This is a genomic window from Paenarthrobacter sp. 10N417, assembly GCF_056394745.1.
In genome coordinates, this window is record NZ_JBFTIL010000009.1 from 56,796 (window position 1) to 112,694 (window position 55,899).

Consider the following 55,899-nt stretch of genomic DNA (forward strand, 5'->3'; position numbering starts at 1 on the left):
TCCACGGAGGATGCGGCGGCCCCTCTCGTCGTCGTACTCAAACACGCCGGCGGACAGCGGCGCGACCCGCACCTTGGCCACATCCAGATCCCGTGCAGCCAGGGCGGCGAGCCACCGCTCATCCGTGGCAAGCAGCGTCTCAACAACTTCGAACTCTTCCTCCAGCACGGGAAGTTCGCCGGAGACTTTGGTGTCCAGTTCTGTTGCGGACAGGATCTCGCCGCGAGTCACGGACACCAGGACGTCCGTGGGAGCCCCGCCGGAGATGTCATGGATGAAAACCCGGAAACGGCGGTCTTCTTTTTCTTGCCCACGGGACGGATCCACAAGGCCCAGGTAGGCGATCCGCTTGGTGTCTCCGAGGTGGCCGGCGGCTTGCAGAACATGCTTTACCTCGGAAATTTCAGCGCCCTTGGCCAGGCGGTACTGGGTTTCCTCGACGGCGGCTGCGTCAGTTGCTGTCTGGGTTGCTGTGGGCGTCATGGCTGCCTCTTGTCCGGGACCTGTGATGGGTCAGGATTTATTTTCTATAGGTGTAGAGAATAACTTACGTGTTAGCTCAGTCACAAGGCCTGGTCCACATATTGTTTCTAAGAAACTGCAGCGCTACCCGCCGTTGCCGAAGTGCCCAGATCACTCCTTTCCAGTACACGCCCGGCTTGGAGTGCATCCGCCCATTCCCCCGTGGAGGCAACAGCGGCCCAGTTGGAGTTCAACAGCGCCATAAGCGTGGTGTGCACGGTTTTCGCGTCCGCCGCACCTGCATCATTGACGAGGTTGATGGCGCCAGTGGCATCCGAGAGGACTTCAGTGGTGAAGCCAAGGAACTCCGCTTCAACGGCCGAGGCAAGGATGCAGTTGTTCGTCATGTAACCCACCAAGGTGACGGTATCGACGTCGTGCTCCCGCAGCCAGCCAGCGACGTCCGTGCCAGCGTAAACCGAGCCGTAACGTTTGATGACCTCTTTCCATGAAGCAGTCCGGCGCGCTTCGACGTCCGGGTGGAGATCAAATTCAGGCGTCCCAGGGGCGAAGACCGGCGCGCCTTCTCCTTCGCTGTGCTGTATCGCCAGGATGGGAATTCCTGCGGCGGCCGCGGCATCGATGGCCTTCACGATCATCGGAAGTGATTCCTGGTGCTTCGGGTACTGGATCTCAAGGGGTCCGCTGAAGTACTGCTGCTGGACATCGACAAGGACAAGGGCGCGGCGGGGGGTGCTCATACTTTTCTCCCAAATAGCGGATCGTTGCTCGCCAACTGGCGACCCTTCCATCATTGGCACCCCGGTCAGAAACCACCAGTGGCACAAATGCCCTTATACGATGGATTCAGGCCAAAAGCAGAGAGGAGGGCTGCGTGCGGATCGCTGTCTACGCATTCGATGACGTCACAATGTTTCATCTGGCGGTTCCGCAGATGGTTTTCGACGAAGTCACACGGCAAGGCTTGGCTGAGTGGGACACAGTGCTCTTCTCAGACGAGGCGGGCCATATTCGAACCACCGAGGGTTATCAATTAGGGGAAATCCAAGGGCCGGATGCCGCAGAGCAGGCAGACGTTGTGGTGGTGCCGTCGTGGTTCGCGGACGGACGTGAAACCAGCGAGACTCTACGCAAGATCCTTCAACAGGCTCACGAGCGCGGCGTATCTATCCTGGGGCTTTGCCTTGGCACCATCCCAGTCGCCGATGCCGGCCTTCTGAGGGCACGTTCTGCCGTCACACACTGGCAGGCCTTTGACACCCTGGCCAACCGACACCCCGATGTCTTTCTCGATCAAAGAGTGCTCTACATCGATCACGGAGACGTGTTGACTTCCGCGGGGACAGCATCCGGACTGGATGCTTGCCTCCACCTGGTTCGGGACCGGCTAGGAGCCGAGGCAGCGAACCGCATCGCACGCAGCCTGGTCATCGCCCCACACCGTGAGGGCGGACAAGCGCAGTACATTGAGCACCCCCTTCCACCACGCTCCTCGGATGATCCAATGGCGCGCCTGCTGGAGTGGGCCTTGGGCAGACTCGGCGAGAACCTCAGCATCGATCGCCTCGCGGCCCAGGCCCACATGAGTCGCCGTACTTTCGTCCGCGCTTTCCGTGCCTCAACAGGGACAACACCTTCGGCATGGATACGCACACGACGACTCGATGCTGCCCGGCGGTTGCTGGAAACCACAGACATGTCCGTAGATCAGATTGCGGCTGACTGCGGATTCGGCAGCCCCGTGACGCTCCGGCAGAACTTCGCCAGCGCATTTGCCATCGCACCCACGGAATACAGACGCACGTTTGACGCTCAGTCAGCGCCCGCCTGAAACGTAAGATGAGACCCAAGACCTGTCTGCCACATATTTCTCCGGGAGCCCCCTAAAGTGCCAAAGATTGTGGACCACGATCAACGACGCCTCGAACTGGTGGACGCAACCTGGCGGATCATTGCAAGGCTGGGCATTGAAGGCGCCACCATGCGGGAAATTGCCGAAGAAGCCGGCTTTGCGAACGGCGCCCTCAAGCCCTACTTTCCCACCAAGGATCTGCTGCTGACGTCAGCGTTTGGGCACGTTTTCAACCGCACGAACCAGCGGATCGCCGCCATGACCTCCGGGCTGGCCGGCATCGCCGCCCTCCGCGCCTTCTGCGCCGAAGTCCTTCCCTTGGACGAGGAACGCGTCAACGAAGCCCGCATCGTGATCCCGTTTTGGCAGAAGGCACTCAACGACGCAGAGATGGCGGCCTTGCACAGCGAGTCCATGAACCAGTGGCACAACACCATCGCTGCCCATTCGGCAGCAGCCCGCGCGGCCGGCGAGATTGCCGCCCCCATAGGGGACGCCGCCGTCGCCGATCATCTGCTCAACATGATGCTGGGCGCCCAGATCGTGGCGGCACTTTCCCCCGCAGAGCACTTTGCCCAGGACCTTGAAGGGCAACTGGACAACTATCTGAGGTTGCTGGCTGGCTAGCTAACTGGTGGCGCCTGATGCCACCACGCCGACGCCCAGTCCGGCGATAACCCCGCTGCTGACACGCTCGACGACGGTACTCACGTTGGGGCGCTTGAGCCACCGCATCGCCTTGAACGCCACCACTGCGATCATCGAGAGGTAGGCAAAGGCAATGACGGCAACCACGATGCCCAGGATGAGTGACGTGCCCATGGTGTCGCCGCCGTGCGGGATGAACTGCGGGACCACAGCCAGGTAGAACAGGCCCACCTTGGGATTGAGCAGCGTGGAGAGCGCTCCGGCCCCCAGTGCCGCAAGCCGGCTGTACGGGAGGGGCGCCTCATCAGTTGGTCCGCCTGCCGTGGCAGCTTTACGGGACTTGATGAACGAAGAAACACCGAGGTACAGCAAGTACAAGCCGCCCGCGATCTTCAGCCACCGGAAGAGTTCGGCCGATTGTTCCAACAGCGTGGCCAATCCGATACCCACCAAAGCAGCCCACACAATTGCGGCACCTGCCGATCCAGCCGCCGCAGCGATCCCCGCGCTGGGCCGGTTCAAGGCAATACGCAGGACCAGGAACGTGTCCGGGCCCGGGGTCACGGAGAGGACCAGGCAGAGACCGGCGAAGGCGGCGAGGGATGCAAGAGTCACCCGCCAAATTATCCGGTACGAAAGGGGCCGAGGGAAAGCGTTCGCTTCGCGTCAAGGGCTGTTCGTGCATAGACAAGGCGACTCCGCGTGACGCCAACCACACTGGAATCATCGCCGCGTGCCTCAACGGCCGCCAAGACTTACTACCCGAGCGGAGTACCAATGGAGACTTACGACGCCTTGCTGGCCTCGATTACCGCAGCCCCCGGCCAGAACAGCCGTACGATTCTTGACCCGGCAACGGGTGAGGCTGTCGGTGAAGCCCCCGTCCACACCGTTGAAGATCTTGACGCCGCTGTTGCAGCTGCCGCAGCTGCACAGCCGGCCTGGGCTGCCTTGGGCCACGACGCGCGGTCCGCTGCACTCATGAAGGCCGCCGACGCCGTCGAACGCTCTGCTGAAGAGCTCGCCCAATTGCTCTCCCGCGAGCAGGGCAAGCCGCTGAACGGCCCGAACGCCCGCTTCGAAGTCGGCGCTTGCGCAGCATGGCTCCGGGCAACTGCCGCCACGCCGCTGGACCCTGAAACCGTGGTGGAGGATGGCGAAACCCGCGCCGAACTGCACTACCGGCCCATCGGCGTCGTGGGTGCCATCGGCCCCTGGAACTGGCCCATGATGATCACGGTCTGGCAGATCGCGCCGGCCCTGCGCATGGGCAACGCCGTGGTGGTAAAGCCCTCCGAATACACTCCGCTGTCCGTGCTGGCGTTGGCCACGATCATCAACCAGGAACTGCCCGAGGGCCTGCTTTCCGTGGTGTCCGGTGGCCGCGACGTCGGCGAGGCCCTGGCAGCGCACGAGGCAATCGGCAAGGTCATGTTCACCGGCTCCACCGCTACAGGCAAGGCGATCATCCGTTCCTCGGCGGATACGGTCAAGCGCCTCACGCTGGAACTCGGCGGCAACGACGCCGGCATCGTCCTCCCCGACGCTGACCCCAAAGCCATCGCCGAGGGCCTTTTCTGGGGTGCGTTCATCAACACCGGCCAGACCTGCGCCGCGCTGAAGCGCCTCTACGTCCACGACTCGCTGTACGAGGCAGTGTGCATTGAACTCGCCGCCGTTGCTGCTGCGATGCCGATGGGCAATGGCCTGGACGAGAACAACGTCCTTGGCCCGCTGCAGAACCGTCAGCAGTACGACATCGTGGCCCGCTTGGTGGAGGCTGCCCGCGCATCCGGCGCCCGCATTCTGCTCGGCGGCAACCCCGACGCCGATCAGCCCGGCAACTTCTACCCCACCACGTTGGTAGCCGACATCGACAACGACAACCCGCTGGTGGCCGAGGAACAGTTCGGCCCTGCCCTGCCGATCATCCGGTACAGCACCGTTGACGAGGCAGTCGCCAAAGCAAACGCGCTCGACGTCGGACTCGGCGCCTCAGTCTGGTCCTCCGACCTGGCTGCCGCCCGCGAGGTCGCCTCCCGCATCCAAGCCGGAACCGTGTGGATCAACAAGCACGGCGCAGTGGATCCGCGTATCCCCTTCGGTGGCGCAAAGCAGTCCGGCTATGGCCTGGAGTTCGGCGCGGAAGGCCTCAAGGCCCTCGGCGTTCCACAGATCATCAACGGCTAGTCCCGCCCCCTGGCCCAACTGGGGGACAGGTAACGTCGCTCTGAACCGTCATAGCGCCGTTATCTGTCCCCTAGTTGGGTTTGAGGGTGCTCCGCGTGAAAGCATGAACACCATGGCCCAGAAGATTGCGTATCAAGGTGAACCGGGAGCCAATTCGGATCTCGCGTGCAAGGAAATGTTCCCCGAACTCGAAAGCGTGCCGTGCGCCAGCTTCGAGGACGCGTTTGAACTTGTTTCCACGGGCGAAGTCGAGCTGGCGATGATCCCGATTGAGAATTCCATCGCCGGACGTGTGGCTGACATCCACGTACTGCTCCCCCAGTCCAAGCTGCAAATCGTGGGCGAGTACTTCCTGCCGATCCGATTCGATCTGTTGGGCATTCCAGGCAGCACCATTGAAGGCGCAACAGAGGTTCACAGCCATATCCACGCTTTGGGCCAGTGCCGCAAGATCATCCGGGAAGCGGGCCTCAAGCCAGTTATCGCCGGAGACACGGCAGGATCAGCCAGGGAGGTGCGCGACTGGAACGATCCCCGCAAGCTTTCCCTCGCTCCTCCGCTGGCCGCAGGCTTGTACGGTCTGGATGTCCTGGCCTCTGGCGTCGAGGATGACCCCACCAACACCACTCGCTTTGTGGTTCTGGCGCGGGAGCGCGAAATCCCCACCAAGGAGGAGCTCCCCGGTCCCGCGATCACGAGCTTCGTGTTCCGTGTGCGCAACGTCCCCTCAGCGCTCTACAAAGCGTTGGGCGGTTTTGCCACCAACGGCCTGAACATGACCAGGCTTGAGAGCTACATGGTGGGCAACGAGTTCGCGGCCACAATGTTCATCTCCGACGTCGAAGGGCACCCTGGGGACGCACGTCTCCGCCGGGCGCTGGAGGAGCTGGAATTCTTCACCACGGAGGTGCGGATTCTGGGCGTCTACGCCGCCGATGGCTATCGCGAACGCAACACCGTCAACGCCTAGCGACTAATTCCCAGAACGGCCGTGGGCGAGTCCGGTCGGGAAGCCGACGAAAGCTGGCCCGGGTGAAGCACAGCAGCCCGAATCCGCTTCTTCGTTGATGATTGTGGCGGGAACATCGCAGCTGGTCCCGGCGTCGGTAGAGCAAACTCCGGTTTCCGGCAATTCCAGTTGCACTATGTCCGCCGCTTGGTGGTCACCAGCCAGTGCAGCGGCGACTGAACGGACCTGCTCATAGCCCGTTGCCAGCAGGAAGGTAGGGGCACGGCCATAGGACTTCATGCCCACGATGTAGAAGTCTTTCTCAGGATGCGCCAGCACCTTGGCACCGTGTGGAGGGACAGTGCCGCAGGAGTGGAATTCGGGGTCAATCAATGGGCCGAGTTCAGTGGGTGCTTCAACGGCAGGATCGAGGTTGAGGCGGAGTTCGCGCAGGATCTCCAGATCCGGGCGGAAGCCGGTGCAGGGAACGATGACATCGACATCCAGCGTGCGTCCGTCAACGGATTCAACGCTCACTCCGGAATCGAGCGTTTTCAGGCCAACTATGCCGAAACGTGTGTGCAGTTGGATGTTGCCGGTTTGGACGAGCCTCCGGAGCCTCGCGCCGAGTTGGCCTCGGGCGGGCAGTCCATCGGCGTCTCCGCCACCGTAGACCTTCTCTGCGGAGCCGCTTCGCACGGCCCAAAGGATCCGGGTGTTGGGTTCGTCCTTGGAGAGTTCGGCCAAATTGATCAGGGTGTTCGCAGCCGAGTGTCCAGCGCCCACGACGAGAACGCGACGGCCGGCAAAGCTGGTCCGGTCCCGGCCTTTGACGTCTGGGAGCGGCGAAGATATGCGGTTCGCTGCCGTGTCTTCGCCAATGGCGGGCAACCCTGAGGTGCCCAGTGGATTGCGGGTTGGCCACGTGCCGGAGGCGTCGATGACTGCAGCCACAACGTGATCGCGCGTTTCGCCGTCTGCGTGCTCCACCCTGACCAGGAAAGGAGTGGTGTCCCGATCACGGACGTGGGTCTTGTCCAGTCCTCGGCGGGTAACTGCGATAACGCGGGCCCCCGTCTGCAACCGGGACGCGATGACCGGCATGGCTGCCAGCGGGGTGAGGTAGTTGTCGATGAGCTCCCCACCGTAAGGCAGGGCAGTGAGGCGGGGAGATTCCCAGCCGGCTTGTTCCAAGAGGCGGGCGACGGCGGCATCGATGTTGAACCGCCAAGGCGAGAAGAGCCGGATGTGGCGCCATTGTTCGATGGCGGCACCTGCAGCAGGTCCAGCTTCAAAGATGACTGGCTCGAGGCCACGTTCGAGCAAGTGCGCTGCTGCGGCCAAACCGACCGGGCCGGCACCGATCACCGCGACGGGAAGCTTCTTCGCTGGCTCCATGGTGTCCTCTTTCATCGTTGAAGATCCTCAGGCGCTTAAAGATCCTCAGGCGTGGGTGGGTTCTTCCACCAGTGCCGTAGCTATGCTGTCTGCGTCCTCAAGTGCCGCCAGAAATCGTTCAGCATCCAGCGCTGCAGCACACCCCGTTCCGGCGGCGGTGATCGCCTGGCGGTACCGGTGATCCACTGCATCCCCGCATGCGAAGACCCCGGAGAGATTGGTGCAGGTGGTGGGCGAATCGACTTTGATGTAACCCTCGGCGTCGAGGTCTACCTGCCCGGCGACAAGTTCGGTGCGGGGCAAATGACCGATGGCAACGAAGATCCCTGTGGCAGCCTGTTCCCGGGTTTCTCCAGTGCGGGTATCAGTGAGAGTCACTCCGGTGACTTTGGTGTCGCCGTGGATCTTGGTGACGGCGGAGTTCCAGGCGAAGCTGATCTTGGGATTGTCCTTGGCGCGCTGGGCCATGATGCGCGAAGCACGAAGTTCGTCCTTCCGGACCACGACAGTGACGGACTTGCCGAAACGTGTCAGGAACGTGGCTTCTTCCATGGCAGAGTCTCCACCGCCGACCACGATGATGTCCTGCTCCCGGAAGAAGAAACCGTCGCACGTGGCGCACCAGGATACGCCGTGCCCGCTGAGCTTTTTCTCCTCCGGCAGTCCGAGTTCTTTGTAGGCCGAGCCAGTAGCGAGGATGACAGCGGGCGCTTCGTGCGTCTCCCCCGCGCCGGTGACCACCCGCTTGAGGTGATGTTTCAGATCGACTTCTGTGACGTCGTCGAACACGATGCGGGCGCCGAACTTCTCGGCCTGCTCCTGGAGTCCGTCCATCAACTCGGGACCCTGGATACCGGCGGGGAAGCCGGGGAAGTTTTCGACCTCGGTGGTATTCATCAAAGCGCCACCCGCAGTGACCGAACCGGCCAGGACGAGCGGTTTGAGCCCTGCCCGGGCGGCGTAGATGGCCGCGGTGTAGCCAGCCGGACCCGAGCCGATGATGATCAGTTGTTCGGCGCTGATGTCATTACTCACGAGAATCTCTCCTATGGGGGAAGCCGGATTACCTGGAGGCAGGGATGAGGGAGTCGATCAGGCCCTCGATACGTGTCTTTATTTCATCCCGAATAGGCCGGACCGCGTCAACACCCTGGCCAGCTGGGTCTTCCAGGACCCAGTCTTCATACCGCTTGCCAGGGAAGTACGGGCATTCGTCGCCGCAGCCCATGGTGATGACGACGTCGGATTCCTTGACGGCTTCGGTGGTGAGTACCTTGGGGATTTCGGCCGACATGTCGATGCCCAGCTCGGCCATGGCCTCGACGGCGGCCGGGTTGACCTTGTCGGCGGGCTGGGAACCGGCGGAGCGGACCTCGATCTCGCCCTTGGCAAGAGTGGTCAGGAACGCGGCAGCCATCTGGGATCGGCCGGCATTGTGGACGCAGACGAACAGGACGGAGGGCTTCTTGCTGGTTTCAGTGGTGGTCATGCTTCTCCTCCAAGGGTGGGGCAGCGATCATCGCGGGGGTGAAATAGCGCTTGCGCGCCCAGAGGGCTACATACACAAGTGCAACAAGGACGGGCACTTCAATCAAGGGCCCAACGACGCCGGCAAGTGCCTGACCCGACGTGACCCCGAAAGTGCCAATGGCCACTGCGATGGCCAATTCAAAGTTATTGCCGGCGGCAGTGAAGGCGAGTGTGACGGTTTTGGCGTAACCGAGGTTCAGCCATTTGCCTATCGCGATTCCCGCCCCGAACACCACGAGGAAGTAGACCAGCAGTGGCAGCGCGATCCGGAGGACATCCAGGGGCCGGGCCATGATGGTTCCACCCTGCATGGCGAAAAGCAGCGTGATGGTGAACAACAACCCGTACAGCGCCCAGGGCCCGATCCTTGGAAGCATGTGGCCCTCGTACCAGTCGCGGCCCTTCGCCCGTTCACCCAGCCCCCGGGTGAGGAAGCCAGCTAGCAGTGGAATGCCCAGGAAGACCACTACCGATGCCGTGATCGCCAAGAAAGAGAAGTTCGCGCTGGTGGTGGGCAGGCCCAGGAGTGCCGGAAGCCACTGGAGGTAGAACCAGCCAAGGCCTCCGAATGCGATCACTTGGAACACCGAGTTAACGAATACCAGCACGGCGCCGGATTCGCGATCACCGCAAGCGAGATCGTTCCAGATCATCACCATGGCGATACAGCGGGCCAAGCCGACGATGATGAGTCCTGTGCGGTATTCGGGCAGGTCAGGAAGGAAAATCCATGCCAACGCGAACATGAATGCTGGGGCCAAAAACCAGTTGATAACCAAGGAAGTAACCATCAGCCGACGATCCGTCAGCACGCTGCCTGCTTGGTCGTATCGCACTTTCGCTAGAACCGGATACATCATGACCAATAGCCCAACGGCAATTGGCAAGGACACCTCGCCAACTTTCACCGCTTCCAACCACGAATTGAGGCCCGGGACGAGACCTCCCAAAAGCAGGCCGAGCGCCATGGCGGCGATGATCCACACCGGCAGCAAACGGTCCACTGCCGAAAGCCGTCCTACGACGGCGGCGCCGCCCTCAGGCTTACGGGCTGCGGTCTGCGTCGACGTGCTCACTAGGCTCCTGGAATTCTGCCCGGCAACAGCCAAGGCATTAGATTGATGAAGTTCGATATAAGTATCAGCATCCATATCGATGATTGTCAATCTATGTGCATAATGGGTGTATGGACTCCCCGCAAACCCTTCAGCTGCTACACGCGGACGAACTCCCAGCTGTGGATAGGCCGGCAAGTACTGGCGATGAAGCTTGCTGCGAGCCTTCAGCCCAGCCCTCCCTCGATGCTTATGAAGCCCAGGTCCGCGCCTCTGTGTTTAAGGCACTCGCTGATCCCAACCGGCTCCGCCTGTTGTCCATCGTCAAAAGCGCACACGGCGGCGAAGCGTGCGTCTGCGATCTCACCGAGCCCCTGGACCTCGGCCAGCCGACGGTCTCACATCATTTGAAGATCTTGGTGGATGCCGGCCTTCTGCACCGCGAAAAGCGGGGCACATGGGCGTACTACTCCTTGGTCCCGGGTGCCATTGAGCGGACTTCCGGCCTGCTGGAGACCCTGTGAGAAGCGAGACAACAGGGGCAAGGGAGACGACACCCAACATCCCGTCAATGCGCAACAGCGAGGTCCGGATCCGCAAAATGACCCCGCCCGATTGGCCGGTGGTCCGGGAGATCTTCACTGAAGGCATCGAGTCCGGGAACGCCACGTTCGAGCCCGCTGCTCCTGAGTGGGAGCAATTCGACGCTACAAGACTCAAGGATCACCGGTTGGTCGCGGAAGCAGAAGGCCGGATCCTCGGTTGGGCAGCCGTATCCGCGATCTCCTCGCGTGCAGCGTACGCGGGCGTCGTGGAGCATTCCATTTACGTGGCCGGGGAAGCCCGTGGTTTGGGTGTAGGCAAGGCCCTTCTCCGCGCGCTGATCACCTCCACTGAAGAAGCAGGAATCTGGACGATCCAGGCCAGCGTATTTCCCGAGAATGAAGCGAGCATCCGGCTGCATGTCGCGGAGGGCTTTACAGTTGTCGGCCGACGGAATCGGATCGCCCGGATGCCTCTTGGCCCACTCGCGGGGCAATGGCGCGACACCATAATGATCGAAAGACGCTCCGCGACTATCTAAAACCGCCACTGTCTGAAACCGGAAGTGTCTGCGAAGAGGGAGAGCCGTGGCTATGAGCGAGTTTCCGCAGCTTGGCTCTGCGAGCGCAGACCGGGCGGTGTTGGGCAGCAAAGCAGCCACTCTTTCCGAGCTCACGGCAGAGGGTTTCAAGGTGCCAGCGGGGTTCGTCGTCACGTCGGAGGTGGTGGGGCAACTCGGCAATAACCTCGCGGGCGCTCTGAAAGTTGCTGCCGGCAGGATAGGCCCGGGGCCGTACGCTGTCAGGTCCTCTTCCGCCGCCGAGGACCTCGACGGCGCTTCTTATGCAGGTCTCTACGAAACCTTTCTGAACGTTGAGCAGGATGACCTCGAGCATGCTGTGCGGCAATGCTTTGCCTCCGCTGCGGAGCAACGAGTTGCAGCGTATGAGACTGCTCTCGGAGCAGCGGCCCGCGGCGATGCGGCAAGCCCTTCCATGGCGGTACTCGTTCAACAGATGGTCCAGCCCCATGCCGCCGGCGTTGCCTTTACTGCCAACCCACTGACCGGCGACCTCGACGAAACCATTGTCACTGCCGTCGCGGGTCTTGGGGAGTCGCTGGTGTCCGGTGAAGCAGTCGGAGAGCAATGGACAGTCCGCGCCAGCGACGCCACGTGCAACAGGGACGGCAACATCCTCACCTCGGACCAAGCACGGCAAGTAGCGGCGCTGGCCCGTCGGATCCACGAACGAGCGGGAGTGCCGCAAGACATCGAGTGGGCGCTGGACCACGACGGTGCCCTATTCCTTCTTCAGGCCCGCCCGATGACGGCGCTTCCCACCCCAGCAGCTTGGACGGCTCCGGGCGAAGGCCTGTGGGCACGGAACTTCAGGCTCGGTGAATGGCTTCCAGATCCCATGACGCCGCTGTTCGAGGACTGGCTTCTGCCCCGGATCGAGGCCGGATATCTCGACGGCATGGAAGACGATATTCAGGTGCGGGTGCCGTTTCGTTACGGCTCCGTCAACGGCTGGTACTACAACGCCCCGCCGATTCCGTCCCCAAGGATTGTGGCGCCTTTGATAGTTCGAAGCCGTGGTCGCCTGCCATGGTTCCTTTTCAACGTCCTTCTCCGGGTCTCCCGCAATCCGGCTGCGGCGCACCGCGCTGTTCTCCATGGGCTGGAACTGAAATGGCGACACCAGTTGCTGCCCGACTATCGGGAACTCGTGCGCAGTGCCGAGCAGGAAGTGGACACCGCATCCCCGGCAAGGCTCATCGAGCTTGTGAATGCCATCGCCCAGCAGGCGGGAATCTACCTCTGGTCACTGGCCGTGGTCGGCGGATCTGCTTGGAAAATCGAAGCGGCCCTGGCCAGGTTCTGGCAAAAGCACCTAGCCGCTCCCTTGAGCGACAAACCCGCAGGGCTGCTCGGCCATCAGGCACTCCTCCGCGGCCTCACCGGCAGCAGCGGCCTTAGCGGCAGCACTGCGACACCATCGGAATCGGCCGTCTACTCCCTCGACTGGTACCACCCGACCTACGGCGAGGCCGGCATCCGTAGCCAAGAAGCGGATTCAACCACCGCAGGCAAGGATGCGCTTGACGCACAGCGAAAGGCAGCCGAAACCGCGGCCAGGGCAGTGCTGCTTGATAGTCCCAGGGCCTTCACTCGCTTTGATTCCCTCCTGACGATGGCCCAGTACTACGCCGCCCTACGGGAAGAACAGTCCCTTTACCTCACCCTGGGATGGCCGGTCCTGCGCCGTTGCGCCCAACGGCTGGGAGAAAACCTCGCCACCGCAGGAGCCATCGAGGACCCGCAGGACATCCATTTCCTCCACCTGAGTGAGGTGATGAACGCCTCGACGGACCAAAGCGAGCTGGTAGGAAACCGCCGCGCAACCTGGCAGATGCAACGGCGGCTGGACGCACCACTCATTATTGGCGAACCGGGCAGGTTCGGAGCTGATCCGGTGGCAAGCGCAGTTGACGCAGCCAGGACAACCCACGAGATACCCGCCGGTGCAATCGTCGGCCACCCGGCCAGCACTGGACGCGCCACGGGCAGGGTGCGGGTTATGTCAGACCTGGAGGAATTCGACAGCTTCCTCGATGGCGAGATACTCGTAGCGCGATCCACCGCACCAGCATGGACGCCCCTTTTCGCTCGGGCCGCCGCGGTGGTCACTGACGGCGGAACCCTCGCCGCGCACGCGTCGCTGGTTGCCCGGGAGTACGGCATACCTGCAGTCGTGGGAACCGGCAACGCCACCAAGCTGCTCAAGACGGGCCAACGAGTCACCGTGGACGGAGGCGGGGGCTACGTCGTCGTGGACGAATGATTAACTGCCGCCATCGGCTCCTCCTCACGGCGACGCGTAAGCGCATGAGGCTGACGGCCAAGCTTCCTTGGCCACCAAATCCGGTCTCCGATGTCGTACGCGAGTGCGGGCACCAGTAGAGAGCGGACCAGAATCGTGTCCAACAGCACCCCGAAGGCCACGATGAACGCCAACTGCACCAGGAACATGATGGGAATGACTCCGAGGGCGGCAAAGGTAGCGGCCAACACAACACCCGCGGACGTAATTACTCCACCTGTAACGCCCAAGCCCCGCAGGATTCCAGGCCGTGTCCCGTGCTTCAGCGATTCCTCGCGCACCCTGCTCATCAGGAAGATGTTGTAGTCCACACCCAATGCCACCAGGAACACAAATCCGAAGAGGGGAACTGTGGCATCGGCGCCCGAGAAACCGAAGACCCCGTTGAAGACCCACGCTGAAACACCCATGGCCGCCGCATAGGACAGGACCACGGACAACACCAGCAGTACAGGCGCCACAACGGAGCGCAGCAGGAGCATCAGGATGAAAAGGATGACCACCAGGACGATGGGGATGATGACCATCAAGTCCCGCTGCGCGGTGGTGTTGGTATCCAGCGCAGTGGCGGTGACCCCACCTACCAAGGCGCCGGCGTCGACCTCTTTGACCGCCAACCGCAATGACTTCACTGTTTCTTCGGCTTGAATCGAGTCGGCGGCAGAGTCGAGCGTCGCATTGATCAGCACCTTGCCCTCACGAACGGCAGGATCGGCCGGAGTCCCCGGAGCGCCGGTGATGGGCACATTTCCGTCAGCCAGGAGATAGGCGTCGCCCACACCGTCGACAGCTTTGACCTTGTCCAGCACATCCTGCGCGGCATCTTCAGAAGCGACCACGACGGCGGGGCTGCCGCTGCCGGCGTCGAAATGCCGGGCCAGCGCGTCCTGGCCGTCCACGGCGTCGGAGGCCGAAAGGATGACGTCCGTTTGAGGGACGCCGTTGGCCTTCAACTGCAGGACGCCTGCCGAGGCCACCAAGAGCAGCAGGACCGAAGCCACCCATACGGTGCGCGGCCGGCGGGAAACCAAGGAAGCAGTTGCGCGCCACAGACCCTTTTGCCCCTCAAGTCCAGTAACCAGCTCAGGTTCGCGTTCGTCGTCGGGCAGGAGCTTGGGACGGAAGGGCCAGAAGGCGGCGCGGCCCAGCAGGGCCATGAGCGCTGGCAGGAGGGTAAGCGCGGCGAAGAGCGAGCAAAGGATTCCGGCAGCTGCCACAGGGCCCAGCGCCTTGTTGGAGTTCAGGTCGGAGAAGAGCAGGCAAAGCAGGGCGATGATGACGGTCGCGCCGGACGCGAGGATCGGTTCGAAGGAGGCCTTCCATGCCGTGAGCACTGCCCTCGTACGGTTGGTGGTGTGGGTCAAGGCCTCGCGGAATCGGGCCACGTACAGCAGCGCATAGTCGGTGGCCGCGCCAATCACCAGGATGGACAGGATGCCTTGGCTCTGGCCGTTCAGCTGGATCCAGCCCAGTTTGGCCATCGCGAACACCATGAGAATCGCGGCGCAAAGCGCAAAAACCGATGTCAGGAGGACCGCCAGAGGCAGCACGAACGAGCGGTACACGAGCAGCAAAATGACAAACACGGCGCCGAGCGCCACGAGGAGGAGGATGCCGTCGATGCCACCGAACGCGTTCACGAGATCAGCGGTCAGGCCCGCGGGACCCGTGACAAACGCTCGCATTCCCTCCGGGGCACCCGGCTGAACGACGTCTCGGAGCTCCTGGATCTTGTCGCGCAGTTCATCCGAAGACGCTATTGGCACAATGAATTGGACCGCTTTGCCGTCCTCCGAGGGAAGAGGCCCGACGACGGCGTCCCCCAGTTTGAGTGCCTCAATGTCGGCTTTCAGCTGGGCTGCTTCGCTGAGCTGGGCCGGGGTGAAGGCAGTCCCGTTCTCGACAATGACCACTGCAGGGATCTCCTTGGACTCCCGGAACTTCGCCTGCCAGTTGCCTGCTTCCGTCGCTTCGGCACCTGCTGGGAGGAACGAAGCCTGGTCATTGGAGGAGACCTCGTCCAACCGCCCGAACGTTGGGCCGCCAACGCCGGCAATGCCAAGCCAGATGATGACGAGCACTACGGGCACCAGCCATCGAAGCCAGAACGGTACCTTCTGCGGGTTCATGAGTCCTTCTTCCGAGACGTGGGGAAGTCTTTATTCCACCACAGAATATCTCTACGATGGAACTATTCCAAGAGTGAACCATTTTACTGATGCCGGGTTCCTGCTGGGCTGGGAGTAATATCCGACAGGGCAGTAATTACCAACGCAATCGGGAGGGCAGAATGGCTGCAGTTTCAGGCCCGCACCCCGGTGGCGAACGCCCGGAAACAGCGGCACCCCAGGACTTGGTGCGCCTCCTTCAGGACTTCACCTTGGAAGCCAACCACTATGTCGACGCAGCCGGCGGCCGGAACGACATGCACCGGACGGATCTCAACGCCCTGGCAGTGATCATGCGACATTCTGCCGCGGGTCGTGTTGTAACACCTGGCGTCCTGCGCAACGAACTACGCCTGAGTTCTCCAGCCACTACCGCGCTGGTGGACCGGCTTCACGCGTCGGGACACGTAGTGCGCGAACGTGTCGGCACGGACCGGCGCCAGATCCAGTTGGTCATGACGCCGAAGGCCTACCAGGATGGAAGTGCCATGTTCATGCCGCTGGCCATCCGCATGGGCCAGGCCATGGGCGCGTACAGTGCTGACGAACTGGACGTTGTCCGACGCTTCATGACGGACATGATCGAGGCCACCGTGGCAGCACGCACCGAAACCGCGGAGAACGGCAACTAACCGCATTCCGCCGAAATCCACCGGCGAAGTTGTAGCGTTTCCCTATGAACGCGCAGCAGCCTGAAGATGTTTACACCCACGGGCACCACGAGTCGGTTGTCCGGGCCCACGCCTCCCGGACGGCCGAGAATTCGGCCGCGTTTGTCATTCCGCATCTCACCCCGGGGACGTCGGTCCTCGACGTCGGGTGCGGACCAGGCAGCATCACGTGCGATTTCGCGGGGCTGGTTGCACCCGCGCAGGTCATCGGCTTGGACCGCTCGGCGGACATCGTCGCCCAGGCAACGGAACTGGCGAAGGACCGTGGCGTAGACAACGTGGAGTTCCGCACCGGCAACATCTACGATCTCGAGTTTGAGGACGAGACCTTCGACCTCGTCCACGCCCATCAAGTCCTCCAGCACCTCACCGATCCCGTCGCCGCACTGCGTGAGATGCGCCGCGTGGCCAAACCGGGCGCGATCGTGGCAGTCCGAGACGCCGATTTCCACGGCATGAGCTGGTACCCGGAAGTCCCCGAGCTCGATGACTGGATGGAGCTCTACCAGAAGATCGCACGGCGCAACGGTGCCGAACCGGATGCCGGCCGTCGATTGGTCTCGTGGGCACAGCAGGCAGGCTTCGCCCAGGTGGCGCCGAGCAGCAGCAACTGGCTCTATGCCACGGCTCAACAGCGGGCGTGGCAGTCGCGCGTGTGGAGTGAGCGTGTCCTTCACTCCGCCTTTGCTGAGCAAGCCCTCGAGTACGGGTTCGCCAATGAGGCCGATCTCGCCCGGATCGCTGCGGGCTGGCACCGCTGGGGAGCCACGGACGATGGCTACTTCCTGATTCCCAACGGCGAGGTAATCGCCCGGGCCTAGTTTTCGCGTAAAGGAACTTTCCAAAAAAATTTTGCCGAACCATGTAGAAAAGCGCCCCGCAGTTCCGACCCATGAGTGAAAGCACCCCAAACAGGGCGCCCCTTCATAAGGAGTTTGAGATGAAATACATGATCATGATGTTCGGGTCCGCCGAGGGCATGATGGAAACCGCCGATCCGGAGTGGATCAAGGAAATGATCGGGTTCATGATCCAGATCGACGAGGACCTCCGCGATTCCGGTGAACTGGTCTTCAATGCAGGCTTGGCCGATCCCGGCACAGCAAAGCTCGTCAGGCAAACCCCGGACGGCGTCATCACCACGGACGGTCCTTACGCCGAGTCGAAGGAATCGCTGATCGGGTACTGGGTGGTGGACGTGGCCAGCGAGGAACGCGCCGTGGAAATCTGCTCGAGCATCGTCAAGTACTCGCAAGTGGTTGAGCTCCGCCCTATCCCGGACGGTCCCCCGGAGGTCTAATTTGGCCGTTGCCCCACGCGAGGTTCCCCCACGCGACATTGAGGACCTGCTGCGCACCTTGGCGCCGCAGGTCCTCGGCGTGCTGGCGCGCAACCACGGACAGTTCGACGCCTGCGAGGATGCGGTGCAAGAAGCCCTCATTGAGGCCGCGCTCCAATGGCCATCCGAACTGCCAGCAAATCCCAAAGGATGGCTGCTGGCTGTCGCATCGCGCCGGCTGGTTGATGTGTGGCGCAGTGAAAGCGCGCGCCGCGCCCGGGAGGAACGCGTCGCCGCAATGGAGGTCCACTTCCAGGACAGCACCGTGTCCGAAGCCGACGACACTCTGACCCTGATGTTCCTGTGTTGCCACCCTTCGATCAGCGCACCGTCGCAACTCGCCTTGACGCTCCGGGCCGTAGGAGGACTCACGACGGCGGAAATCGCCTCTGCTTTCCTCGTCCCCGAGGCGACCATGGGCCAGCGCATCAGCCGTGCCAAACAGGGGATCCAGAAGGCGGGCGCCCGGTTCGACCTGCCGCCGGCGTCCGAGCGCAAGGCGAGGCTCGGCGTCGTACTTCACGTCCTGTACCTGATCTTCAACGAAGGCTACGCGGCAAGCTCAGGTGACTCACTGCAGCGCGAAGACCTCACCACCGAAGCGATCCGCTTGGCACGCCTGCTGGTGAGCGCGGCGCCGGCCGAGTTCGAGGCCACCGGTTTGCTCGCTCTGATGCTGCTGACGGACTCCCGTCGTGCCGCGCGCACCCTGGCTGACGGGATGCCCGTGCCGCTGTCCGAACAGGATCGGAGTTTATGGAACCGCGGGCAGATAGAGGAAGGCATCGCGCTCCTGTCTTCCGTGCTTGGACGTGGCGCGGCTGGGCCATACCAGCTCCAGGCCGCGATCGCGGCCGTTCATGCGGAGGCGCCGTCCGATGCCGAAACGGACTGGCCGCAGATTCTCGCCTTGTACACGGTCCTTGAAGCCGTAGCGCCCAGTCCCGTGGTGACGCTGAATCGTGCTGTGGCTGTGGCCATGGTGAAGGGGCCAGCCGCCGGGCTTGAGATGCTCGCCGGGCTGGATTCGGCGATCGGGCGGTCGCACCGCCTGGATGCGGTGCGGGGCCACCTGCATGAAATGGCGGGCTCTTATGCGGACGCGCGCGCCGCCTACCTCGCCGCGGCAAAAAAGACGGGCAGTCTGCAGGAGCGGCGGTACTTGATGGGGAAAGTGGCGCGAATGGACGACCATTGACCCCATATAGTCGAATCCATGGAACAGCGCATACTTGGTAAGACCGGCAGGTCGGTGTCCACCGTTGGACTAGGCACGTGGCAACTCGGAGCGGACTGGGGCGATGTCACAGAGGAAGACGCACTTGCCGTCCTGGAAGCCTCGGTTGACGGCGGCGTCAGTTTCTTCGACACAGCCGATGTCTACGGCGATGGTCGAAGCGAGCAGCTGATCGGACGCTTCCTCCGCGCCAATCCCGGGCTGGACCTGATGGTTGCCACCAAGATGGGCCGGCGCGTGGACCAAGTGCCCGAAAACTACACCCTCGCCAACTTCCGCGAATGGACTGACCGTTCGCGCCGGAACTTGCAGCAGGACACCTTGGACCTCGTCCAATTACATTGCCCGCCCACCGCCGTCTACACGCGGGATGAGGTGTACGACGCCTTGGACACCCTCGTCAGCGAAGGCGTTATCCGCAACTACGGCGTCAGTGTCGAGCGGACTGACGAAGCCCTTGAAGCCATCAACCGCGGGAACACTGCGTCCGTGCAGATCATCCTGAACGCGTTCCGGCTCAAGCCGCTCGATGAAGTCCTCCCGGCAGCAAAGCAGGCCGGAGTCGGCATCATCGCCAGAGTGCCGCTGGCCTCCGGACTGCTGTCCGGAAAGTACACGCCGGAAACCGAGTTCGCGGAGAACGACCACCGCAACTACAACCGCGATGGGTCCTCGTTCGACGTCGGCGAGACCTTCTCGGGTGTCGATTTCGCCACCGGGGTAAAAGCCGCCCAAGAGTTCAGCGCATTAGTGCCCGACGGCGTCAGCACCGCCCAAGCGGCCCTCGCCTGGGTCATCGCCCAGGACGGCGTCAGCACGGTCATCCCCGGTGCCCGTTCTTCAGTCCAAGCACATGCGAACGCGGAGGCGGGAGCGATGCAGTCCGTAGGTTCAGGGCTCACCGCTGGGGTCCAGGACATCTATGATCGGTATTTCCGCGAAGCGATCCACCCGCGCTGGTAGCCGGCCTATCGCCGTCGGGCATGTACACAGGCGCCGCTGTCACCATCCACTGCGGGTGGGGGTGTGTCCTCTTCGGGCGTCATCGGGCATCGACATTTCAGCGCGTAGTCCCAGAAGCCGGATGGGACGGTCGGGCTCGATCCGCGCCGTAACGTCCAAGGCTTGCGCGAGGACTTCGTCCCGATCGAAGGTCTCTGGAATCTTCCTTGCGTAGGTCTTGGTGAAGAACGGGGCGTACCGGACTTTGAGGGTCAGCCCCACCACCGGCCGCCCCTCGGCCGCCACGTCTTCAAGGACCCGCGCTGTCAGCTCCTTGATGGCGTCGCTGATCTGGGAGGGCTCGGTGAGGTCCTGCTGGAACGTGGTCTCGCGGCCGTGTGCCCGGGCAACCCACGGGGTGTCGTCCACTTCGTTGGCACCCTCGCCTCGTCCGAGCTGCGCATACCAAGGGCCCATCTTGGGGCCGAACTCCGGGACCAAGTCCTGGGGATCGGACGCAGCAAGCTCGGCGACTGTGGTGATGTGGTGCTTTGCCAGCCGTTGCGACACCTTGGGTCCGACGCCCCACAGCTCCTTGGTGGGCTTACTGCCCATGACGTCGAGCCAGTTCTCTTTGGTAAGCCGAAAAATGCCAGCTGGTTTACCGAAATCCGTCGCATTCTTTGCCCGGACCAACGTGTCGCCGATGCCCACGCTGCAGTGCAACTGGGTTTGTTCCAGGACGGCAGCTTGGATCTGCCGGGCATACGCTTCCGGGTCCTCGGTCTCGATGCCAACAAAGGCCTCATCCCAACCGAGCACCTGAACCGTGGCTCCCGGCTGTGCGCGCAAGGTGGCCATCACTACGTGCGAGGCCGCTAGGTAGGCGTCCTGGTCGACAGGCAGAATGATGGCATCCGGTACTTTGCGTGCCGCTATCCGCAGAGGCATTCCGGAGCCGACGCCGAATGCCCTGGCTTCGTAGGATGCCGTGGATACCACGGCACGTTCCGTCGGATCCCCGCGACCACCCACAATGATCGGTTTGCCTGCGAGCTCGGGGCGCCGGAGGACCTCGACAGCCGCAATGAATTGGTCGAGGTCAACGTGCAGTACCCACGGGATTCCGCTCACGGCACCAGTTTGCCCTAAGCCGCGGCCTCCTGACCCTCTTTGGGCTCAGGGTGCGCTGAAATCAACCCGTTTGGGCTTCAATTGGCACTCTGGACGGCCAAACAAGGTCAGGAAGCAACGCGTCCAGACCACCCACCTCACCGGCATAAGCTGACATGGTGCAGTTTTCACTTTGGCTGGCCCTGGTTGGTGCCGGCACCCTGATCAGTTTCACTCCCGGCGCCGGTGCCATTTTCACGATGAGCAACTCGCTCAATTCCGGATTCCGTCGCTCCATCTGGGGCATACTCGGCCAGCAATTGGCCTTGGTTATCCACATCGTCATCGTGGCCCTGGGCGTTGGCGTGCTGGTTTCCAACTCGCCTGTGATCTTCAACATCATCCGGTACGCGGGCGCGGCTTACCTCGTATACCTGGGCATCCGGCAGTTCCTGCACAAGCCCGACCTGGACAAAGAGCAAGTCGACAGCCGCAAGAACGAGTCCGGGCTGTCCATGTTCCAACGCGGCATTTGGGTGAACCTGCTGAATCCCAAGGCAATTGTGTTCTTCCTTGCCTTCATGCCTCAGTTCATCAGGCCGGAGCAGCCGCTGCTTCAGCAATACGCAGTGCTAACCGCCACGATTCTGTTCATCGACATCATGGTCATGTGGTTCTTCTTCGCTTTGGCAGCACGTTCTTTCCAGCGGTTCACCCATGATGAGCGCGGCCAGAAGGTCCTCAACCGTGTCTTCGGCTGCCTGTTCGTCCTCGTGGGCATCTTGCTCGCCGTCATCCACTAGCCAGAACGACCCCAAGCGGATGCGGTGCTACCGTCAAGGGCATGGGACCGGACTGGATCGAACACCGACGCGCGGAGGACGGCGAGCACGTTGGATGGGTGAAGCCCGTCAATGATGGCTTCGTCGCCATGGACTTATTGGGCCGTCCGTGGACCGACGTTGTGGACTGGTTGAGCGCTGAAGAAATTCTCGATGATTTGGGGCTGCGCTACCTCGCTGACCCGCACGAATTACGGCTCGACGACGGCGACTGGCTGAGGGTCCGAATAGCCGAAGTCACTCCATCTGTGGTGCGAGTGAAAAAGGAAGATTGGGGCGATATGACGGCGCCCCAGGTCTATTTCACGGTGTCTCTGCCCGTCACCGAGGACCAGCTCCGCCCGCTATTGCCTAACCCAGCGTCGTAGACCCTCGAATCACCAGCGAGCTCTCCAGCGTCACGTGCGGCTCCTCCAAATCCCGGCCTTCCATGAGCCCGCGGAGTTGCTCTCCGGCCCTTCGTCCAAGCGGGGTGGCCGGCAGGTGCACGCTCGTGAGGCTCGGATTGCTGGTGGCTGAATACGGGAGGTCATCGAAGCCAGCCACAGCCAGTTCGGCAGGAATCCGGACGCCTGCCACACGCGCTTCCTGCAGCACGCCATAGGCATGGGTATCGGTACCGCAGACGACGGCGGTCACCCCCTCGCGCTGCCACGCCGGCCAGGCGCCGGCGAACGCGGCAGCGGCAGCACCGACGTCGATCGCGGTGCTGATGACATGCCCCTCGGCAACCAAAAGCCCGCAGGTGGCTGCTTCTTCAAGGAAGGCTTCCCTGCGGAGGTGGAAAGTGGTGGTGCCGGTGATCCCGTCCATGTAGGCGGCGCGGGTATGCCCGGACGCTGCGAGGTGACGCGCCAACTCACGCGCGCCTTGGGCGACGTCGAGGTTTACGGATGGTGCGTACGACTCGAGGCCGGGCGCGTCGAGGAGCACAAGCGGTCCTGCCGCGGACAGGTCCTCCAGAAACTCAGCACTGGGGGCGCCAACCAACAAGCCAGCCGGACGGAGTGCCAACAATCTGCGGACATCCTCAGCTTGCGGCGACTCCCCGGCATCGGTCACCGAGAGCAGCAATTGGTATTCCGGGCCAAGGGATTCCCGGACGCCCGCGATCACGTTGGCGAAAAACGGGTTGGACACGTCCGGCGTCACGAGGATGACGATGGAGCTGACCCCGCGAGCCAGCGAACTCCCAATGCTGTCCACTACATAGCCAAGTTCGGCGATCGCCGAGCGGACGCGTGAAATGTTGTCCTCGGATACGCGTCCTTGCGTCTTGCCGTTGGCCACCAAGGAAACGGTTGCAGTGGAAACCCCGGCCCGGGCGGCCACCATCGCAGCCGTTACACGGGGCGAGCGGGGGTTCCGCCGATCCAAGGTATCCATGCATCGATCGTAGCGTCGTTGGAGTGTGAACAGGGGCCCAAGGCATCAAGCGCTTAACGTGATGCACGTTAAGCGCTTGACGTAACCCTTGAAGCAGTGCCAGAATTCCCATGAATGCTTACTGCCCTGCTTTGGTTAGAACCTGGCAGGCCCCAATGACGTGGAGACAAAACGTGGACCCCAATCCGATGACAGCACGCAAGAAGATCATTCTTGACTGCGACCCCGGCCATGACGACGCAGTGGCATTGCTGCTGGCCCACGGCAACCCGGACATCGAGCTGCTTGCAGTGACAACGGTGGTGGGCAACCAGACCCTCGAAAAAGTCACGCGCAACGCCCTCTCGGTAGCCACCATCGCTGGCATCACCGGCGTTCCGTTCGCCGCCGGCTGTGACCGCCCCTTGGTCCGCACCATCAAAACCGCCCCCACCATCCACGGCGATTCAGGCATGGATGGCCCGGAACAGCCTGAGCCTGCTATCGAGCTGGACCCGCGCCACGCCGTCGACCTCATCATTGAAACCGTCATGGCACACGAGCCGGGCACCATCACCCTGGTACCTACCGCGGGCCTGACCAACATCGCCATGGCCGCCCGCAAGGAGCCGCGAATCGTTGAGCGCGTCAAGGAAGTTGTCCTCATGGGCGGCGGCTACCACGTGGGCAACTGGAGTGCCGCGGCGGAGTTCAACATCATCATTGACCCCGAAGCCGCACACATTGTTTTCAACGAAAAGTGGCCGCTGGTGATGGTTGGCCTGGACCTCACGCACCAGGCGCTGGCCACGGACGAGGTGGTGGACCGCATAGCAAAAATCGGCACCAAGCCGGCCAAGTTCGTCATGGAACTCATGGACTTCTTCCAGAAGACCTACAAGGACGCGCAAGGGTTCGACTTCCCCCCGGTCCACGACCCCTGCGCAGTTGCCTACGTCATCGACCCCACCGTAATGACAATCCGCAAGGTGCCCGTGGACATCGAACTGCAGGGCAAGCTCACCCTCGGCATGACCGTGGCCGACTTCCGCGCACCCGCCCCGGAGGACTGCCACACGTCCGTGGCCGTGGATCTGGATCACAAGAAGTTCTGGGATCTTGTCACCGATGCGATCGAACGGATCGGCGAACCAACGCTCGACGGCGCCGCTGACGCCACCGCGGGTGCGAAAACCCCCGACAAGCAAGCCACCCTCGCAGTTGGAGAGGCAAAGTAATGTCCATCCTCGCACCGGAAACCAAGTCCGCGAAGGGCAACGTCACTGCACTCATGGTGGCCTTGCTGGCAGCCTGTGTTGCCTTCCAGCTCAACGCCTCCATGCTCAGCCCCGCTTTGGTCACCATCGGCAATGAGCTTCATACCGACCAAGCCACCATCGGCCTGTCCCAGACCTGGTTCTTCACGGCCGCAGCACTGTTCTCCCTCTTCCTCCCCCGCCTCAGCGACATCGTGGGCCGCAAGAAGATCCTTGTGGGCATGATGCTGCTGATGGCAGCTGGTTCGGTCATCGCGGCACTCGCCCCGGATGTCACGTGGCTCTTCGTAGGCCGCATCATCCAGGGCGTCAGTGGTCCCACCGTGCCCCTCTGCCTCATCATGCTCCGCTCAGCCGTGAGCAACCCGCGCAAATATGGCACCCTGATGGGCCTTATCACCGCGGTCAACGGTGGCGTGGCTGGTGTCGACTCCTTCGTGGGCGGCTATTTTGCCGAGAACTTCGGATTCCGCAGCATTTTCTGGCTCATGGTTGCCCTTGCACTCGTGGCAACGGTCCTGATCGCCGTCCTGGCGGGAGAGAGCAAACCCGCTGCCGGAACCACCATGGACTGGCTGGGCGTGTTCTTCATAGTGATCGCGGTGGGCGCCCTGCTGACGGCCTTGAACGAAGGCTCCAAACTGGCCACGGCCTTCGACGCCGGGACGCTGACGTTGGCCATTGTCCTGATCCTGATTGCCGTCGTCGCGTTCTTCGCCTTCTGGACTGTTGAAAAGCGCGCCAAGGAGCCCATGGTGGAAACCGTGCACCTGCGTCAGCGTTCCACCTGGGCGCCGCTTTTGACCACGACGCTGACCATGACGGGTATCTTCGGGGTCATCAATGGGATCGTCCCGGCGTTCGTTCAGGCGGCCGAGCCCGGCTTCGGCGTGGGCCCCACCGAGATGTCGCTCATGATCCTCACGCCGTACGCACTGCTGGGTTGGCTCTTCGGCCCGATCAGCGGCCGGCTCGCCCCGGTCCTCGGCTACACGAAGGTCCTTCGCATCGGCCTGCTGGGCAGCCTTGTGGCCCTGGCTATCATCGCGTTCTTCGGCTTGAACAACCTGCCGATGATGATCGTGGGCACGGCCTTGCTGGGCATCATGTACGCCGGTACCGTCAACATCATGCTGAACGGACTGGGCGTGGTCCTCTCGCCCCAAGGCAACCCTGGCTTCCTCCCCGGAATGAACGCGGGCGCCTTCAACCTCGGCGCCGGTCTGAGCTTCCTGGTCCTGCCTGCGGTCCTCGTTGCCACGTCCGCACTGGGCGACGCCAAGGCGTCGTACCTCACGGTCGTGGTGGTGGGTCTCGCCATCACCCTGGCCGCCTTCGCAGCCTCGCTGTTGATCCCGAAACCTCTGGATGCAGAAGTCGCCGAGGTTCCAGAAGTTGCCGAGGCATCACGCGCCGAAGTCGAGGCAAGCAAATGAGCACAGAAACCAACGCACCCACGGCGGGGATCGTCGTCGTCGGCTCCCTGAACGCCGATCTGACGATCTATTGCGACCGCCTTCCCAAGCCCGGCGAGACGGTCCACGGCAATGGTTTCGCGGTCAACCCCGGCGGCAAGAGCGCCAACCAGGCGGTGGCGGCCAGCAAGCTCGGCGCCCAGGTCAGTCTGGTGGGCGCAGTGGGCGATGACGCCAACGGAAGCATGCTCCTGGACTCAACCGCCAACGCCGGCGTGGACGTCACCCGCGTCCGACGCTCGGACGCCGCGACGGGCGTCGCGGTCATCTCGGTGGATGCCAGCGGCGAGAACAGCATCATCATCTCGGCCGGGGCAAACGGGACTCTAACCCCCGAAGACGTACGCGCGGCAGCGGATGCCATCAACAATGCCGCGGTGGTTTGCCTCTGCCTTGAGGTCGCGATCGATACCGTGATCGCCGCTGCACAAGCAGGGCACGACGCCGGAGCTACCGTCATCTTGAACCTCTCGCCTTACGCGGAGGTACCGGAGGTTCTGGCCGGGTTGAGCGACGTGCTGCTGGTCAATGCGCACGAGGCCTCACTGTTCCTTGGCCGCGAAGCAGACATTCCTGACGCCGACGCGGAGGCCGAAGCATGGGAACCTGTTCGCAGCCAGTTTGCCGACAGGGGCTTGCAGCGCGTGCTGGTAACGCTGGGCGCCCACGGCTCTGTTGTGCTGGATTCGTTGGCCCGGGGTAGCCAGGACCAGATCACACGCATTGCCCCTACCCGCGTTTCGGCCGTAGACACCACCGGTGCGGGTGACGCATTCACGGGAGCTGTCGCGGCACGACTGGCTGTCGGCGATTCCCTCGCGGACGCGGCCTCCTTCGCCTCGGTAGCCGCAGCGTTGGCCGCCACGAAGAAGGGCACCCAGGCCGCTTACCCGACCATTGCCCAGGTAGAGCAGCTGCGGGGCGTTTAGTCCCAGCGCTCCCACCCAACTGACTGGCAGTTGTGGTTGTTCTCAACGCTCGGAGCAACCACAAATGCCAGTCAGTTGGTCTTTAAGCGGACTTGCGGGCGGCGCGCTCCACTGCCCTGCGCGTCAGGGCGCCGTGGCCGGCAAACAGCTTGGGGACCACAAAATAGACTGCTGCCGGAACCACAAGCGCAGTCAGCAGGAGTGCCCGGAGGATGGGGTGCCACGGCTCCATGATCGGCCCGAGCAACAGCATGCCGATGGAAACCAAGGGGAAGATCGCCATCCAGGTGATGAGGGCCCGCATGTGGACGGACGGTGCTTGCGGCTGGGCTGGTGCAGTGGCCTCAGCGGGGTGAATTTCGCCAGTAGCTTGAGCGTTCATGGCATTCTCCAACCAGATAGTTGCAATTGTCTTGGTCTCACAATAACCACTCTCGTCAACAATTACAACTACTTAGTTGGGAAATGGTAATCTGATACTTATGGCATGGGACACAGAGCGCACCAAGTCACTCCTGCTCGAGGCGGCGACCTCGGAGTTTTGCACCCGAGGACTTGCCGGGGCGCGGATCGATCGAATCGCCGCAGAGGCCGGCGTCAACAAAGAACGCATCTACCAGTACTTCGGCAACAAGAACGGCCTTTTTGACGCGGTTATCGTCGCTGCGCTCAGCTCCCTCATGGATGAAGTACCCATCCAAGGCGAGGGCCCAGCGGCCATGGCGGACTACGCCGGCCGCCTGTTCGATCATCATCAAGAGGACGCCACCGCGCCACGCCTCCTCTTCTGGGAAGGCCTGGAACGCGGCACGGAAGTTGTGGGACTGCCCAAACGGATGGCCAACTGCGCCTCCAAGGTCAACAGCACCATTTCAGCCCTCCCCGGGATCTCAAGGGAAGACGCCGGCGATCTCCTCATCACCATCGTGAGTCTTTGCGATACCGCCCCGGTGTTGCCTGCACTGGATGGACTCATGGCAGGGAACGACCCCGGCCGCCTCAAGAGGCGACGCGCCGCCGTCGTACGCACCGTCTATCTGGCTGCCTCCGCACTAACTGCCGAAGCAGCGTCGGACGGGTCAACAACCACAGAAACGGTGCCCACGCCATACACCCTGTGACAGCTTTGACAGGAAAAGTGACTCCGTTGTGAAGTGGCCCCTAGCCAAGAAGGGGTGCCATCAACCATGCTTGCTGCATGTACTCAACGACGAGCCCATACCGCATCATCACGGTCTGCACTGGAAACATCTGCCGCTCGCCCATGGCAGCGCTCATGCTTACCGAAGCCTTCGAAGCGGAAGGGCTCGGCAAGCTGATAGTGGTGGACTCAGCGGGCACCACCGGGTACGAGGTGGGGCACCCCATCGATCCCCGGGCAGCCCGCAAACTGGCCGCCCACCACATCGCTTCGGAGGACCACGTCGCACGCCACTGGAGGCGCGAGTGGTTCGCTGAGCGGGATCTCATCCTGGCACTGGACGTCGATCATTTCGGCTGGCTTCAGGAGGGCGCCCCAGATCGCGAATCCTTGGCCAAAGTCCGGATGCTGCGCAGCTTCGATCCCGTGATGGTTGGGCGCAGCTCCCTGGATCAGGGCATCGAGGATCCCTGGTACGGCGGTCATACCGACTTCGACAACACCTGGACCCTTATCAAAGCCGCTATTCCAGGCATCGTGCGCTACGTGAGCGCCGCAATTACAGAACAGGCAACAGGAGACTCCGGACGTAGCGCCAGCGATGCCCGAAACGAAGCCAGCGAGCACCAGCAGGTAACCTCTATGTCATGACCCCTGCACCCGTGATCATCGCCGTGGACGGGCGGTCCGGCGCGGGCAAGACGACGCTGGCCGTCGAGCTCGCGGCCCGCCTTCGGGAGCACCACAAGGTTTCCCTTTTCCATCTGGAAGACATCTATCCCGGATGGAACGGCCTTGCCACAGGCATCGAAAGGTACGTCGCGACGGTCCTGACGCCTTTGAGCCAAGGCGACGCGGCGGAGTGGGTCAGCTGGGATTGGGAACGGCATTACGACGGCGCGCTGCACGTAACGTTGCCAGCCGAAATCGTGATCGTGGAGGGCGTTGGCGCCGCAGCGAACGCGGCACGCCCCATGCTGGACGCCATCGTGTGGGTCGAGTCCCCCGGTGACGATCGCCGTCGTCGGGCTTTGGCTCGTGACGGAAATACCTACGAACCTTATTGGGACAGCTGGGCTGCCCAAGAGGATATTTGGCTGGAAACTGACGCTGTCATCGGCGCAGCAGACATCCGGGTCCAGAACCTCGCGGATGGCAACGCCCCGGACGACGTCCTGCAGGCAATGCGGTACTTGCCGTCGTTGTCAGCGATCCTCTCGCCGGAACTCAGCGCGCGTCGAGGGCTGCAGCTCCGGTCCGAAAAGATCAGCGCCGTTCCTGACGCCGAGGCACTCTTTCAGAACCTCTACGGTTCCTCGACCAATGCCGTCTGGCTGGATTCCTCCAACGCTTCCGCAGTTTCAGGGACGTCCCAGGCTGCTGCCCGGAGCCGCTTCAGCATCTTGGCAGACGATGGCGGCACGTTCGGCCAGTCCGTCCAGCACCGTCAAGGAATCACCAAAGTGACCGCCGGAACAGCCACTGTGGAAACTTCCGGACCGTTCTTCCGCTGGCTCGATTCCGTTTGGGGACGCCGGGCCGTGCGGGCACCCCGCGGCTACGATGGCCAGTTCACGCTCGGCTGGCTGGGCTATCTGGGCTACGAGCTCAAGCGGGAAACCGGTGGCAACGACGTCCAACCCGACACTCCTGACGCCGCTCTGCTCTTCGCTGGGCGGGCCGTGGTGCTGGATCATCGCGAGCACACTGTGTGGCTGCTCGCCCTGGAAGCGCCCGACGCCGATGAGTGGTTGCGCCAGGCTCGAACCGCTGTCGGGGCTGCTTCAGCCGCCCCGGCTTCCGCCGTCGAGACCGTTTCCGCGGCGGCTCCGGAATTTACTTGCCGTGACAGCGCGACGGACTATAAGCGCAAAATCGCCGATGCCCAGCATGAAATCAGCGAAGGCAACTCGTACGAGGTCTGCTTGACCACCATGCTTGAAGCCCCTGCCGGCGGGCTTGACCCGTGGCAGAGCTATCGGGCGTTGCGCCGCCGCAATCCGGCACCATTTGCCAGTTACCTTCGGTTCGGCGAGCTGGTTGTGGCGAGCACTTCTCCTGAACGTTTCCTGCGGATTCTCTCCGACGGCGGCATGCGGGCCGAGCCGATCAAGGGCACGCGTGGGCGTTCCTCCGATCCCGGCGAGGACGCCGAACTGCGCCGCGACCTGGAGACCTCGCTGAAGGACCGCGCGGAAAACATCATGATCGTGGACTTGCTGCGCAACGACCTGAGCCACTTCGCGATTCCGGGCTCGGTGACGGTCAGCCGGCTGTGCGCGATCGAAAGCTACGCCACCGTCCATCAGATGGTGAGCACCGTGGACGCACACCTTCGCCCGGGCGCTCCGCGGGCAGAGGCTTTGGCTGCCGCCTTCCCGGCTGGGTCAATGACCGGTGCGCCGAAGATCAGCACCATGGACATTCTTGACCAGCTTGAGGCGGGCCCTCGCGGTATCTATTCCGGAGCGATCGGCTACTTCTCGCTGAACGCTGCTACGGACCTCGCCGTCGTAATCCGTACTCTGGTGGTGAACCCGGACGACGACGGTGGGCGAACACTCAGCCTTGGCGTCGGCGGGGCAATTACTGCAGATTCCGTGGCAGATGACGAGTACGAAGAGATCCGGACCAAGGCGTTTGGCGTGTTGTCGACGCTGGGGGCTGACTTCCCAGGCTGAGCAGCCTATTGGAGCGTCGCCGTCAATCTCGCGACGTTATCCACATACTTGGCCAACGGGGGTCTATCCATCCAGTCATCCAACGTAAGCTCACGGGATACCTCGCGATACGTGGATTCCACGGCCCGCATGAGGTTCACGGTTTCGGCGCCCAGGAGCATCACCGAAACCTCCATGTTCAGGGAGAAGGAGCGCATGTCCATATTGCTGGAGCCGAGAACCGCAACTTCGTCGTCGATGGTGAAGTGCTTGGCGTGGAGTACGTACGGAGCGCGGTACAGGTAGATGCGGACACCTGCTCCGAGGAGAGCCTCGTAATAGGACCGCTGGGCGTGGTGGACGAGGAATTGGTCGCCCTTTTCGGAGACAAAGAGCTCCACATCCACCCCGCGCTGAGCCGCAGTGGTGATCGCATAGAGCAGGGAGTCATCAGGCACGAAGTATGGGCTGCAAATGGAGATCCTGTGCTGCGCCGAGTAGATCAGCGTATTGAACAGGCGAAGGTTGTTTTCCGTGGCGAACCCCGGCCCGCTCGGGACCACCTGGGCCGTGACACGTCCCGGGGACGGTTGGGATGGAAGACGAAGCTGGCTTTCGAGTGACTCGTCGGTCTCGCTGAGCCAGTCCGTGGCGAAAACTACGTTCAGGGTGGCCACAATCGGACCCTCAAGCCGGGCCATGAGCTCCACCCATTGGCGGCCGGCGCGGCGATGCTTGGGGTTGTTGTAGGACGGTTCAATCAGGTTCTGCGAGCCCGTGAACGCCAAGGTACCGTCGATGACCAGGATCTTGCGATGGTTCCTGAGGTCCGGGCGGCGCCATTGGCCGTGGATCGGAAGCAGGGGCAACATTCGCTTCCACTGGATCTGGCCTGCCTTGAGCCGGCGGACCAGCCGACGGTAGCCCTTGATGCGCAACGTTCCGATGTGGTCGAAGAGCAACCTGACGGTGACACCGCGCTCGGCGGCCTTCTCCAGTTCGGTGAGCAACTCGTCCGTCACGAAGTCGCTGCTCATGATGTAGAACTCCGCGTTGATATAGTCCGCAGCTCCCCGCACGGCCTCGGCCATGGCTTTGATGGACTCCTCATAACCAGGAATGAGCTCCACCTTGTTGCCGTCAACCATGGGCAGCGAGCCAAGGCGGTGGTTCAGCTCACCTGCGGACTTCACCCACTCCGGGCCGGAATAGGTACTCACAGGATCGGACAGGTCAGAGGTCACCGAGCGAACGCGATGATTAACTTGTTCCTGCTGCTGACGCCGCCGCTTGGACAAGCGGAAATTTCCAAAAAGCAGGAAGAGCACGAATCCGACGGTCGGGACGAGGAAAACAGCCAGAAGCCAGGCCATGGCCGTGGTGGGGCGACGGTTACCGGGGATGATGCCCAGCAGAACGATGCGCATGATGACTTCCGCAATGGCCCAAGCACCCAGAAGCCACGTCCACTCCAGGCCAATCGGAAAAGGAAAAAGCACTCCACAACCCCCACGGTCCAAGAACTAACGGTAACCACAGCCTATCCGCCCGGCCCTTTGGAGGGCCGCACTAAGCTTGGAGCATGACTTCTCCTGCCCCCACGGTCCTCGTTTTCCTGGACCCAGCCTTCGAAAACGGCCGCATTGCCGATTCCAGCCAGCCCCAGCTCATGGCCACTGACCTCGGCGCTACCCGTGGCGATGGCGTGTTCGAGTCGCTGCTCGCCGTCCAGGGACGCGCACGCAAAGTGCAGGCACATCTGAACCGTCTGGGCAGTTCCGCGGGGGCTTTGGACTTGGCGATCCCGGAGCAGGACGCCTGGCGACGGGCAATTGACACGGCGATTACAGAGTTCCGCGGTAATTACCCGGCACCCACGCCCGAAGAGGACGAAGTCGTCGTCAAGCTGATCGTCACCCGTGGAATTGAAGGCGCGGCGAGCCCCACATGCTGGGTACAGGCTTCACCCTCACCCGCAGGCAGCCGCCGACAGCGCGAGACGGGCATCGACGTCGTACTTCTGGACCGTGGCTTTGACACCGAAGCCGGCGAGCGCGCGCCGTGGCTGCTGTTGGGAGCAAAGACACTGTCCTATGCCGTGAACATGGCGGCGCTGCGCTACGCGCACAAACAGGGTGCAGATGACGCCATCTTCACCTCCACGGATGGTCGTGTCCTCGAGGGGCCGACGTCCACCGTGTTGCTTGCCCACCTGGACACAGTCGACGACGGCGACGGTTCCGTCAGGACGGTTCGCCGGCTCATCACGCCGCAGCACGATAGTGGAATCCTTCCGGGCACATCGCAGGGCGCACTGTTCGCCGCCGCGAAGGCTGCAGGGTGGGAGCTCGGCTATGGTCCGCTGGTGCCGCAGGACCTGTTCGATGCCGACGCCGTTTGGCTCATATCGAGCATCCGCTTGATCGCGCCGGTGAATCACATTAACGGCCAGGAGATCGGCACGCCCGCTGTCCGGAAGCAGCTCACAGAGGAACTGAATGAGTTGTTTGCCGGGATCGAGTAATTCCGGCCGGCCAGACTGAGGCCTACTCTGCTCCGCTTGGAACTTAGCAGATCACAAGTAGAGTAATTGCTCGCATGACTCATTGATAAGGAATTCTTTGCCTCAGCATTGAGGTTCACAGAGGTTCAATCACGTTCCTTATCCTCCTTGAAATGGGTGTCCGTCGTGTGATGAATCTTGTTCTCGTGTTAGTTGGATCACGTCCGCCTGACACCACTTCAGACTTTGCTGGCTAACTTCCCGGAGGGAATATGGGACACAGCTCCCCCACAACAGCCGAGGCATCGGCACCCGAGGCCCAGTCGGAGACTGGCGCCTCACAGACAGGACTTCGCCGATCCATGGAGGCCCGGCACCTGGTGATGATTGCCATGGGCGGCGTCATCGGCTCAGGCCTGTTCGTCAGTTCGGGCTACACCATTGCCACCGCGGGCCCCTTGGGCGCCGTTCTCGCGTTCCTCATCGGAGCCGTGGTGGTCTACCTGGTGATGGCATGCCTCGGGGAACTCGCCGTTGCGTTCCCCGTTTCAGGTGCCTTCCACATCTACGCCGCCCGGACCATCGGACCCGCCACCGGCTTCGCCACAGCCTGGCTCTACTGGCTTTGCTGGGCGGTGGCGCTGGGTTCGGAATTCACTGCGGCCGGCCTGCTCATGCAACGCTGGTTCCCTGGCGTCGACGTCTGGATCTGGTGCTTCGTATTCGCCACGGTCCTGTTCACGCTGAACGCCATTTCATCGCGCGTCTTTGGTGAATCTGAGTTCTGGTTCGCGCTCATCAAGGTTGCCGCCGTCGTCGGCCTGATTATCCTGGGCGGCGCCGCTTTGATGGGCTTCCACCCGCTCGCCGCTGGCGAATACCCCTCGCTCACGAGCAACTTCAGCACGCCCGAAGGGCTTTTCCCCAACGGCTTCACGGGCGTGTTCGTGACCTGCCTGGCAGTGTTCTACGCCTTCTCGGGCTCCGAACTGATCGGTGTGGCCGCCGGCGAAACATCCAATCCCGGCGCCAACATCCCCAAGGCCATGCGGACCACGGTCATCCGTCTCATGATCTTCTTTGTCGGGGCCATTACCGTCATCGCAGCGACCATCCCCTACGAGAAGGTCAGCGTGGACGAAAGCCCGTTCGTCACCGTCTTCTCGATGCTCGGCATTCCGTTCGCCGCGGACATCATGAACTTCGTGATCATCACTGCGCTGCTGTCGGCGGGAAACTGCGGACTCTACTCCTGCGCCCGGATGCTCTTCTCGCTCGCCGACGAGGGACACGCACCCAAGGCATTCAGGAAGCTGACCAAGCGTGGCATCCCGATGATTGCCCTCTGCGTCAGCATGCTGGGCGGCTTGGCTTCCCTGATCAGCAGCATCGTTGCGCCGGCAACCGTGTACCTGGTGCTCGTCTCGATCGCCGGCTTTGCAACCGTGGGCGTGTGGATGTCCATTGTGGCCTCGCACTTCGTCTACAGGCGCACGTTTATCAAGAACGGCGGCGACCTCAGCACGCTCGCGTACAAAGCGCCGTTCTTCCCGCTGGTTCCGATCCTGGCGTTCGCGCTGTGCGTTGTGTCCTTGATCGGCATAGCCTTCGACCCCAACCAGGTGGCGGCGCTGCTGTTCGGCGTTCCGTTCGTGGGGGCCTGCTATGCGTTCTTCTACTTCAAGTACGGACGACGCCGGTCGCTCAAGAAGGCTGTCGGCGTCTAGCAGCCGTGGCCTGCTGACCGTCTTTCGGTGCAAATCAGCCCCTGGACAACCATTTCGGGTTGCCCAGGGGCTGATGTTGTTTGAAAGGAGGTCAGGACGCCACACGGCCTGCCAACGTCAGGGCTTCGGCTTGACCACACGCACCGGGTGCTCGCTCAGGATCGACAGCCGGTTGAAGGCATTGATCCCAATGGCTGCCATGCACAGGACACTGATTTGCTCGTCGTTATAGTGTTCCCGGGCCCGCTCGAAGAGTTCCGGGCTCGGCCGTGACGTGCTCATCCGGGTGATCTGCTCAGTGATTTCCATGGCCACCCGCTCAGCCGGTTCAAACAGCGTCACTTCCTTGTAGACAGCCACCAAGGACAGACGCTGTTCCGTTTCGCCGTACCCCAACGCCCTGCGATGGTGCAGGTCCAGGCAGAATGCGCAGCCATTGATCTGCGAGGCAAGGTAGTTCAGAAGTTCGATGGTCCGGCGTGGGACACCTGTCCGGTCGGCTTCCCCAATCACCTGCTGGGCATAGTGGCTCAGTGTTGCGTAAAGCTCGGGCTGTTGCTTATCCAGATAGCCGGCGAGACGTGCTTTTGTTTCCTGTTCAGGCATGCTTGGAGCCTAGCGCAACTGGCTCGGAGTGCCGGGCCGCCCAGGAGCACCCCGCTTTGGAATGCCAGCCTCATCCAGTGCAAACGCGTCCTACCAGCCCGCATTATTGACTAATTTATGACCACTTCATCACATACTGAAAATGATACTTGACTACTAATCATGGCAAATGACGGACGCACCCAACGACGCAAATAAATACGCTTCCAGTATCTATTGCGCGGCCATTCCAACAGTGATTCACTGAGGCGCAGTGATCCCTGCTGGGGCGGGAGAACTCCCTCTCTGTCCGGCAGGACACACTGTTTTCACTACGCCGTGAGAACAGAATGTTGATGGAGGGCATCATTGTGAGTGCAGTTTCTTCGTCCCAGAATTTCAACCACGGATTTCCCACACCCGGACCCCAGGACCCGTCTCCCCAGAAGGTCATGGATCACGTATTTTTCCTCAACCAGGAAGAATGGAAAGACGTCCGCGAAACGGAACAATTCGACCATATAGTCATCGGCAGCGGGTTCTGCGGGTACGCGTTCGCAGAGAGGACCCTGACGATTAACCCGCAAGCCAGGATCCTGGTTATTGAGCGGGGCCCGTTCTTCTTGCCCCAGCATTTCCAAAACCTTCCGTTGCCCTACCGCGAAACCCTTGGCGGGCTTTCTGAAACATTCCCCTGGACGCTGGCTGCAGCCACGGCCAACCAACCCGCTGGCAAGATCTCCTGGCAGCACGGCATGGTCCCCTTCTATGGTGGCCGCTCCATTATGTGGAGTGCCTGGTGTCCGCGCCCTGAAGAGGATGAGATGCGTGGATGGCCGCGCACCGTCATGGATGCCGCAAAAGCGCATTTCACCACTGCGGAGGATCTGCTGAATGTGGTCAGCGCCGACCAAATCGACGCCGGCGCGTCTGCCGACGTCGTTGATCTCATCAACAACACCCGCCCGGTCTACGGGATCATGCAGAAGGCGCTTCAGGATCGGCTGGCGGCGGGTCTGCACAAGATCGATTCCGCCACCCGATCCATGCCGGCACCGCTGGCAGCAGCTTCGGGCGCGACCTCAGGCATTGACTTCGCCAAATTCTCCACGCCGTCGGTCCTGCTTGAGCTGTCGGACAAGCAGCAACGGTTGGCAGCGGCAGGGAAGGGATCGCCGCTCCGCATCATTACAGACTGCACTGTGAACAGCATCATCCAGCAGGACGGCCGGGCCACTGCGCTGGATACCACCCGGGGCGTGGTGAACATCGGGAACGCAAATCTGGTACTTGCCATGGGCACGTTGCCGCCTGCCACTCTGGTCCTCAATTCCTTCCCGGAAGTACCTGGAGTTGGCGAGCAGTTCAGCGCCCACTTCATCACATCCATCGTGGCAAGGGTTCCCCGCAAGGACTTCGACTTCAGTGAGGTCCTGGGAGAGCTGGAACTGGCTGCCATCTACATGGCGGGCATGAGCCCCGCTGGCATGCAGTACCACGTGCAGCTTTCAGTGCTTTCGGATCGGAGCCCGGACAAGAACGCCCAGAAGTCCGAGCGTTACGCACCCGACGTCGTGGCCACCGCTTCCCTGGCCCAACTCCAGTCGTCAGAGGATTACTTGGTGTTCGTGTGTGCCGTACTGGGCGAACTGGACATCGATAACCCGGAAAACCACCTGCGCTACTCCGGCGGAGCCGACCCCACCAACAACGTGACTCTTCAAGTCCTGGCCAACTCCACGGACGATGCCACGTGGGACACCATGGACGAAGGCACCTTCCAGATGTTGGAGCGCGTCTTGTCACCCGATGGCACGGATCATGTGGAGTATTGGCACGGCGACCCGGACACCGGAACCTGGGGATCGGACCGGCCCGGCATTCCCGAGCGCCGCGTTCCGGGGCTGGTGCACGAGAGCTCCAGCCTTCCAATTGGGGAGGAAGAGGACTCCACCGTCGGCACCGACTACCGCCTGAACGGCGTCGAAAATGTCTATATAGCGGGTGGTTCACTATGGCCAACCGGCGGGTCCTGGAACCCAACCATGACAATGGTTGCGTTGACGCAGGACCTGGCCGAGCGGTTGGAGGCCGACGGCGGCACGGGACTTGCGCTGTGACCGCGGTTCCGGCCCTGGATCCGGCAGTCCTGCCCACCTTGCCGCCGATGACAGTCGCGGACGTCCTGGACAGGCAAGACGGCGTGTACTGGGTAGTCAAGGACGCGAACTCCGTTTTCCTGTGGGTGAACCAGAACTTCGCCGACCTGGTGGGGATGACCAAGGACCAATTGATCGGTCATCAGGATTCACGGGCGGCCCATGTTGCCCATGACAAGGAGGTGATGGCGAGCGGCAAGCCGTTGCTCAACTTCCACGAGGTCATCGAAGTTCCGCTGAAGGATGGCGGGACCGTGAACGTGGACATCGTGACCCAGAAGGGGCTCCTTCGGTCGCTGGACACGGGCGCGATCATCGGGATCACGGTCTGCTTCTCGCTGGCGGATCCTCCCAATGACTGACGTGGATCTGGCGGCCGGGCGCCCGGGCATTCACTCCGCCAGCCCGGACGCAGCCAGCCGGGATTCAGCCAGCCCCGACTCCGCCAGCCCCGACGCGAAGGAATGGATCAAGCGATTGGACATGACGCCGTCGGGCGTTGGCGGCTGGTTCGCGCCGGCAATGGTGAGCGACGAGTTCATCGCTGGCTCGGCGTTGCCACCACGTTTCGGCAGTGACCATCCGCTGTACAGCTCCAACTGGTACTTGCTGCAGGCGGGCGAAGTCCTTCAGTTGCACACCTTGAAGCAGGACGAGTTGTGGTTCTTCCATCTGGGTGCATCAATACGGCTGCACGTCTTTTCGCAGACAGACGGATACTCATCAACGGTCTTCGGTCCGGACCCGGACGCTGGTGAAATCCTGCATGGCGCGGCGCCGCATTCCACGTGGTTCGGGGCTGAGTTGGCTGGGGACGGCTTTGTCCTGGTCAGCTGCAGCCTGTCGCCCGGCTACGAACCGAGCGATTCCGCGAAGCCCACGAGTGAAGATGTGGAGGCACTCGTGGCGCAGTTCCCTGGTCAGTCGGAGTTGATCAGGAGGCTGGCGGCCGGCTAAGCGCCGCTCGGGGTGCGCCTGTTGGAGGGCGGGTGCACCCCGTGGCGGTGCGGACGTGAGAGAGGAACGGTCGGACAGCCGTTGGACGTGAGAGAGCATCCGTCGGAAAGCCGTTGGATGTGAGAGGGTGCTATTCGGTGGCGTCGCGGGCCAAGTGGATTCCGTTCTCTGCCAGCCACACCGGGTTGAAGGCCTTACTCAGGTAGTTCGTTCCGGCGTCGGGGGCTATGGCCACCACGACTGAACCATGCGGTGCGGCCCGCGCCACCCGCAGGGCAGCGGCGACAGCGAGCCCGGACGATGGACCAAGCGCCAGCCCTTCTTCGTCGAGTAGCCGATGCACCGTGGAGTAGACCTCGTCGTTGGGAATGCGCAGGAAACGGTCAACAATGGAGCGGTCAAAGGCCTTGGGCCATTCAGCCTGGGGCCAGGAGTTACCCACACCGTCCACCAGGATCTCCCCGGGATGTCCACCGCTGTAGGCGGAGCCGTAGGGGTCGGCGCCCACCACTTCAAGGTGCCCGCCCGGCCGCAAAGCTGCAACTTTCTCTTTCAGGAACCGGCCATTGCCGCTGATCGTCCCGCCGGTTCCGATGCCGGCCACAAAATGCGTAACCAACCCGTGGGTCTGCTCCCAGATTTCCGGTCCTGTCGTTTCATAATGTGCGGCTGGATTGGCAGGGTTATCGAACTGCATGGGCCGCCAGGCACCAGGCGTCCCGGCCGTGATGCGCGCTGCCACCGCACGGGCGTTCTCCGGCGATTCGGAGGGCGCGCTCCAGTCCGTCAGGACCACGCGCGCACCGTAGCTGTGGAGCGCGGCGAGCTTTTCCTGGGAGATGGTGTCGCCGGTAACCACCACCACGGGGTGACCGGTCAGCCGCCCGATGAGCGCCAGCCCGATCCCCGTGTTACCGGAAGTGCTCTCCACAATGGTTGCGCCAGGCTGTAACTCTCCTGAGCGCTCGGCCACCCGGACCATGCTCAGCGCAGTACGGTCCTTGATGGATCCGCCGGGGTTCTCGGACTCAAGCTTGATGTGGATGGTGCTGCCCAATCCACGTCCCAGGGCCTCCAATTTCACCAGCGGAGTGTTGCCCACTTTGTCCAGGACGGAGGCATCCAGCCCATCAGGCAACCCCGCCGCCAAGTGGGCGCCATGTCTGCGGATTGCGGTACTCACCTTGTCCCCTCCCGTATAGACGTAGCCGGCAATTCCTGCGCCACCACATCACGCAACTCACGTCGCGCACTCTCCACCAGATCCGGAGCCGACGGCCGGTCCGCCAGCACATCAGCCAGCCGAGCCACAACGGCGCCCGTCCCCTTCCCGAGCGGTTGCGAGGCTCCCGCTTCGAGCAGCAAATACGACGCCGTCAGTGCCTCAATGGCAAGCAATTTCTCCAAAGCCTCCACGGACTTTTCGAGTTGCTGCAACGCCAGCGGCGCCAAGGTGGAGTGGTCCTCGACGTCGGCCGAGAGGGTGGGTGCCCCGAGCGTCGCCGGCGCTGCCAGGAACTTCAGTTCGGACAGCAGTCCCGCTGCTGAGTACCAGAGCAGCCCAGGCAACTCCTCCTGCACAAGGCCTGCGGCCGGTCCGGACTCAGAAACCGCATCCTCCAGGTGCCTGGCGGCAGCTTCCAGATGCCTCGCCCGGATCACCCGTTGTGGCGGATACAACTTGGCGATGCGCCGCTCGCTGGAAATCGCCACGTGCGCCAAGGCAAGCCTCAAGCCCTCGAAGGAAAGAGCCAGCTGCATCGGTTGGAAGTTCCCGCCGGACACCATTTGCCCGGTTTCGATATCCACCAAAGGGTTGTCGCCGCGTCCGTTCAGCTCCACGTTCAACGCAGCGCCGAGCTGTGAAACCAAGGAGCGAAAAGCCCCATGCGTTTGGGGCGCAGAGCGGAATGACAAAGCGTCCTGCACAGAGACTTCAGGACGAACGTCCTCCAGCCAGCCCCCGCGCAACAGGTGACGTACCGCGGCCGCCGAGTCCTTCTGCCCGTCCACCGCCTTGCCCGCCTGAATGGCCGGCGAAAACGGGCTGAGGTTCCCGCCGCCGTCGTACCTTGCAATGGTCTCAAGCGAGAGGGAAAGCGCGACGTCGGCGAGTTCCGCCAGCTGCTGCAGGCGCACCAAGGCAAGGGTACCGGCGCCTACCGAGTACGCATTGGCGCTGACCAGGGCCAGGGCCTCACCGGGAGCGAGCCGCAGCGGCTGGAGACCGGCGTCGGCGAGCGCTTTCGCCCCGGGTACCAGGGTGCCGTCCGCATCGATCGCTTCACCTTCACCGATGGCAACAGCAGCGACGGCGGCGAGCTGGGTGAGGTCCGAGGAGCCCACTGAGCCTTCGCCCGGGATGGCGGGAAAAACTCCACGGTTGAGCAGTTCGGCATAAAACTGGGCCGTCTCGGGCCGGACACCGGAGCCGCCGCGGCTGAAACCGATGAGCCGGGTGAGGATCACTGCGCGGGCAGAGGGCCGGTCCAGATAGTCGCCCACGCCACTGTTGTGGTATCTGACTACCTGGATTTGATAGGCAAGGACCGACTTCTCCTCCACAACCGTGTCGCGTCCGGAGCCAAGGAGGGTGTTGAGGCCGTAGATTCTCTGCCCGGACGTTGAAGCGCGCTCCAGCACTTCGCGTGAGCGGCCGATCAAAGACAACGCATCTTGGTTGAGTTTCACGTGAAACGCCGGATCCAAGGCAGCTTGCGCCACGCTTTCAGGGTCCACCGGCGATGTGCCGATCAACAGGCTCTTGGGCTCGGAGGGGATTGGTTCGGAAGACATGGTCAGAAGTCCAGAAGATTCTGGCGGAAGCCGCCGTTGCCGTAACTCTTCCTCAACAGGCCACGGCGTCGCAGTTCGGGAGTGAGTTTGTCCAGCACTCCGTGCACGGTGACGGGGTCCACGAAGCCAGAGAAGAGGAAGCCGTCGCCACCCACGGCCTCGCCGGTCTCCTCAAGGTAGTCCGCGATTTCCCCTACCGTGCCAATGATCGAGTCGCCGGCACCGCCGCTGCGTGCCTGCAGGATCTGGCGCAGGGTAGAGCCCGGAGGCGCCGCCTTGGCGAAGTGCTCCAGCGTGCCTTGGTTGCTGTTGGTGCTCAATTCGGGCAACGGCGCATCGAGGTCGAACTGCTTGAAGTCGATCACGGACAGGTAGGAGATCGAGTTGAGCTGGCTGTCGATATCACGCTGGGTAAGCTCCCGGCGCTGCGCCCGCAACTCCTCGGCCTCGGCTGATGAGCCAACCACGGTGGGCTTCAGCACGAAAAGTACCTTGACGTCGTCGGGGTTCCTGCCAGCCTTGGCAGCCTCGGCACGGATGGAATCCCGGTAGGCCTTCATGCCGTCAGCGCCACGCGCCAAGGCGATCGCGACGTCGGCGTGCCCACCCGCGAACGCTTTGCCTCGAGGAGAAGCACCCGCCTGCACCAGCACAGGCTCCTCCGGCAGAGGTGCGGTGTTCAGCGGACCGCGGACCTTGAAGAAGTCGCCCTGGTGGTTAATAGGGTGCACTTTGGTGTGGTCGGCGAATCTGCCGGCCTCAACGTCCTCGAGCACCGCGTCAGGTTCCCAGCTCCGCCAAAGCCTCCGTACGACGTCGACGAATTCCTCCGCTTTCTCGTACCGAAGGTCGTGTTCAATCTGCTGATCCAGCCCGTAATTCTGTGCCGCCAGGTCACTGCCGGACGTGACGACGTTCCAGCCGAGCTGCCCCTCGGAGAAGTGCTGCAGCGTGGCCAGCAGCCGGGCGGCTGTAAAGGGCGGATAGAACGATGCGCTGACGGTCGGCACAATTCCAAGGTGCTTGGTGGCGGACAGAAGATACGGAACCAGGGCCAAGGGGTCATGCTTGGGCGCAAAGGAAGCGTGTGCCAGCGAGACCTCGGCGGTGCCGCCATAAGTATCAGGAACAGTAAGGGAATCCTCGATGATGAAAAGGTCAAGGCCGGATTGCTCGAACGCGCGCACGGCGTCTTGATACAGGGCAGGTTTCTTCCAGTCGTAGCCCAGGCTGTAGCCGGGAGTTCCCCAGCCCTGGACACCGAAACCGTGCCCCACGAACCATCCAAAATGCAGCATGGGCTTGAGTGTAGGGCTGCCTTGTCCGTTCACCGCTACCTGATTTCTTGCGAAGTTACAGGGGGTCGTACTGCGTCAATTATGCTCCCGGGACGTCACATTTAGGCTGCTACTCCAGCATGGGCCGGTTACGCAACATGACGGCCGCGTAACCGCTTGCAAGTGCGGGCCGCCGCCGCGGGATGTTACGTTTTTCTTGAGTAATGAGCACCAGCGCCAAGCCCTGACTTGCTGGTCGGCAACCCTCTCTCCGGCGGGGTGCCTCAGGTGACTACTCGGCGTATCGACACTTCGAACTGCAAGCGTGACTGAGGAGCACCAGCCAATGCCTGAACCCACTGAAGAAAAACTCTCCTACCGCCTGATTACAGGTCCGGATACCCGTGAATTCTGCGAGCGGATCACCACGGCCCTCGCCGACGGCTACGTGCTCCACGGCAGCCCGGCGGCCACGTTCAATGGCACGGATGTCATCGTGGCCCAGGCTGTCGTGCTGCCCACCGCCATCGCCAACGCAGACGCCGCCGTCGCGAATGCTGTTGACCAGTTGGAGAGCGACGACGACGAAGAAGCATTCGAGGGACACGCATGAGTTACGCAGGTGACCTGACCCCGCAGGACGCGTGGGCCAAGCTTGAAGAAGGCGCAATTCTGGTAGACGTCCGCACCGAGGCCGAGTGGGCACACATCGGCATTCCGGACACCAAAGCCACAGAGAATGATCCCCTGTTCATTCAGTGGAACCTCGCCGGCGGCATTCCCAACTCCCGCTTCCTCGAGGACCTGCAGCAGCAGGCACCCGAGGGCGAGGGCGTGGAACTCGTTTTCATCTGCCGCTCAGGCCAGCGCTCCATCTCTGCCGCCATCGCCGCGACGCAGGCCGGATTCACCGCCTACAACGTCCTCGAGGGCTTCGAAGGTGACCCGGACCGGTATGGCGAACGCACCATCAACGGCTGGAAGAACCGTGGCCTGCCGACCAACCTGGGGAACGACTAAGTGACTTTCAATCCCGATGCCGCCAGCTGGAGCCCTGACACCCAGGCAGTACGCGGTGGCCTTGACCGTACCAACTTCCAGGAGACGTCCGAACCCGTTTTCCTGAACTCCGGCTTCGTCTACGAATCCGCTGCCGCCGCCGAACGCGCCTTCACTGGCGAGGACGAACGCTTCGTTTACTCCCGCTACGGCAACCCGTCCGTGGCCACGTTCCAAGAGCGGTTGCGGTTGCTCGAAGGAACCGAGGCTTGCTTTGCGACGGCGTCCGGCATGTCCGCGGTGTTCACCGCCTTGGGTGCCCTGTTGGCTGCCGGTGATCGCGTGGTTGCCGCCCGCTCCCTGTTCGGCTCGTGCTTCGTGATCCTCAACGAGATCCTGCCGCGCTGGGGCGTAGAGACCGTGTTTGTCGATGGTCCCGACCTCGATCAGTGGCGTGCTGCCCTCTCCGAACCCACCACCGCTGTGTTCTTCGAGTCGCCGTCCAACCCGATGCAGGAAATCGTGGACATCGCCGCCGTCAGCGAGCTCGCGCATGCAGCGGGAGCGACCGTCGTCGTCGACAACGTCTTTGCCACTCCCCTGCTGCAGCGTTGCGGTGACTTGGGCGCAGACGTCATTGTTTACTCCGGCACCAAGCACATCGATGGCCAGGGGCGCGTCCTCGGCGGCGCGATCATGGGCACCAAGGAATTCATCGATGGCCCGGTCAAGCAGTTGATGCGGCACACCGGACCGTCGCTCTCCGCGTTCAACGCGTGGGTATTGACCAAGGGCCTGGAGACCATCGGGCTGCGCGTGAACCACAGTTCGGCCTCCGCTTTGAAAATCGCGGAATGGCTCGAGCAGCAACCTGCCATTAGCTGGGTCAAGTACCCCTTGTTGAAATCGCACCCGCAGTACGAGCTCGCAGCCAAGCAAATGAAGGCCGGCGGCACTGTGCTGACGTTCGAGCTGCTGCCCTCTTCCGGGCGGTCCGCCAAAGACGCCGCGTTCGCGTTGCTGGACGGTCTGCGCATCATCGACATCTCCAACAACCTGGGCGACTCCAAGTCCCTCATCACGCATCCGGCCACCACCACCCACCGGGCCATGGGGCCTGAAGGTCGCGCGGCCATTGGGTTGAGCGACGGCGTGGTCCGTTTGTCCGTGGGCCTGGAAGATGTAGACGATCTCATTCTGGATCTGGAGAAGGCCCTCAAACAGGTCTAACCTGTCTCGCATGAGCGGGAATCATCCCTATCGCCGTGCCGGAGCGGTCATCGTTGCCGGCACGGCGATCTGGTTTGCAGGTATTTCGCCGGTGTCGCGCGTCTACATCACCCCCGACGCCGCCGAACGTCTTCGTATGCTTGAGGTCGGCCAGCGTGGCTGGGTTATTGGGCAGCACCTCGCAGCGGCTGGAACCGTCGCGGTGCCTGTGGGATTCGCAGCCTTTGCCCGTCGTCTTCCGGGCGGACGGGCGAAGCGGTGGGCTGTTGCAGCCGCTGCCGCTTTGCTGGCAGGGGCCCCGCTCTTTGTGTCGAGTTTGTCCCGCCGGGCCTCGGACTTGGAACGCTTTGCCTATGGCCGTGGATCCAATGCGCCATTCTTGGCCTATTCCGGGCTCCATGTTCTTGCCTTGGCTGCCCTGGGCGGAAGTCTCCTGGCAACGCCTGCCAAACGATGGATCGGGCTCACGGCCGCAGCCAGCGCGCCCATCTACGGCGCCATCCTTGTGGCCAAGAAGGACATCCCACCATTCGTGTTCTACCTGGTCGAGGGCTTGGCTGGGGCGTACCTGATGACATGGGAAGAGACAGATCCCACTGAAGCCTAGGGCCGGCGGACCCTGGTCAGGATGGGCGCCGGATCCTTGTGCGAGTCTGCGGTAGCGCCACGAAGCGTCACCTTCACGGCATGTCCAACCACCGCCCCCAGCGCCTCATTGCTGGGCGGACTCCCCGGCGGATTTTGTGCCTCACGTTGCCGGTTGTTGAAACGCTCTGCTGCTTCGCGTTGCTCCCGGGCTCCGTTCCCGCGCTCAAGGATGTCCGAAATTCCGGCCTTCACGAGTTCCAGTTCACCTTGGTCGTCCAGTACTGGGCTCAGATAATCCACCAAGGCCCAGACCACATCCGCTGCCGGTTGGGGACGGAAGTCGCCAAAGTCCAGGAGGTCTCCGCGAAGTCCCGAATTGCTCGCCTGCCAACTCGCCATCCGGAGCAGGGCCGTCGGCACCGAGGCCGGCTCAACGCCGTCGAGCATTTCCAGGGAAGCGGTCTCAACCAATGCCCTTACAAGCACTGCTATCAAAGCTGCGTCTTCCGAGCGGAGACACACGTCAGCCACCCTGACTTCCACCGTGGGATGGTTGCGGGAGATGCGGGCGTCGAAGTAGATCATGCCCTCGTCAAGGAGCACCCCCGTGTCCAGGAGGCGCTGGACCATGCGCCGGTAGGCAGTCAACGAGCCAAAAACGGCAGAAGGCCCGGACGTCGGCCACCGGTTCCAGGCCTGGATCCGGTAGCTCTCGAAACCCGTGGGCAGCCCACGCCAGTATGGGGAATTGGCGCTGATGGCCGTTAAAACAGCAAGTTTGTCGCGAATGTGATCGAGGACCACCACGCCCTCTTCAGGCGACTCCACGGCAGTGTGCACATGGAAGCCGCACGTCAGTTGCTCGTGGGCCGTCAACCCGAAGCGTTCAAGCATCACGGCAAAGCGCGGATCTGGAGTCGTATGGGTGTTCTTAGCCAGGGGTGACGTGGCAAGCGCGGCCACCCGGGCGTTGTGTTTCCTGGCACCGTCATTGGCCATCGCACGTCCGCGCCGGATCTGCTGGAGGAGCTCACTGTAGCTATGGCACGGGCGGGTCTGGGTTTCGATTTGTTCCAGCTTCAGTTCGTGGCTCAGCCCCATCCCTGTTTCAGGCGCGGGTTCCGTGCCTGCCAGCAGTGCATCCGCGAGGGCCAAGGGCTCGCCCGTCACAGGATCGACGATGAGTAGCTCTTCCTCCACCCCGAAAGTCCGCATGGCACCATTCTGCTTCATGCGGCCCGGGAAATTCTGCTGGATCATCGCTCCATTGCCGACGTGGCGTCCCGGGAATCCGGGCTCCGCCCCACGTGGGGAGCAGGATGATCCAGCAGAAAAGCGTGCCTAGTCCTGGAAGTACTCCACTTTGGCGCCAATGGTGTTCAGACGCTCGGCCAGGTCCTCGTAGCCACGTTCGATCACGTAGATGTTGCGAAGCTCCGAGGTTCCACGCGCAGCCAACATCGCCAGGAGCAGGCAGGCTGCCGGACGCAGGGCTGGTGGGCAACCGATCTCCGCGGCCCGCCACTTGGTGGGACCGTTGACGTAGATCCGGTGCGGGTCCAGGAGTTGCACCTGGGCGCCCAGCTTGTTGAGCTCCGTCAGGTAGATGGCGCGGTTCTCGTAGACCCAGTCGTGGATCATGGTCTGGCCCTCGGCGTTGCCCGCAATCACGGCGAAGAAGGGCAGGTTGTCGATGTTGAGCCCAGGGAACGGCATGGGGTGGATCTTGTCCTGTGGCGCGTGGAGCTCGGAGGGCTTGGTGGTGACATCCACCAAGCGCGTCCTGCCGTTGCGGGCCATGTATTCGCCTGAGATTTCCAGCTTCTGGCCCATCTGTTCCAGGGTTGCCAGCTCGATTTCCATGAATTCGATAGGCACCCGGCGGATGGTGACCTCGGAATTGGTCACGATGCCTGCAGTGATCAGACTCATGGCCTCGATGGGATCCTCGGACGGGAAGTACTCGATCTCCACATCTATGGATGATCGCCCCGTGATCTTCAATGTAGTGGTCCCGACGCCCTCGATGGTGACGCCCAGGCCCTGCAAGTAAAAGCAAAGATCCTGGACCATGTAATTGGGGCTCGCGTTACGGATCACGGTGGTGCCCTCACGGTGTGCAGCAGCCATGATCGCGTTCTCGGTGACAGTGTCGCCACGTTCGGAGAGGACGAAGGAACGGTCGTGCCCATCAGCAGGGGGTGCAACCACGGAGTAGAAGCCGGACTTTGCCCCTACTGTGAGCCCGAACTGGCGCAGTGCCTGCATGTGGGGCTCAACGGTGCGCGTGCCGAGGTCGCAGCCACCGGCATAGGGAAGAAGGTACTCGGCGGTCTCGTCCAAGAGGGGCCCGAGCAGCATGATGACGCTGCGTGTACGGCGAGCCGCCTCCACGTCCATGGATTCAAGGTCAAGGACTTCGGGCCTGCGAATACGGAGGTCACTGCCGTTGAGCCACGTGCATTCGACGCCGATGGACGTCAGCACCTCAACGATCCTGTTGACTTCCTCAATACGGGCCAACCGACGCAGCGTGGTGGTGCCCCGGTTGATCAGGCTGGCACACAACAGCGCCACACCGGCATTCTTGCTGCTGTTGACATCCACTTCGCCGGACAGCGTGTGACCGCCTTCCACCCGAAGGTGCGTCATCTGCGGCTTGCCCACCTTGACGATGGAGCGGCCGAAGATGGCCTCCAACCGTTCGATCATTCGGAGGCTGAGATTCTGTTTGCCCTGCTCCATTCGGGCGATAGCGCTCTGGCTGGTTCCCAGCTCAGAAGCCAACTGCCCCTGCGTCCAGCCCTTTTCACTTCGCGCGTTGCGGAGCAGGAGGCCTACATGTTCGGCGGTAGGTTGCGTCATACTCAAGAAATATCACAAATGAGTTAGAAGTGGCCAACAAATCTCCGATTCAGCGGCAAACGTCACATCCTACCCGCACCGTGCGATATCTGATTCGAGAAGATCCACCAGAACGGCTAACGCCAGACGAAACTCCACGTCCCAACGCCGACGGCCGTCAGTACCGCAGCGGCAGCGATGAGGAGCCCGCCCAGGAGCACCCAGACGTCCAGAAGTGAGTAGGTGGATTCCCGGGCCCACGTTCTCTGCCCGCCGCCGAAACCACGTGCCTCCATGGTGATGGCCAGCCGGGAGGCCCGCCGAACGGCCTGGACAAGCAGTCCGAAGCTCTGTCCAAGTGTTGCCTTCAGCCGTTGGATTGGGCTGCCCTGCGAACCCACTCCGCGGGCGCGCCTGGCCATGCCGATGGTCTGCCATTCCTCAGCCATCAATCCCACCAGTCGCATGGCGGCCAGCGAGCCGAGGACAAAGCGGTGTGGCAGCTTCGCCTTCTGCGCCAGCGCGTCAGCCAGGTCGGTGGGGTCGGTGCACGTCATCAGCAGGATCGCTGGCAGCGCGATCGCCAGGCCGCGCAACATGAAAGCCAGTCCCAGCTGAAGGGAACCTTCGCTGATTGACCAGAGTCCGACGTCGAGCAGTACGGCCCCGCTGTCAGCCGCCACGATTGCGGTGCTCCAGCCACCAATCGCTGCAGCGATGATGAGCGGCCAGGCCCGCTGCCATAAAAGCCCCAGCGTAAGGCCAGCCAGCGGGAATAGGGCCAGCTCGGCGACGAGCGCCGTTGAAGCGGATACCCAGTCGATCGACAACGCCAGCACCAGCGAAATGAGAAAGACGGACACGAACTTCACCAAAGGATTGGCCCGCGTGAGGAGGGCGTGGTTGCCGCGCAGGTTCAGGGCGTCCCTCATGCGGCACCGGCTTCCTGGCGGGCATCGTCGCTATGCGGGTCCGGGATGCGCGGGGGCGCCGGATCCAGGCGGAGCTCCGTGCCGCCAAGGACTGCACTGAATTCTTCGTCGTGCGTCACGGACACAACAGCCGTTCCAGCGTCGAGCAGTTCCGACAGGAAGGATGCCAGTTCGGCCCAGGTGTTGGCATCCTGGCCGAACGTGGGCTCGTCCAGCACCAGCACCTTGGGATGGGCCGCAAGGACCGTGGCAACGGACAACCGCCGCTTCTCGCCGCCGGACAACGTGTAAGGATTCGCGTCCACCAAGTGCGTGAGCCGCAAACGCTCCAGCAATTCATCCACGCGTTCTTCACCATGGCCCAGATGCTTTGGTCCAAACATGAGCTCGTCCAGGACCTTGCCCGTCACGAACTGGTGCTCCGGTTCCTGGAACACGGTGCCAATACGCGAAATCAGCTGATCCGCCTTCCACTTGAACGGGTCGATTCCAGCTCCCTCGGAAAGCTCGACGGCGGCACTCACCTTGCCGTCCACGGGCGCCAGAAGGCCGGCCAATGTGAGCGCGAAAGTAGATTTGCCGGCGCCGTTAGGGCCCGTGATGGTGAGTGCCTGGCCAGCCCGTACTTGTGCACTGATACCCGATTGCACGGGGACGGGTGGGATGGTTTTGAAGCGACGACGGCGCGACTTCTCACGGGAAACAGCCAGGTCCTGTGCCACGAGGAGGAGTTGGGCGGTGGATTCATAGCCGCCCATTTCCTGAGCTGTGCTCCTGCGGGCGCGAGTCGCCGGAACGTACCCCGGCACCCAGACTCCCGCTGCCATCAACATGGTGCGGGCCTCTGTGAGCACCTGATCCGGCGGACCGTCCAGGAGCACACCGCCTCCAGCCGAGGGTGGCTGGAGGACCACGATCCTGTCCACCAGGTCCTTCCACACAGAAACACGGTGTTCTACTACAACCAAGGTGGCACCGGTCTTGTCCAGGCAGCGCTGCACGGCGTCTCGAACCTCAAGCACGCCCAGCGGATCGAGGTTGGCCGTAGGTTCGTCAAGCAGGATCAGCCCGGGCCGCATTGCCAGGATGCCAGCCAACGCAAGGCGCTGCTTCTGCCCGCCGGAGAGTGCCGCCGTCGGGTGGTCCAGTGCCAAACCGCCGCCGGCTGCGGTGCGCAACCCAACGTCGTCGAGCGCTTCATGGACGCGGGCCCAAATTTCATCCCGGGGAACGGCAAGGTTTTCGGCGCCAAATGCGACGTCGTCACCAACCCGGGAGAGCACCGCCTGGGTTTCCGGGTCCTGCTGCATCAGACCTGCGCGGCCGCGCTGCTTGCGGGGAGCGACGCCGTCGATCAACAGCGAGCCCGTCTCGTCCGAATCGTCTTCCTCGTCACCTAGCACACCGGCGAGGGCGTGGAGCAGTGTCGATTTCCCTGCGCCCGATGGACCCAGCAAGAGTACACGCTCGCCCGGCTCGATCCGGAGATCGAGGTCCTGGATGGCAGGTGTGGAACGCCCGGCATGCCGCCATCCCCACCCTTGGGCGGTGATGGCGGCAGGCCGGACTTGGTGGTTGCTTTGCTGGTTGCTGCTTTCTTTCGCAGGCATTAGTTAAAGACGGGCTCCGAAGCAGCCTTGCGGGACGCGAAGGAGCTCAGGACGCCGGTCTTGGCCAGCCCGCGGGTGGCAACCCAGGACAGCGCGCCGGCGATGATCGCACCCGAGAGCGTGCAGAAGGCGATGTAGGCCAGCTTGTCGATCGCTTCGTAGGCGATATTCCAGCCCCAGGGCAGGAAGGAATCGTTCAGACCGCAGAAGAGGCCCGCGCCCGCACCTGCGAGGAGTGCAGCGGACAGGTCGAACTTCTTGTAGCGGAACGCAGCGAAGACCAGTTCTGCGCCCAGTCCCTGGAGGATGCCGGAGATGAGGACGGTGGTGCCGTACTGGGAACCCATGATGAGTTCGCCGGTGGCGGCGACGGCTTCGCAGAACAGGGCTGCGCCCGGCTTGCGGATGATGAGCATGCCCAGAACGGCGGGGATCATCCAGCCACCGGCGATCAAACCGGTGAGCGGCGGATAGGCGGCGTTCATGGGGATGGATACGATTGCGGCGCCCTGGGACCAAGCCCAGAAGATTACGCCGCCGGCGATGGCAATCAAAGCTGCCACCACGATGTCTACAACACGCCAGTTATAACTGGTTTTCTTCACGCTTGCCGTGGTCATTTTTCTGCCTCCTGAGGTACAGGAGGGGAAAGTGCTCCCCGGAACTCCCGGCCGGCTTGCGCCGCCCGGTTCCGGACACTCTGAGAAGCTCGACTCCCTTGCGCCGGTACTAACCGGATCAGGTTCGAGGGTCTGCGGCTGTCCGCACTCTCAGCGCCCTCGCGTCTCCTGCATCTCTGCAAGGTCCGACGGCGGCGCTCCCCTGTCGTTATTAATCTGCCCTTATGGGCGTGGTTCAGTTTACACCTGTGGGTGTTCGTGGGAGGTGGGGGTTAGTCACAAATCGGCTGGCAACCACACCTGAGAGAATGATCCAGCAGAATCGACGCGGCAAAGGGGTATTTCATGACGGACCTTCCCACTACGGACATCCCGGTTCCCCAAGCCCGCCTTGCCGCGAGCGTCATCCTGCTCCGGGACACCCCGGGCGGGCTCGAAGCCTTCGTGCAGCACAGGGTTGCCACCATGGACTTCGCCGCCGGCATGGTGGTCTTTCCGGGAGGCCGGGTTGATGCCGCAGACCAGGGCGGATGGGATTACCCGGCTGACTTGCTGGAACGGCATGCTGCAGACTGGCGCCTGACCTCCATCGCCGTCGATACCGAACACGCACCGGCAAAGTCGGGCATGGTTCTCACGGCTGCCCTGCGGGAGGTTTGGGAGGAGGCCGGACTTAGCCTTGATGCCTCAGATCTGCGACCGTGGGCCAATTGGGTCACGCCGACGGACATGCCAAAGCGTTTCGATACCTACTTCTACGTAGCCAAGCCTGCTCCGGAAGCAGAACCCCAGCATCAAACCACCGAAGCGTGGCAATCACTCTGGATGCCTGTGGACGGGATCCTGGCGGCTGAAGCCTCCGGTACATTGCAGCTGATGCCACCCACGTATTACCTGCTCAAGGAAATTGCCGGCCTCGGAACAGTAGATGCTGTATGGGAAGCCGATCACGACGTTGTTCCTGTCCTCGCACCACGCGGTTCCATGGCAGCTTTCCTCAAAGAACGGGAAAACCGCCGCTAGTCCCAACCCACCTGGAAGTGAGGCTAGGCTGGGGGCATGAACCTCTTTTTCAAGCTGCTGGGTGCCGGAGTAAGCCTGGCAGCCGGATTCGTCGGCACCAAGTTGGTCAACAAGGGCTGGGAAAAGGCCACGGGCAACAAACCGCCCACGGGCCACGACGATATGGAAACGAGCCTCCGCTCAGCGTTGTCCTTCGCGCTGATTTCGGCCTTCGTCAGTACGCTCATCCAGGTTTTCGCGAGCCGCGGCACCCAGCGTGCCATCGCCCGCTTCGCCAAGACGCAGGACATCGTCTAGGCCGCGCATAGTTGCTCCAACGCGGGGTCAGTTAGGGTCCCTCACCGCTGTCGGGAGGGTGCTTAAGTGACCCCGCGTTGTTCTAAGTGTCCGGGGTGGAACCGTCGGCGGCTGCCCTTTGGACAACCGCTTCAAGCTCATCCTTGGTGAGCAGTTCGCGGTGCCCATGCTTGGTCCGGTAAGCGGAGCGGCCCACCATATGTGCGGAGACCGGCGCAGTCAGCAGCTGGAAAATCCAGGCCACCACCAGAACCGGCCAAACCCACCATGTGCGCATTTGCAGACCCATGGCCGCCAGCATGAGGAACAGACCCAGAACTTGCGGCTTGGTTGCCGCGTGCATGCGGCTCAGGAGATCGGGAAACCGCAGGAGGCCGATTGCGGCTCCGAGCGACATCAGGGCACCCACCACAAGAAACACGGCCGTCACCGCATCAATGACTGCATCCACGCCGGTCGCTTCAGGACTCATTGCTGTGATCCCTCCGATCCGCTACAAATCGGGCAAATGTTACCGAGCCTACGAAGCCGATCACCGCGAGAGCCACGAGCAACACCAAGTTATTCRGGTGCCGGTTCATCGCCATGTCGATGGCAAGCGCTGCGCCAAGAATGGCCAGCAGGACGTCCGATGCCAAGACTCGGTCCAACAAGGACGGGCCGATGGCGATGCGGATGATCGCGCCCACCGCAGCCAAACTCAGGATCACCGCCGTTACCAGCAGAACAAGTTCTTTCACAGGGTTGCCCCTTCCATGCCCGCACCGGGTTCAGCCTGGAGTGCGTGGAGTTCCTCGCGCGTTCCCATGATCCGGATCAGCGCGGCCTCGATGTTCTGGACTTCCTGGCGGATCTTAGTGATATCAGCATCCTCATAAATGTTGAGCGCGTGCAGGTAAAGCGTGGACGTCGAGCGGTCCACTTCCACCACCAACGAGCCCGGAATCAGCGAGATAACGTGCCCGGTTGCCGTGACTATGAGGTCAGAATGGCTGCGCAACGGAACAGCGACGACGGCGCTGCGCACCTTTGGACCCTTCACTACGGCCAGGTACAAGACCAGGAAGCTCGCTGCCGCCACTCTGCCCAGGAACATCAGGGCGAATGACATGGCACGCAGCACGTTGAACCTGCCCCCGAGCTCCACTGGCGGAAGGTAGAAGAACTTGGCCACGAGCACGGCGATGAGCGCACCGAACAGCAGGTTTCCCGGACTGAAGTCCCTCCACAGGGCACCCCAGACGATGACCAGCCATACGAGCAGCGGCAGTTCAGTGCGGAAGGAGATCGGTTTACGGCTCATTTGGCAGCCCCTGACTGACCCACTGCTGGTACCTCCGCGGAGTCCCCCAGGACTGAATGGATGTAGGCAGTGCGGTCCAACATGATTTCCGCCGAGCCGTCTGCGAGGTGAAACAGTGGGCCAGCAAAGACTGTGAGCGCAACACCGAAGGCCACAAGGCCAGCCGTGGAGCCCACCATTGTCCGGGGAAGCACCCCAACATTTCCTGGAGTCTGAAGCACGGGGTCGGGGTACTCGGCGTCCTCGGGCTTGCGCCAAAATGCCCTGTTCCAAACACGGGCAATTGCCAACAGCGTCAGGAGGCTGGTGACGACGCCGCCCACCACCAAAACGATGGCCAGCGGCGTACCCAGTTGCACGCCCGCTTGGAGGAGCCCGAGCTTGCCCAGGAAACCCGAGAATGGCGGGATGCCCGCAAGATTCATCGCAGGGACGAAGAACAGCAAGGCAAGGAGTGGCGAGAGTTTGGCCAGGCCACCCAAGCGGTCAATGGACGACGATCCGCCCCTGCGCTCAACCAGGCCAGTGACCAGGAACAGGCTGGTCTGCACTGTGATGTGGTGCGCCACGTAGAACACGGCAGCGCCAAGCCCCGCGACGGACGACATTGCCAAGCCGAACACCATGTAGCCGATGTGGCTGACCAGGGTGAAGGACAAGAGACGTTTGATATCGCTCTGTGCCAAGGCACCCAGGATGCCCACCACCATGGTTAGCAGCGCCACCACCATTAAGGGCACGTTGAGGGTGTCCCCGGGAAAGAGGAGTGTCTCGGTGCGGACCATGGCGTAAACACCCACCTTGGTCAGCAAGCCAGCAAAGACGGCTGTGACGGGAGCCGGGGCTGTCGGATAGGAGTCGGGAAGCCAGAAGGACAGAGGGAACACGGCCGCCTTGATCCCAAACGCCACCAGCAGCATCACGTGCAGGAGATTCTGGGTTCCTTGATCCAGTTCGGCCAGCTTGATGGCGAGGTCCGCCATAGTGATGGTCCCTGTAGCTCCGTAAATCATGGCGATAGCGATGAGGAACAAGACGGACGAAACCACGGAGACCACCACGTAGGTGACGCCGGCACGGATGCGCGGCCCCGTCCCGCCAAGGGTCATCAGCACATAGCTGGCCGTCAACAGGATTTCGAAGCCCACGTACAGGTTGAAAAGGTCACCTGTGAGGAAGGCGTTGGATACGCCCGCCACCAGGATCAGATAAGTGGGGTGGAAGATCGAGACCGGCGCTTCCTTGTCGCCATCAGCCATGCCCTGGCCGGTGGCGTAGATCAGGACCGCGAGGCTGACAACGGTGGAAACCACGAGCATGAGTGAGGAGAACTGATCCACCACCAACACCACGCCCCATGGCGGCAGCCATCCACCGAGCGTGACGGAAGTGGTGCCTCCCTCCCACACGGACGCCAGGAGCAGGCATTCGAGCAGGAGCGTCGCGCTGAGGATCACGATGCTGACTACCCGCTGCGCAGCCGTATGCCGGATCAGCACGAATGCGAGGGCCGCCCCGAGGATCGGAAGGAGGACGGCCAGTGGCGACAGGTTGGCGAGGTTCACGGGCTGCCTCCTTCCTTGGTCCTTACAGTGTTGGGCTTTTCGGTCGCGTCCGGCTGGGCGCGGTCTTCGGGGCTGGCCGGAGTGATCGCGAACTCCGATGTTTCCAGCGGGACAATGGCGTCGTCTTCCTTGTCGAAGCTGGGAGTCCGGGCTACGCGGCGATCTTCGATGTCATCCTGGATCTCGTCTTGC

General features: G+C 62.5%; 57 protein-coding genes and 2 riboswitches (2 of these 59 running past the window's edge). Of the genes, 31 read left to right on the top strand and 26 right to left on the bottom strand.

The genetic code is table 11. The annotated features are described in order from the left end of the window. A protein-coding gene (locus AC1DCM_RS13200) for a primary-amine oxidase (RefSeq protein ID WP_477518566.1) crosses the window boundary here: on the bottom strand, positions 1-483 show its beginning. 1,506 nt of this gene lie to the left of the window's left edge; only the first 483 of its 1,989 coding nucleotides appear in the window; its start codon is at positions 481-483; the stop codon falls past the left edge of the window. A 107-nt stretch (positions 484-590) separates the two neighbouring features. Beyond that, positions 591-1,223 (bottom strand): isochorismatase family protein, encoded by a 633-nt coding sequence (locus AC1DCM_RS13205; protein WP_477518567.1) that lies wholly within the window; start codon positions 1,221-1,223, stop codon positions 591-593. A gap of 134 nt (positions 1,224-1,357) precedes the next feature. Here AC1DCM_RS13205 and AC1DCM_RS13210 point away from each other — a divergent pair, with 134 nt between their 5' ends. Next, positions 1,358-2,314, top strand: a complete 957-nt coding sequence (locus AC1DCM_RS13210) for a GlxA family transcriptional regulator (protein ID WP_477518568.1) — start codon at positions 1,358-1,360, stop codon at positions 2,312-2,314. Between the two features lie 57 nt (positions 2,315-2,371). After that, positions 2,372-2,962, top strand: coding sequence for a TetR/AcrR family transcriptional regulator (locus AC1DCM_RS13215; protein ID WP_477518569.1), 591 nt, complete (start codon positions 2,372-2,374; stop codon positions 2,960-2,962). On the opposite strand, the gene AC1DCM_RS13220 is transcribed toward AC1DCM_RS13215, so the two are convergent. Next, positions 2,963-3,598 carry a LysE family translocator gene (locus AC1DCM_RS13220; RefSeq protein WP_477518570.1) on the bottom strand — a complete coding sequence of 212 codons (636 nt, stop codon included), beginning with the start codon at positions 3,596-3,598 and terminating at the stop codon, positions 2,963-2,965. A gap of 162 nt (positions 3,599-3,760) precedes the next feature. Here AC1DCM_RS13220 and AC1DCM_RS13225 point away from each other — a divergent pair, with 162 nt between their 5' ends. Then, the gene (locus AC1DCM_RS13225; RefSeq protein ID WP_477518653.1) at positions 3,761-5,173 is read left to right on the top strand and encodes an aldehyde dehydrogenase family protein; all 1,413 of its coding nucleotides are present in this window, start codon (positions 3,761-3,763) and stop codon (positions 5,171-5,173) included. Positions 5,174-5,285: 112 nt separating this feature from the next. Then, positions 5,286-6,143 (top strand): prephenate dehydratase, encoded by an 858-nt coding sequence (locus AC1DCM_RS13230; RefSeq protein ID WP_477513993.1) that lies wholly within the window; start codon positions 5,286-5,288, stop codon positions 6,141-6,143. Between the two features lie 3 nt (positions 6,144-6,146). Here the strand turns inward: AC1DCM_RS13230 and AC1DCM_RS13235 are convergent, their stop codons facing one another. The 4 genes from AC1DCM_RS13235 to arsB are packed head-to-tail and all read right to left on the bottom strand — an operon-like array spanning position 6,147 to position 10,126. Further along, entirely contained in the window at positions 6,147-7,520 is a 1,374-nt protein-coding gene (locus AC1DCM_RS13235; RefSeq protein WP_477518654.1) for an FAD-dependent oxidoreductase, read from the bottom strand. Positions 7,521-7,565: 45 nt separating this feature from the next. Beyond that, on the bottom strand, positions 7,566-8,543 hold the full coding sequence (gene trxB / locus AC1DCM_RS13240) for a thioredoxin-disulfide reductase (RefSeq protein WP_477514084.1): 978 nt from the start codon (positions 8,541-8,543) through the stop codon (positions 7,566-7,568). Positions 8,544-8,583: 40 nt separating this feature from the next. Further along, positions 8,584-9,009, bottom strand: a complete 426-nt coding sequence (locus tag AC1DCM_RS13245; protein ID WP_477513994.1) for an arsenate reductase ArsC — start codon at positions 9,007-9,009, stop codon at positions 8,584-8,586. Further along, positions 8,996-10,126 (bottom strand): ACR3 family arsenite efflux transporter, encoded by a 1,131-nt coding sequence (gene arsB, locus AC1DCM_RS13250; RefSeq protein ID WP_477513995.1) that lies wholly within the window; start codon positions 10,124-10,126, stop codon positions 8,996-8,998. The genes AC1DCM_RS13245 and arsB overlap by 14 nt, the downstream gene beginning before the upstream one ends. 110 nt (positions 10,127-10,236) lie before the next feature. Between arsB and AC1DCM_RS13255 the strand changes: the two genes are divergently transcribed. The 3 genes from AC1DCM_RS13255 to AC1DCM_RS13265 all read left to right on the top strand — a co-directional run bounded on the left by AC1DCM_RS13255 (position 10,237) and on the right by AC1DCM_RS13265 (position 13,494). Continuing rightward, positions 10,237-10,629, top strand: coding sequence for an ArsR/SmtB family transcription factor (locus AC1DCM_RS13255; protein ID WP_477513996.1), 393 nt, complete (start codon positions 10,237-10,239; stop codon positions 10,627-10,629). A gap of 77 nt (positions 10,630-10,706) precedes the next feature. Beyond that, positions 10,707-11,189, top strand: a complete 483-nt coding sequence (locus AC1DCM_RS13260; RefSeq protein WP_442003409.1) for a GNAT family N-acetyltransferase — start codon at positions 10,707-10,709, stop codon at positions 11,187-11,189. A 52-nt stretch (positions 11,190-11,241) separates the two neighbouring features. Then, positions 11,242-13,494 carry a PEP/pyruvate-binding domain-containing protein gene (locus AC1DCM_RS13265; RefSeq protein WP_477518571.1) on the top strand — a complete coding sequence of 751 codons (2,253 nt, stop codon included), beginning with the start codon at positions 11,242-11,244 and terminating at the stop codon, positions 13,492-13,494. Here AC1DCM_RS13265 and AC1DCM_RS13270 read toward each other — a convergent pair. Continuing rightward, positions 13,473-15,662 carry an MMPL family transporter gene (locus tag AC1DCM_RS13270; protein ID WP_477518572.1) on the bottom strand — a complete coding sequence of 730 codons (2,190 nt, stop codon included), beginning with the start codon at positions 15,660-15,662 and terminating at the stop codon, positions 13,473-13,475. The genes AC1DCM_RS13265 and AC1DCM_RS13270 overlap by 22 nt on opposite strands. Before the next feature lie 161 nt (positions 15,663-15,823). On the opposite strand from AC1DCM_RS13270, the gene AC1DCM_RS13275 reads away from it, so the two are divergent. The 5 genes from AC1DCM_RS13275 to AC1DCM_RS13295 all read left to right on the top strand — a co-directional run bounded on the left by AC1DCM_RS13275 (position 15,824) and on the right by AC1DCM_RS13295 (position 19,911). Continuing rightward, on the top strand, positions 15,824-16,333 hold the full coding sequence (locus AC1DCM_RS13275; RefSeq protein WP_477518573.1) for a MarR family winged helix-turn-helix transcriptional regulator: 510 nt from the start codon (positions 15,824-15,826) through the stop codon (positions 16,331-16,333). A 44-nt stretch (positions 16,334-16,377) separates the two neighbouring features. After that, entirely contained in the window at positions 16,378-17,193 is an 816-nt protein-coding gene (locus AC1DCM_RS13280; RefSeq protein WP_431116851.1) for a methyltransferase domain-containing protein, read from the top strand. 119 nt (positions 17,194-17,312) lie between these two features. Beyond that, a complete protein-coding gene (locus AC1DCM_RS13285) occupies positions 17,313-17,672 on the top strand; it encodes a YciI family protein (RefSeq protein WP_477518574.1) in 360 nt (119 codons plus the stop codon). A gap of 1 nt (position 17,673) precedes the next feature. After that, positions 17,674-18,909, top strand: a complete 1,236-nt coding sequence (locus AC1DCM_RS13290; RefSeq protein WP_477518575.1) for an RNA polymerase sigma factor — start codon at positions 17,674-17,676, stop codon at positions 18,907-18,909. 18 nt (positions 18,910-18,927) lie between these two features. Further along, positions 18,928-19,911, top strand: a complete 984-nt coding sequence (locus AC1DCM_RS13295) for an aldo/keto reductase (protein ID WP_477518576.1) — start codon at positions 18,928-18,930, stop codon at positions 19,909-19,911. 39 nt (positions 19,912-19,950) lie between these two features. Here the strand turns inward: AC1DCM_RS13295 and AC1DCM_RS13300 are convergent, their stop codons facing one another. Continuing rightward, a complete protein-coding gene (locus AC1DCM_RS13300) occupies positions 19,951-21,024 on the bottom strand; it encodes a DNA polymerase IV (RefSeq protein WP_442015988.1) in 1,074 nt (357 codons plus the stop codon). A 155-nt stretch (positions 21,025-21,179) separates the two neighbouring features. On the opposite strand from AC1DCM_RS13300, the gene AC1DCM_RS13305 reads away from it, so the two are divergent. Then, on the top strand, positions 21,180-21,806 hold the full coding sequence (locus AC1DCM_RS13305; RefSeq protein WP_442015987.1) for a LysE family transporter: 627 nt from the start codon (positions 21,180-21,182) through the stop codon (positions 21,804-21,806). A 41-nt stretch (positions 21,807-21,847) separates the two neighbouring features. Further along, complete coding sequence (locus AC1DCM_RS13310; RefSeq protein WP_477518577.1) at positions 21,848-22,213, top strand: hypothetical protein; 366 nt, start codon at positions 21,848-21,850, stop codon at positions 22,211-22,213. On the opposite strand, the gene AC1DCM_RS13315 is transcribed toward AC1DCM_RS13310, so the two are convergent. Continuing rightward, positions 22,197-23,231, bottom strand: coding sequence for a LacI family DNA-binding transcriptional regulator (locus AC1DCM_RS13315; RefSeq protein WP_477514005.1), 1,035 nt, complete (start codon positions 23,229-23,231; stop codon positions 22,197-22,199). The two genes, AC1DCM_RS13310 and AC1DCM_RS13315, sit on opposite strands and share 17 nt — an antisense overlap. Before the next feature lie 155 nt (positions 23,232-23,386). Here AC1DCM_RS13315 and uriH point away from each other — a divergent pair, with 155 nt between their 5' ends. Genes uriH through AC1DCM_RS13330 form a run of 3 tightly spaced genes read left to right on the top strand, consistent with a single transcriptional unit; the run spans position 23,387 to position 26,891 of the window. Next, positions 23,387-24,448: a uridine-preferring nucleoside hydrolase UriH gene (gene uriH, locus AC1DCM_RS13320; protein WP_477518578.1), complete on the top strand. Its 1,062-nt coding sequence runs from the start codon at positions 23,387-23,389 to the stop codon at positions 24,446-24,448. Continuing rightward, entirely contained in the window at positions 24,448-25,923 is a 1,476-nt protein-coding gene (gene uriT, locus AC1DCM_RS13325; RefSeq protein WP_477518579.1) for a uridine transporter UriT, read from the top strand. The genes uriH and uriT overlap by 1 nt, the downstream gene beginning before the upstream one ends. Then, positions 25,920-26,891 (top strand): ribokinase, encoded by a 972-nt coding sequence (locus tag AC1DCM_RS13330; protein ID WP_477518580.1) that lies wholly within the window; start codon positions 25,920-25,922, stop codon positions 26,889-26,891. Before uriT ends, AC1DCM_RS13330 begins: the two co-directional genes overlap by 4 nt. Positions 26,892-26,973: 82 nt before the next feature. Here the strand turns inward: AC1DCM_RS13330 and AC1DCM_RS13335 are convergent, their stop codons facing one another. Next, positions 26,974-27,273, bottom strand: a complete 300-nt coding sequence (locus AC1DCM_RS13335; RefSeq protein WP_477518581.1) for a putative antibiotic biosynthesis monooxygenase — start codon at positions 27,271-27,273, stop codon at positions 26,974-26,976. A gap of 100 nt (positions 27,274-27,373) precedes the next feature. On the opposite strand from AC1DCM_RS13335, the gene AC1DCM_RS13340 reads away from it, so the two are divergent. The 3 genes from AC1DCM_RS13340 to pabB all read left to right on the top strand — a co-directional run bounded on the left by AC1DCM_RS13340 (position 27,374) and on the right by pabB (position 30,713). Next, on the top strand, positions 27,374-28,012 hold the full coding sequence (locus AC1DCM_RS13340) for a TetR/AcrR family transcriptional regulator (RefSeq protein WP_477518582.1): 639 nt from the start codon (positions 27,374-27,376) through the stop codon (positions 28,010-28,012). Positions 28,013-28,167: 155 nt separating this feature from the next. Continuing rightward, a complete protein-coding gene (locus tag AC1DCM_RS13345) occupies positions 28,168-28,683 on the top strand; it encodes an arsenate reductase/protein-tyrosine-phosphatase family protein (RefSeq protein WP_477518583.1) in 516 nt (171 codons plus the stop codon). Continuing rightward, the gene (pabB, locus tag AC1DCM_RS13350) at positions 28,680-30,713 is read left to right on the top strand and encodes an aminodeoxychorismate synthase component I (protein WP_477518584.1); all 2,034 of its coding nucleotides are present in this window, start codon (positions 28,680-28,682) and stop codon (positions 30,711-30,713) included. Before AC1DCM_RS13345 ends, pabB begins: the two co-directional genes overlap by 4 nt. A 5-nt stretch (positions 30,714-30,718) precedes the next feature. On the opposite strand, the gene cls is transcribed toward pabB, so the two are convergent. Continuing rightward, a complete protein-coding gene (gene cls, locus AC1DCM_RS13355; RefSeq protein ID WP_477518585.1) occupies positions 30,719-32,191 on the bottom strand; it encodes a cardiolipin synthase in 1,473 nt (490 codons plus the stop codon). Between the two features lie 83 nt (positions 32,192-32,274). Here cls and AC1DCM_RS13360 point away from each other — a divergent pair, with 83 nt between their 5' ends. Then, on the top strand, positions 32,275-33,216 hold the full coding sequence (locus AC1DCM_RS13360; protein WP_477518586.1) for an aminodeoxychorismate lyase: 942 nt from the start codon (positions 32,275-32,277) through the stop codon (positions 33,214-33,216). Between the two features lie 251 nt (positions 33,217-33,467). Beyond that, positions 33,468-34,922 (top strand): amino acid permease, encoded by a 1,455-nt coding sequence (locus AC1DCM_RS13365; protein ID WP_477518587.1) that lies wholly within the window; start codon positions 33,468-33,470, stop codon positions 34,920-34,922. A gap of 117 nt (positions 34,923-35,039) precedes the next feature. On the opposite strand, the gene AC1DCM_RS13370 is transcribed toward AC1DCM_RS13365, so the two are convergent. After that, positions 35,040-35,528 carry a carboxymuconolactone decarboxylase family protein gene (locus AC1DCM_RS13370; RefSeq protein WP_477518588.1) on the bottom strand — a complete coding sequence of 163 codons (489 nt, stop codon included), beginning with the start codon at positions 35,526-35,528 and terminating at the stop codon, positions 35,040-35,042. Positions 35,529-35,959: 431 nt separating this feature from the next. Here AC1DCM_RS13370 and AC1DCM_RS13375 point away from each other — a divergent pair, with 431 nt between their 5' ends. From AC1DCM_RS13375 to AC1DCM_RS13385, 3 genes are read left to right on the top strand one after another with little or no spacing between them, the layout of a single operon-like run. Next, positions 35,960-37,627, top strand: a complete 1,668-nt coding sequence (locus tag AC1DCM_RS13375) for a GMC oxidoreductase (protein ID WP_477518589.1) — start codon at positions 35,960-35,962, stop codon at positions 37,625-37,627. Beyond that, entirely contained in the window at positions 37,624-38,028 is a 405-nt protein-coding gene (locus tag AC1DCM_RS13380) for a PAS domain-containing protein (protein ID WP_223934696.1), read from the top strand. Before AC1DCM_RS13375 ends, AC1DCM_RS13380 begins: the two co-directional genes overlap by 4 nt. Continuing rightward, the gene (locus tag AC1DCM_RS13385) at positions 38,021-38,623 is read left to right on the top strand and encodes a cupin domain-containing protein (protein ID WP_477518590.1); all 603 of its coding nucleotides are present in this window, start codon (positions 38,021-38,023) and stop codon (positions 38,621-38,623) included. Before AC1DCM_RS13380 ends, AC1DCM_RS13385 begins: the two co-directional genes overlap by 8 nt. 130 nt (positions 38,624-38,753) lie before the next feature. On the opposite strand, the gene AC1DCM_RS13390 is transcribed toward AC1DCM_RS13385, so the two are convergent. Genes AC1DCM_RS13390 through AC1DCM_RS13400 form a run of 3 tightly spaced genes read right to left on the bottom strand, consistent with a single transcriptional unit; the run spans position 38,754 to position 42,750 of the window. Then, positions 38,754-39,806 carry a PLP-dependent cysteine synthase family protein gene (locus AC1DCM_RS13390; protein WP_477518591.1) on the bottom strand — a complete coding sequence of 351 codons (1,053 nt, stop codon included), beginning with the start codon at positions 39,804-39,806 and terminating at the stop codon, positions 38,754-38,756. Beyond that, positions 39,803-41,419: an aromatic amino acid ammonia-lyase gene (locus AC1DCM_RS13395; RefSeq protein ID WP_477518592.1), complete on the bottom strand. Its 1,617-nt coding sequence runs from the start codon at positions 41,417-41,419 to the stop codon at positions 39,803-39,805. Before AC1DCM_RS13395 ends, AC1DCM_RS13390 begins: the two co-directional genes overlap by 4 nt. Before the next feature lie 2 nt (positions 41,420-41,421). Beyond that, entirely contained in the window at positions 41,422-42,750 is a 1,329-nt protein-coding gene (locus AC1DCM_RS13400; RefSeq protein WP_477518593.1) for an NtaA/DmoA family FMN-dependent monooxygenase, read from the bottom strand. Between the two features lie 166 nt (positions 42,751-42,916). Beyond that, positions 42,917-43,028, top strand: a riboswitch (SAM riboswitch). A 14-nt stretch (positions 43,029-43,042) separates the two neighbouring features. Between AC1DCM_RS13400 and AC1DCM_RS13405 the strand changes: the two genes are divergently transcribed. From AC1DCM_RS13405 to AC1DCM_RS13420, 4 genes are read left to right on the top strand one after another with little or no spacing between them, the layout of a single operon-like run. After that, positions 43,043-43,309, top strand: a complete 267-nt coding sequence (locus tag AC1DCM_RS13405; protein WP_477518594.1) for a DUF1737 domain-containing protein — start codon at positions 43,043-43,045, stop codon at positions 43,307-43,309. Beyond that, positions 43,306-43,716, top strand: coding sequence for a rhodanese-like domain-containing protein (locus tag AC1DCM_RS13410; protein WP_442003393.1), 411 nt, complete (start codon positions 43,306-43,308; stop codon positions 43,714-43,716). Before AC1DCM_RS13405 ends, AC1DCM_RS13410 begins: the two co-directional genes overlap by 4 nt. Next, a complete protein-coding gene (locus AC1DCM_RS13415) occupies positions 43,717-44,925 on the top strand; it encodes an O-succinylhomoserine sulfhydrylase (RefSeq protein WP_477518595.1) in 1,209 nt (402 codons plus the stop codon). A gap of 10 nt (positions 44,926-44,935) precedes the next feature. Next, on the top strand, positions 44,936-45,532 hold the full coding sequence (locus tag AC1DCM_RS13420; protein WP_477518596.1) for a hypothetical protein: 597 nt from the start codon (positions 44,936-44,938) through the stop codon (positions 45,530-45,532). On the opposite strand, the gene AC1DCM_RS13425 is transcribed toward AC1DCM_RS13420, so the two are convergent. The 5 genes from AC1DCM_RS13425 to AC1DCM_RS13445 all read right to left on the bottom strand — a co-directional run bounded on the left by AC1DCM_RS13425 (position 45,529) and on the right by AC1DCM_RS13445 (position 51,519). Next, entirely contained in the window at positions 45,529-46,728 is a 1,200-nt protein-coding gene (locus AC1DCM_RS13425) for a glutamate--cysteine ligase 2 (protein ID WP_477518655.1), read from the bottom strand. The two genes, AC1DCM_RS13420 and AC1DCM_RS13425, sit on opposite strands and share 4 nt — an antisense overlap. A gap of 126 nt (positions 46,729-46,854) precedes the next feature. After that, the gene (locus tag AC1DCM_RS13430) at positions 46,855-48,378 is read right to left on the bottom strand and encodes a UDP-N-acetylglucosamine 1-carboxyvinyltransferase (protein WP_442003396.1); all 1,524 of its coding nucleotides are present in this window, start codon (positions 48,376-48,378) and stop codon (positions 46,855-46,857) included. Positions 48,379-48,494: 116 nt separating this feature from the next. Beyond that, complete coding sequence (locus tag AC1DCM_RS13435; RefSeq protein WP_477518597.1) at positions 48,495-49,289, bottom strand: energy-coupling factor transporter transmembrane component T family protein; 795 nt, start codon at positions 49,287-49,289, stop codon at positions 48,495-48,497. Next, entirely contained in the window at positions 49,286-50,899 is a 1,614-nt protein-coding gene (locus tag AC1DCM_RS13440; RefSeq protein WP_477518598.1) for an ABC transporter ATP-binding protein, read from the bottom strand. Before AC1DCM_RS13440 ends, AC1DCM_RS13435 begins: the two co-directional genes overlap by 4 nt. Beyond that, a complete protein-coding gene (locus tag AC1DCM_RS13445) occupies positions 50,899-51,519 on the bottom strand; it encodes an ECF transporter S component (protein WP_477518599.1) in 621 nt (206 codons plus the stop codon). Before AC1DCM_RS13445 ends, AC1DCM_RS13440 begins: the two co-directional genes overlap by 1 nt. A 77-nt stretch (positions 51,520-51,596) precedes the next feature. Then, a riboswitch (TPP riboswitch) is annotated at positions 51,597-51,733 on the bottom strand. Between the two features lie 131 nt (positions 51,734-51,864). On the opposite strand from AC1DCM_RS13445, the gene AC1DCM_RS13450 reads away from it, so the two are divergent. Together AC1DCM_RS13450 and AC1DCM_RS13455 are read left to right on the top strand one after the other, a co-directional pair. Further along, on the top strand, positions 51,865-52,542 hold the full coding sequence (locus AC1DCM_RS13450; protein ID WP_477518600.1) for an NUDIX hydrolase: 678 nt from the start codon (positions 51,865-51,867) through the stop codon (positions 52,540-52,542). Between the two features lie 36 nt (positions 52,543-52,578). Beyond that, positions 52,579-52,839, top strand: a complete 261-nt coding sequence (locus AC1DCM_RS13455) for a DUF4235 domain-containing protein (RefSeq protein ID WP_216926797.1) — start codon at positions 52,579-52,581, stop codon at positions 52,837-52,839. 82 nt (positions 52,840-52,921) lie between these two features. Here AC1DCM_RS13455 and mnhG read toward each other — a convergent pair whose 3' ends face one another. The 5 genes in view from mnhG to AC1DCM_RS13480 are tightly spaced (each overlapping or abutting the next) and all read right to left on the bottom strand, a layout consistent with a single transcriptional unit that may run on beyond the window. Continuing rightward, positions 52,922-53,311: a monovalent cation/H(+) antiporter subunit G gene (mnhG, locus tag AC1DCM_RS13460; RefSeq protein ID WP_477518601.1), complete on the bottom strand. Its 390-nt coding sequence runs from the start codon at positions 53,309-53,311 to the stop codon at positions 52,922-52,924. Beyond that, positions 53,301-53,579, bottom strand: coding sequence for an MrpF/PhaF family protein (locus AC1DCM_RS13465; RefSeq protein ID WP_477518602.1), 279 nt, complete (start codon positions 53,577-53,579; stop codon positions 53,301-53,303). The genes mnhG and AC1DCM_RS13465 overlap by 11 nt, the downstream gene beginning before the upstream one ends. After that, entirely contained in the window at positions 53,576-54,142 is a 567-nt protein-coding gene (locus AC1DCM_RS13470; RefSeq protein ID WP_477518603.1) for a Na+/H+ antiporter subunit E, read from the bottom strand. The genes AC1DCM_RS13465 and AC1DCM_RS13470 overlap by 4 nt, the downstream gene beginning before the upstream one ends. Beyond that, a complete protein-coding gene (locus AC1DCM_RS13475; RefSeq protein WP_477518604.1) occupies positions 54,139-55,707 on the bottom strand; it encodes a Na+/H+ antiporter subunit D in 1,569 nt (522 codons plus the stop codon). Before AC1DCM_RS13475 ends, AC1DCM_RS13470 begins: the two co-directional genes overlap by 4 nt. After that, positions 55,704-55,899 carry the final stretch of a Na(+)/H(+) antiporter subunit C gene (locus AC1DCM_RS13480; RefSeq protein WP_477518605.1) on the bottom strand. Its footprint extends 305 nt past the window's final position, so only the last 196 of its 501 coding nucleotides appear in the window; its start codon lies off the right edge, out of view — the gene reads right to left on this strand; it ends in the stop codon at positions 55,704-55,706. Before AC1DCM_RS13480 ends, AC1DCM_RS13475 begins: the two co-directional genes overlap by 4 nt.

Coding starts and splice junctions, on each gene's coding strand:
- AC1DCM_RS13205 (WP_477518567.1), bottom strand. CDS start 1,223: ATGAGCACCCCCCGCCGCGCCCTTGTCCTTGTCGATGTCCAGCAGCAG.
- AC1DCM_RS13225 (WP_477518653.1), top strand. CDS start 3,761: ATGGAGACTTACGACGCCTTGCTGGCCTCGATTACCGCAGCCCCCGGC.
- AC1DCM_RS13230 (WP_477513993.1), top strand. CDS start 5,286: ATGGCCCAGAAGATTGCGTATCAAGGTGAACCGGGAGCCAATTCGGAT.
- AC1DCM_RS13235 (WP_477518654.1), bottom strand. CDS start 7,520: ATGGAGCCAGCGAAGAAGCTTCCCGTCGCGGTGATCGGTGCCGGCCCG.
- AC1DCM_RS13245 (WP_477513994.1), bottom strand. CDS start 9,009: ATGACCACCACTGAAACCAGCAAGAAGCCCTCCGTCCTGTTCGTCTGC.
- AC1DCM_RS13255 (WP_477513996.1), top strand. CDS start 10,237: ATGGACTCCCCGCAAACCCTTCAGCTGCTACACGCGGACGAACTCCCA.
- AC1DCM_RS13260 (WP_442003409.1), top strand. CDS start 10,707: ATGACCCCGCCCGATTGGCCGGTGGTCCGGGAGATCTTCACTGAAGGC.
- AC1DCM_RS13265 (WP_477518571.1), top strand. CDS start 11,242: ATGAGCGAGTTTCCGCAGCTTGGCTCTGCGAGCGCAGACCGGGCGGTG.
- AC1DCM_RS13270 (WP_477518572.1), bottom strand. CDS start 15,662: ATGAACCCGCAGAAGGTACCGTTCTGGCTTCGATGGCTGGTGCCCGTA.
- AC1DCM_RS13275 (WP_477518573.1), top strand. CDS start 15,824: ATGGCTGCAGTTTCAGGCCCGCACCCCGGTGGCGAACGCCCGGAAACA.
- AC1DCM_RS13280 (WP_431116851.1), top strand. CDS start 16,378: ATGAACGCGCAGCAGCCTGAAGATGTTTACACCCACGGGCACCACGAG.
- AC1DCM_RS13285 (WP_477518574.1), top strand. CDS start 17,313: ATGAAATACATGATCATGATGTTCGGGTCCGCCGAGGGCATGATGGAA.
- AC1DCM_RS13295 (WP_477518576.1), top strand. CDS start 18,928: ATGGAACAGCGCATACTTGGTAAGACCGGCAGGTCGGTGTCCACCGTT.
- AC1DCM_RS13305 (WP_442015987.1), top strand. CDS start 21,180: ATGGTGCAGTTTTCACTTTGGCTGGCCCTGGTTGGTGCCGGCACCCTG.
- AC1DCM_RS13310 (WP_477518577.1), top strand. CDS start 21,848: ATGGGACCGGACTGGATCGAACACCGACGCGCGGAGGACGGCGAGCAC.
- AC1DCM_RS13315 (WP_477514005.1), bottom strand. CDS start 23,231: ATGGATACCTTGGATCGGCGGAACCCCCGCTCGCCCCGTGTAACGGCT.
- uriH (WP_477518578.1), top strand. CDS start 23,387: ATGACGTGGAGACAAAACGTGGACCCCAATCCGATGACAGCACGCAAG.
- uriT (WP_477518579.1), top strand. CDS start 24,448: ATGTCCATCCTCGCACCGGAAACCAAGTCCGCGAAGGGCAACGTCACT.
- AC1DCM_RS13330 (WP_477518580.1), top strand. CDS start 25,920: ATGAGCACAGAAACCAACGCACCCACGGCGGGGATCGTCGTCGTCGGC.
- AC1DCM_RS13335 (WP_477518581.1), bottom strand. CDS start 27,273: ATGAACGCTCAAGCTACTGGCGAAATTCACCCCGCTGAGGCCACTGCA.
- AC1DCM_RS13340 (WP_477518582.1), top strand. CDS start 27,374: ATGGCATGGGACACAGAGCGCACCAAGTCACTCCTGCTCGAGGCGGCG.
- AC1DCM_RS13345 (WP_477518583.1), top strand. CDS start 28,168: ATGCTTACCGAAGCCTTCGAAGCGGAAGGGCTCGGCAAGCTGATAGTG.
- pabB (WP_477518584.1), top strand. CDS start 28,680: ATGACCCCTGCACCCGTGATCATCGCCGTGGACGGGCGGTCCGGCGCG.
- AC1DCM_RS13360 (WP_477518586.1), top strand. CDS start 32,275: ATGACTTCTCCTGCCCCCACGGTCCTCGTTTTCCTGGACCCAGCCTTC.
- AC1DCM_RS13365 (WP_477518587.1), top strand. CDS start 33,468: ATGGGACACAGCTCCCCCACAACAGCCGAGGCATCGGCACCCGAGGCC.
- AC1DCM_RS13370 (WP_477518588.1), bottom strand. CDS start 35,528: ATGCCTGAACAGGAAACAAAAGCACGTCTCGCCGGCTATCTGGATAAG.
- AC1DCM_RS13375 (WP_477518589.1), top strand. CDS start 35,960: ATGGATCACGTATTTTTCCTCAACCAGGAAGAATGGAAAGACGTCCGC.
- AC1DCM_RS13385 (WP_477518590.1), top strand. CDS start 38,021: ATGACTGACGTGGATCTGGCGGCCGGGCGCCCGGGCATTCACTCCGCC.
- AC1DCM_RS13395 (WP_477518592.1), bottom strand. CDS start 41,419: ATGTCTTCCGAACCAATCCCCTCCGAGCCCAAGAGCCTGTTGATCGGC.
- AC1DCM_RS13405 (WP_477518594.1), top strand. CDS start 43,043: ATGCCTGAACCCACTGAAGAAAAACTCTCCTACCGCCTGATTACAGGT.
- AC1DCM_RS13410 (WP_442003393.1), top strand. CDS start 43,306: ATGAGTTACGCAGGTGACCTGACCCCGCAGGACGCGTGGGCCAAGCTT.
- AC1DCM_RS13420 (WP_477518596.1), top strand. CDS start 44,936: ATGAGCGGGAATCATCCCTATCGCCGTGCCGGAGCGGTCATCGTTGCC.
- AC1DCM_RS13425 (WP_477518655.1), bottom strand. CDS start 46,728: ATGCGGACTTTCGGGGTGGAGGAAGAGCTACTCATCGTCGATCCTGTG.
- AC1DCM_RS13430 (WP_442003396.1), bottom strand. CDS start 48,378: ATGACGCAACCTACCGCCGAACATGTAGGCCTCCTGCTCCGCAACGCG.
- AC1DCM_RS13435 (WP_477518597.1), bottom strand. CDS start 49,289: ATGAGGGACGCCCTGAACCTGCGCGGCAACCACGCCCTCCTCACGCGG.
- AC1DCM_RS13440 (WP_477518598.1), bottom strand. CDS start 50,899: ATGCCTGCGAAAGAAAGCAGCAACCAGCAAAGCAACCACCAAGTCCGG.
- AC1DCM_RS13445 (WP_477518599.1), bottom strand. CDS start 51,519: ATGACCACGGCAAGCGTGAAGAAAACCAGTTATAACTGGCGTGTTGTA.
- AC1DCM_RS13450 (WP_477518600.1), top strand. CDS start 51,865: ATGACGGACCTTCCCACTACGGACATCCCGGTTCCCCAAGCCCGCCTT.
- AC1DCM_RS13455 (WP_216926797.1), top strand. CDS start 52,579: ATGAACCTCTTTTTCAAGCTGCTGGGTGCCGGAGTAAGCCTGGCAGCC.
- mnhG (WP_477518601.1), bottom strand. CDS start 53,311: ATGAGTCCTGAAGCGACCGGCGTGGATGCAGTCATTGATGCGGTGACG.
- AC1DCM_RS13470 (WP_477518603.1), bottom strand. CDS start 54,142: ATGAGCCGTAAACCGATCTCCTTCCGCACTGAACTGCCGCTGCTCGTA.